Below are 57,553 nucleotides of genomic sequence, written 5' to 3' on the forward strand. Positions count from 1 at the left end.
GTCCGAGGACGGGCAAACCATAAGAATACCGGGCCAGGCAAGCGGCCCACTGGGCACCAACCAAGCCCAAAACACAAGCTTAGCGCGGGGTGGAGCAGCCCGGTAGCTCGTCAGGCTCATAACCTGAAGGTCGTAGGTTCAAATCCTACCCCCGCAACCAAAATTAAACCCGCCAACTCATCGAGTTGGCGGGTTTTTTCGTCTTAGAGTTTGTGAACCCTCAATTCAGATAAACAGCCATTGAATTTTTTGTGAAATAACCTTTGAATTGTTTTTGATTCAATTTTCGCAGATAAATTGTGCTGATAGTATTTGGGTTAATATATTCTCTAAATTTTCTTAGATCTTGCGGAGATTTTATGTGCGCACTAGAGACCGCTGCGGCGATTGGGACGATTGCAAGCTTTTCATTAAACTTTTACGATAGGTTCAGTCAGCGTTTTGTTTTACCGATGCGAATGAAAAGGGCTCTCGGCAATCGCGACGATGCTCCTAAAGCTACTTATATTGAGGATTCGTTAGAAAGAGCGCTTGGGTCTGCTGGCTTGCTAACAAATGCGGCATCGCTTGTTCTAGGTGATCTTTCTAATTCCGGCTTATTGGATCTTCTTATCCCATTGTTTGGCTCTGACTTGGATAAAGGGCCTTCAGTAACTCTGATAGAGTATATGTACATATCAAGAGGCGGTTGTGTAACAGATTCACACGAGTTCGCGGAGAAGCTAGTAGCCTGTTTGTCCGAGGCATTTAAATATGAGGTTGAGAAATCTTATAGTGATTTGCCGGTGCCAATGAGGAAAGATCTACGTCGGAATTTCATCGACGCATCTCGCAAGGCAGAAACAACAATACTAAGTGTTACTCAAAATCTAAAGGATAGTGACGGCGAGTGGCTGCCTGGGGCGAACGTTAATCCAGTCAAAATTGCGTCGCTAATTGAAAAGTATACTAGTCCGCTAAAATTATATGTAGCCTCAGCTGTAGAGGCTCTTAATTCCTCAGACATTCACGGCGCTTCCGGCGATGTAGTCCAAGTCGAACTAGATAGCATTTACGTAGATGTTCCCGTGAATGAAATATTCAGGAAAGGGAACTTTGTAAAGTATCGGGATCTCCGAAAATACTTACCCCGAAATGAAATTGCATCGAGTTGGTCTGAGACTTATGCGCGGATTGAGAATACGGTTTTACTAGGTGATCCTGGAGGCGGTAAGAGCACCCTCTCGAAGAAAATGTGCTTAGAGTGCGGGCGTAAATTTCTATCTGGAGATACGAGTTTACCGCTATTTATTCAATTAAGAACCTATATAGCTAGAGCTGTAGATGATGAGAACCTAAGTCTAACAGATTTCATCTTAGATCACATCAGAGCAGCAATAGTCGATCCTGACGAGGATTATCCTATTGATTCTTTGATTATATATCACCTGAGAATTGGTGCGGCCTTTGTGGTTTTTGATGGGTTGGACGAGGTTCTAACGTCTTCCAACCGAGCACGTGTAGTGGGAGAAATTCGGAAATTCGTTCGCGAGTTCCGGTTTGTAAAGGTTCTAGTCACATCTAGATATGTCGGTTACGAGTCTAATCCGCTGAGCGGTTTTACCCACCTCGGTATTGAGGACCTCAACAGCAACGCAATTTCTCAAATTTACAGAAACGTCTCAAGCTCAGTACTATCCAAATCTGAGAAAGAAATCGAAGAAAAGCATGATGATTTTATTCGAGATGCGAAAAGAAAAGCAGCGGAGTTAATAAGAAGTCCTCTTTTGCTCACTTTGATTGTGATTGTTTACAACAAGAAGGTTGAGATTCCTGACAACCGTGCTTCACTATATTCGTTTTGTGCTGAATTGCTGTTTGATCGTTGGGATGGTTATCGCGCCATTACGCCGGATTTGCCCGAGAGATATCGATTGTTTGATCTTTTTAAGCACCTATCAGCGATTTTGTATGAGCGTGAAGAGTATGGAGGCAGGATAAGTAAGCAAGATCTAATCGAAGAATCGAGAGATTTTTTCAGAAAAGACTATATCGACAACAGAGAAGGAAAGTCGGCCCAGGCTTCTAAATTAATGGTTGGACACCTAACCGGTAGAGCATGGATTTTGCACGAAGTCGGGGAGGACATATTTGAATTCACTCATAGGACTTTTTTGGAGTTCTTTTATGCGAAATACTTAGAATCGAAATTTGAAGGCACAAATGATCTAGCCTGCGAGTGTCTGAAGCACGTGACGCATGGGGCGCGTGCAGTTCCTTCTCATTTAGCGCTGCAGCTAAGGAGCAAGGATAAGCGTGATGCCGCTTCAAGGATAGTGGATGAGTTGGCGCGAAAACTGGAAGCGGAGCAACGTAATTACGAGCTAGTTGGATTTTGTGCGGATTCTATAGAATACCTGCTACCTCATGCCGAGAATATGTCCAATTTTGTAGGTGTGCTCGCTCCTCAGATTTTTTATTTTTGTCATCCTAACCAAATTGAAAAGGTTTTGTGTACAGAGACGCCATTAAGAACAACAGTTATTAAGAGTGCTTTCGATTCTATAAAAAGTATTAGTACTGTTGATGAGATGAGAAGCTGTCGAAGAGCGCTCCATGTTCTTAGTTCAAAGAGAATAGAAAAAGTAGATCTCGGATCAGATGGGTGCGTAGACTTGATTAAGACTTTGTTTGAGCAAACCTATTCAAAACAAGCTTCCTCTCCGTATTTGTGTAAAATGGCATTTGACTTCGATGCTCGTGTAAATTGGAAAGCTATGAAGCGCTTTGGACAGCGTGTTTGGTTTTCGAAGTCTGATGTTGATTTGATGCTTGGAGCCCAGGTCGACACCTGTCATATGGTTTCAGAAGCCTCAAACTTTTTGCGTAGTGCCGATTACAAAGGTGGGAAATACTTGACCTTTGCAATGAGTATCCAACAAACATTCGATATGAGAAAAGTAACGAAAAACTATTTCTCACCTCCAATGTACAAGAACGTGGCTGACGTTGATATTTGCTATGATCCAGACAGCTGGCGGGAAGATCGTTCGGCGTTGGAGGTTTTTGCATTTTGTTTGTGGGCGTATGTAGTTATTAATGGAAGGCTTTTGAATAAAAACAGTCAGTTGCATAGGCTGAGAGTTGTATTCGAGAACTTGATTGTCGCTCTCGAGAATGTGGGTTCAGACAAAGCTCCAGAATATCGCGAATGGATAGATGGTTCAGGAAAATATGCTGACTGCGATATCTTTTTGCGAAAAGAGTTGAGTGGGTTTTGGCAGTTGGCAGAATAGCAAGTTTGTCTTTTAGTCCGCGGCGCAATCGGCTTTTGGGATTTAGAAACACACTCCATAAACCTAAAGGTGCTTTTTCTGGGTTTGCTCCGCGTACTTTTCTGTAATCATTGATGTAATCGCGTTTTGTGGCTGTATGAAAGCCACTGAAGCTGTTTGTTCAACCCATCGTGATGTTCGAGCGGTTCTGTATGAGAGGTTGGGCGACGCGCGATTGAGGAGGTTAGTCTTCTGTATGCGGCCCAGGCATCTTGACGCTACCAGCAAAAAAGCCTGCCCTGGTGTAGGGCAGGCCGGTCTCTTGATGAGTTTGTTTTGAGTTAGTTCAAGAGGTCAAAACGGTCCGCATTCATGACCTTGGTCCAGGCGGCGACAAAGTCCTTCACGAACTTTTCTTTGTTGTCATCTTGCGCGTAGACCTCGGCATAGGAGCGCAGGATGGAATTGGAGCCGAACACCAGATCCACTCGGCTTGCCGTCACTTGGCCGCGCCGCTCTTCCGGTCACGGATCTCATAGGTGGTGCCGTCAACCGGAACCCATGAGTTGGCCATGTCGGTCAAGTTGACGAAAAAGTCCGTTGTCAGCGCGCCAACCTTGTCGGTAAACACCCCATGCTTGGTGCCGGCGTGGTTGGTCCCCATGACACGCATGCCGCCCACAAGGACCGTCATTTCTTTTGCTGTCAGGCCCATGAGCTGGGTGCGATCGAGCAAAAGCTCTTCGGCGCTCACGGCATAGTCTTTTTTCAGCCAGTTGCGGTAGCCATCATGGATGGGTTCCAGAACAGGAAAGCTCTCAACATCGGTCTGTTCCTGTGTGGCGTCGCCGCGCCCGGGATGGAACGGAACTTCAACGTCAAAGCCAGCCGCCTTGGCCGCTTGTTCGACACCGACATTGCCTGCCAGCACGATCACGTCAGCCACGCTGGCACCGGTGTCGACGGCAATGCCTTCCAGGACGGAAAGAACACGGTCCAACCGGTCTGGCTCGTTGCCCTCCCAATCCTTTTGGGGCGCGAGACGTAGACGGGCACCATTGGCGCCGCCCCGCATGTCAGAGCCGCGGTAGGTACGGGCACTGTCCCAAGCGGTGCACACCATATCCCGCAAAGACAGGCCGCTTGCGGCGATCTTCTGCTTCACAGCTGCCACGTCATAAGAGGTGTTACCTGCTGGAATCGGGTCTTGCCAGATAAGGTCTTCTTTGGGAACATATGGACCAATGTAGCGTGCCTTGGGGCCCATGTCGCGGTGGGTGAGCTTGAACCAGGCACGGGCAAAGGTCTCAGACAACAGATCCGGGTTCTCATAGAACTTCTTGGAGATCTCACGATAGATCGGGTCCTTGATCATCGCCATGTCTGCATCAGTCATCATTGGGCTCAAGCGGATGGAAGGGTCTTCCACGTCGACCGGCTTGTCTTCCTCCTTGATGTTGATCGGATGCCAGATCCACGCTCCTGCCGGGCTCTTCGTCAGCTCCCTGTCGTAGGTGAACAGCAGATAGAAGTAGCCGTTGTCCCACTTGGTCGGATGTGTGGTCCATGCACCTTCAATACCGCTTGAAACGGTATCGCGGCCAATCCCACGGCTGCCGGTGTTGGTCCAGCCCAAACCCTGATCGAAGACATCGTCCGCTTCTGGCTCTGGGCCCAACTTGCTGCAAACGCAGTCATAGGGATCGATAATGTGCACGTCTTGTCCGAGGACATCGCGGCGATAGAGCGCTGTGATGAGGGCAAGTTCACCGTCCTTAATGTCGAGGACAACAGTTGATCCAGGGTGGCCAAGCAGGCGAGGAATTGCGCCCGAAACACCTTTGCCGCCGCGCGTGGGCGCAACAATAAGCTGGTGACGTGCTCCGCCATATGTGACAGGCATCGCGCCATAGTCGGAAAATTCGGATGGGAGATATCCAAGCAGGTGATGCGAATTCGGGCCATATCCACGAGATACAAGGTGGGCGGATCCGCCCACCTTGCCGACCCATGCTGATGGATATCTGAAACCCACTCCTGTGCGTTTCGATAATCGCTCATGGGTCTGGACATCGCTGTTTGAGGGCATTGGCGCAGCTTGAGCACAGTCTGTTTGCGGTAGGCTTTGCTCACCACATCGAAATACTGACCAAGAGTGCTCGCAACATCGCCCGTATGCTGTAGGTAATTATCAGCGATCCCCTTGAGCCAGCGATCTTCGCGGGAACCCAGGAAATACACAAAGGTAGGTGCGCCGCCTTTATTGGCAAGCACCTGCGTTCCCATGTTCTTGTTGTCCGTGACCGCGCCGTCCGTGAGAATGATGACCGCCTTCTGATGGTTCTGGCGGGACGTGTCATTGAGCCACGTATAGCTGGTGTTCAGCGCAGGAAACAGATTGGTGCTGCCGCCGATAGTCATCTTGTCCAAATCGAAGTTCGAAGGCTGGCAGAGTTTGGTTCCCAGCCCCTCCGTCTCATCGAAACTGGTGGTATCCGCAAATGCCCCGACCGAGCAGGTTGCCGTGTCCGGCAGGTTGTCAATAAAGGACAACGCGGATTTGCGAACATCGTCCATTACGGTGCTCATCGATCCGGAACGATCCAGAAGGATGACGAACGTCATCGGGAAGGTTTTCGGTTCCACCTCAATGATCGTGCGCTCGAAACACAAGGCTTTACCCGCCGTCGTATAGGCGGCAAACCGCTCAAGCGGAGGGACGACAATACGCCCCTGATGATCTTTGAATAGCCCGGCGACAACTAGGCCAGAAGGCGTTTTCTGCACTTTGGTAATTTCCGCCGTGCCGCCTGACCATCCGATAACAAGGTCATGTTGCGCATCAATCGCGTAGCCACGCTTAATCGAAATGCCAAGCCCATCTTTGATGTCGATGGATTTGACCATTTCTAGGACGCGTGCCGATGGAACAAGGCTAGGATCGGTTCGAACGTTCAAAGTGACGCTGGCTGAAAAATCGAGCATCCGCTTCAGATCAAACTGAACCGTTGGCGCCTTTTCGACCTGTGGGATGATCTGGATTTTCGCCTCGGCAGGCGAGAAAACCAGTAAGGACTGGATGATGGCCGAAGCCATCACCCTTTTCATGCTGGAGGAACGTTTCATATCAGCGGCCCTCCAGAATTTTGCCGTTTGCTGCGCGCGTGCGCGCAGCATCCATAAGATCGAATTCAATTTCGCCCTTCTTTGCACGCCGAAGAATGCCCGCCTTTTGAAGGTAGTTAAGGTAGACTGCGTCCTGATCGGCATGGACGTTCAACAGCGTGATCTGACTGGCCTTCTTCGCCAGTTCAGCGAGCGCCAATTTCTTTGGCGCAGGTTGAGGCAACTTGATCGTTGTGTCGCCTTCATCGCAGGGGAAACTTGCGTTGATCATTGGGCCGATGCCGATAAGGCGAATTTCGTCCGGCATTGTGATCCTTGTCGTCAACTCAACCTGCTCCCAGGCCAAAACCAGATCCGAGCAGGTGTCCTTAAACTTGATGAGTTCAAGAACCGCGTGTCCCTGTTCGTAGAGCTGGGCGGGCGTTCCAGACCAAGTGACCTCGGTTGGATTCGCCGAGAGCACAATATGGATCAATGCATGTCTGGTAGCGCGGCGACGACGGAACTTGACCAGTTCGCCAAGCAGGTAATTGATCGACGTTTCGGCTGCCTTGCGATCCGTAACGACGCCACCGTTTTCGACGACCAGAAAGATGGCAATTTCATTTCGTTCTTTTGCCGTCGCGGTATTCGGCATGATGCCAAACACGGAGACCACCAGAGCGACGAGTGCTTTCTTCAACATGCTGCTTACCTCGCCAACTTGGTTTTCAAGGAATAGGCCGCACGCACGGCCAAAAGCCCAAGCACGGTGTTCACGATGGCAACGAGCGCAGCGACGAAGACGCCGAGCCCCTGATTGTTTGCAAGGAACTCCATCATCGGGTTCGTATCGGTGGTCTGGAAGGGGCCGCCAACAGACTGACGGGCAATCAGTGTGTAGAGATTGACCGTTTCGAGCGCGAAGACCAGGCCATACACACCAAGGGCAAGGATCGCGTAGATCTTGTTGGTCGGATCGGCAAGCCAAGCTTTGGGATCGCGATAGATGCCGCGACTGATCACCTCCGACCAGATTGCCATCGGCACGGCAATGCTGAAGACAGCCAGCAAAAACGCGAGCAAATGCGAGACGGTCATCTCGTCATCGATCCCGCAAAAGATGCCGCCGGCACCTGGCAGATCGCACAGATACACGTTCGACATCATTCCCATCGTTTCGGAGTAGGTTCCGAACAACAAGACCAACATGCAGCCTTTAAGGCAACCTGTGCCGACCAATGCGGCGATCTCCGCAATCGGCGCACCACCCGGCATCGGCGGCGGCTGCATGTGGAAGGGTTTTCTGGAGTTTGGCATGACACCATCCTTGTTGAAGCGCCCGCTCTCTTATTCGGCGGGAACTTCGGGATGGTGTTCTTAGCGTTGAGAAAGCGCTCCCTTTTCTCGACCTGCACTTGTCGATGAATTGGGAACAAATTAGGAAAGTTGTATGCCTAATTCGATACGGGAAATGCGTAGACGCGCACCACTACACTATGAAGCGAAGGCCGACAACGCGCGGGTCGTTGCAAGAATTATACTAGATACGAGCGATGCAGCGCAGGCGCAAGCCGCAAGTTCAATCGGCTATACCGGAAGCACCGGAATTGCATTACGCGAATCTTTTCTCAGGGAATGTTCGATAGCGCTTGAGCTTGTTGTGAAGGCTGTAATCGCCCAGAAAATTGAAATGAAGCGCTCCAATAAGAAGGTGACAACTGTCCCGTCCTCCCACGATCTGGTGATGCTGTGGGCAACTGCCGGGTTGCCGGAATTGTCTTTGGAAGATCGTGAAACGCTGGTGATAGCTAGACGTGTTCTAAATTGGGCAGGACGCTACGCTGCACCAAAAAATGATGAACGAGAAGACAAACTGTATTCGGAGGAAAGGCGGTACCTCAAAGACGAACCACGACCTGGCGAGCTTCGAATTAAGAAGCTACGGAGCATCGATTGGGATCAGTTTGACCGTCTTTACAAAATTGCATTTGAAGCGTTTTGGTCCCTCAGGTCAGAGGCAAATCCCGAGCTTTCGTGACTGATGCTATTGAGCATGGCAGCAGAGTTAAGCGTGAAGGCAAGATGTGGCTTGTAGTACAAACCAATCTTGGCAAAGGGGGCGCGGCGCCCCCCGTTTGCATTCCCCCAGCCATTGGCTCTTTCAGGGCATTGAACCCATTTCAGAGCCAGCAGAACGTATCGCCGTTCCATCACTCGCAGGCGTTTGGCCGCTGCACTACCACTTGGGAAGGGGCCTCCAAGCTCCCCCAAGACCCCCATGGCAATTTCATTGAGACCAACCCTGCGCGGATTGGATCACGCCACCGTCTTGTCGGTGGATCACGCGCAGGAGATTTCGCTCTCCCTGCACCCATCGATCAGGAGGCTATCGCGCCGCCCTGAACCCACTCGCAGGACTTGGAGACTTGCCTCTCCACCTGCACCGAACCATGCACAAACGACTGGCCGATTGACCACCATTCAAGGGAGCTTTCCAGCTCTCCTAAAAAACCCATGGGGTGAAATGCAATCATTTGTTGCTAGTTTGTTTTCCAATTGGATATTCTTGATGCATGCATGAAGCTCTAAGAGATATTCCGGATCGAATTCTTAACTATGCGATGGGTGCTTTGACCCAAGCAAACCATCACGCTGTCTTTTTTGACCCCGGAAACGAACACTGGGGCTTTATGTCCGTTGTAAATACTGCGCATGCTGGAGAGTTGTTTTTAAAAGCAATAATTGCAAAAGCACACCCATTACTCATATTCAAAGACTTTTTTAGCTTGGATAGTGGGCAACAAAATATGGATTTCAACGAACTTGTGCGTAGGGGGAAAACCCACGATTTTGATAAATTGCCAAAAGTATTGTGGGCCGCTACAGGTGAGAGAATTCCAAATATTGAAATATTCAATGACCTACGCGAAACTAGAAACGCTATTCAGCATTTTTGCGCTAGCGAAAATGACACGCGTTTCCGAAGACTCTCGTTGGATTTCATATATTCTGTGATCGATCCGCTCATAAACAAGCACTTCGACCTACACGCTATCGAGTTCCACGAAGATCATAGCGTTGGGTATGACCATGTAGTTGGCTGCCTGCTACGTCATGAAATTCGGTTTTCTGTTCCGGAGGACTTCGAAATTCATGAAATAGACCTTCATGAAGAGCTGAAGGGGGCTTCTGCTGAGTACAAAAATTGGTTCGCAAATGAAATGGCGAAGTGTAGCGGAATTTCGTTATGAGCAATTTCGGTAATTTTCAAGCTAGTGAAAGCCTGAGTCGATTTGGGGTTATTCCAACCGACCCAGGATTTATTTATGTGATTGCTGCCTACAAGAAAATTAAGGTCGGCAGGTCTGTCGCTCCCAAAAAGAGGATAAAGGAAGCGAAAACTTGGCTGCCCGACGCTGAAATAATTGGCGTAAAGCCTTTTTGGAACCACACGGCTTTGGAGCGTGCGCTTCATGTTGGACTTGCGCAATTCTGGCATGATAAAGAATGGTACGACTTTAAAGATGACGATTTTTATGAGTATTTTATTGATGAAATCAAAGCATTCTCGGATGAGAATATCAATTCAAATTCAATAAACTTTATTTATATGATGAATGGTACAGGTATGGCGGAGTTTACTCTTGAGGAAAGTGCCTCTTCTATTTCTAAGCGAAAATTTTTGAAGGAAAATAGCCAAAATTTTCGCGAAGACTAGCTGATATGCGGTTGATAGCTTTTCGTGCTGTAGGGAATGTCGCATAGGAGGCAGGTTTGCTCCAAAAATTTCAAACGGCTACGAACGTTTTAGCCCGGCAGCGAATAGCGTAGCTTCATTTCTTGCCCAAGCGTCATTCACAAGATCCTGCCATTGGATCACTTCGATTGATCCATTTACATCTCCGCTAAGGCTCATGAAGCGTCCTTGTCCGTTTGCAGACTTTGGCCAAGTGGAAAGTTGATCTTTTAGATCTCCGACGATATCGGCCACGACATAGCAATAAAAAACACAATCGTTAGAGATGCGAATGCGCTCACTATTGAAGCCTTCGATTTCCTCCCCGCGTAGCTCATTGATATATTTGGTGATTTGATAATGTATCTGATCGCTAGAACCATAGTTTCTTCGCCCAGGTTTCTTGAATTCCACGATCATGACTTTGTCGAGAGGGCGTGATGTGTCGACCTTTTCTCCACCAAAATTCGGATCAGCAACTCCCAGCCCGCTCGCAAAATCCCATACAATGAGGTCTGCCCTGTCCGGGTTCTCGGAGCCTATTAGTAAATCATCAAATCGCTTGTCTGAAGAAAATGCACGGGTGAAGGCAAGCCGTTCATCCAGAATCCAAAGATCATGAGCACGGGAACGTTTTTCAGAAGGGTTGTTTCCCTGCACATGCATTGGAACGATAAAGGAGTGAAGGGTTTTTTCGAGATGAAAGTCGTTCTTTTTGCCATCAATTTGACGAACTCGCCTTAGCAAGTTGTCCATGAGTTCCAATACGAGTTTTCGTCTGACAACATGCTGGGCTAACGCAAGTCTTTCTGAATTCTGGAGTTCTGAAACGGTTTTTTCTAGAGTATCTTCGAAAGAACTCGGTATCTCATCATTCTTTTCGAGTAACTCAATAGCTTTTTCCATCGCAGACTGGCGTTCTTCGTCTCTACGAATTTGGTATTTTACCAGTCCGGTTGCGAACTCTTCAGCAGAATTAGCGTGATAGGGAACCCGTGAAAGCTGCGTTTCGGCATCATCGAACCCGTAGATAGGATGCCTAGTTACAAAGTTTTCGTAGTTACCCTTGCGTTTTGTTTCATACTGTTCTTTTTGCTGTGCTAGGACGTCATTTCTTACACGTTCAACGCACCTTCTGGATATTTCATTCAATATCTTTTCGGGGATGTTAAACGCTGTTCGCCCCTCATTTACACGGTCATCAAAATACTCGCTTGTAACGCAGCCATGGAAAAACAAATCATCACGTTCGCCAATATTTACGGCTGGGAAGCCAATCAGACTGTCAACTTTCCTAGATTCAACGGTTCTCCCGTTTGCTAAAAGGTGAAGCTGATGATTGCCATCAAGGCCAGTACTGGCTTCTTTGTCGCAGGCAAAGCCCTTTACGCTAAATTTCCCGTAACCATCGATTTCAAATTCACCTGTGTTTAGTTCTTTGGCGATCACGAGTTTCGATGTTTCGGAAGGGTATTGTGTAATGTCGCCATCTAGATTTACTTGGACGGCAGGTCCGCTTCCAACTAAAAAATCAGCAATAAAATGGGCGCTAAAGTATCTAAGAAAGGTCGGCTTCTGTTTCGGAAAACGATCTTGATAACTCGTTCCTCGGAGTCCTTCACAGATGATGGTCGTGCCGCGCTCTGTACGCCCAACATAGCCACTTTCAAGCTCTTCTTCTACAATTTGCTCATCATTTCCAAGAACGAACCGAAAGCACCGTCGCTTAAGTTCACCACCCTCAAAATATAGGCTTTCAACGCTCACTTTTTGAAACGCATCAAGCCAAAATAATCGACCAACCCCTTTGCCACCCTTTTTTACTTTGTAGTCTGTATCGATAGTTTGAAACGCCTCGTATCGTTCATCATCGAGACCTACGCCATTGTCTGATACCTCGACACGAAATCTTGTTGGTTTGGACAGGTTTGTGATATTGACCAGCACCGAACCAGAAGTTTTTCTTTCTTGTCCTTCGTTTCGATCTTCAATTGCATAGAATGCATTGCTAATGGCCTCAAAAAGAGGCTGCAGAGCTTGAGACGCATTGGCTGGTTTAGGTAGTTTTCGTACCCGGTTTTCGATGTTTGGTATTAGTTTTGGCAAATTTGACTCTCTCGAAATACAATTAGAAATAGCATTGCAATTTTATTTGATGTTGTCACTCTGAATTTTCTATTAGTCTAATCGTTTAAGTCTGTCCGAAATTGCCCCTTGAACTGAGTCTATCAAAGCAGCCGGAAATCCCTTCGGAAGTTCCTTTATCGTTTTTTCAATGGCCTTTGGAACGTCCTGATGAAGTTCATCGAATAGGCTTCCTACGGCATCCTTTGACAAGCCTGCTTCGACACCCGTTTCGAGAATATGCCGCCCGTAAATGTTCTCGATCTTGTAATGATTGGATTTGCCAAAGCGCATGGCCAGCTTGAAATCTTTCCGCTGGATCTGGCCTTGATCATAAGTTGGCTGCACCGTTAGCACGTCGTAAAGCGGCGTCATGCGGAAGCGGCCGCCAGGCATAAGTGCAATACTGAAATTCTTCGCATGGCCATCTGTCGCGCCCATCAGCCAGAACAGAATATTTGCTTTGAAAAAGTCCAGCCGATCTTGCGTCGGCTCATCACTCCCGCGCAGTCTGTCGATGATTTCAACGATGCCGGGGCCGCCTTCATTTTGATATTTTCTTGTCGGTGGGATTGAAAGTACCTGACAGCAGTCTTCTTGCGGCAGGCGGATCAGACGGCCATCCTTCGCCCAGCGACGATCAAACCTCTCGATAACAAGAGCTTTGCGTTTTCCGAACGTCGCCATTTCGACATTGGCTGTGCGTAAGCCAAATGCCTCAAGGAGTTTCAGGCACAGATATTCGTTTTCAACGCTGTCCGATAAATCCATGCCGTTCGGCAGCTTGCCTATCTGCGGCTTGATGATGTGTGTTGTTGGCGTTGTTCCCGATGGCTCAATCCATTGGCCTTCATGGTAGAGCAGCGCGGTTTTTTCCTGCGCACCCGCGATGGAAATCCTGAAATCTCTCTCTTTACGGATACCCAGAGGCGCAACATCGAGGTCGTTTAGCATCTCTTCGATTTGCTTGTCGCTGACAGGTTCTCCGCTCAGATTGCTGGTCGCTTGCGGTTCTTCTCCTTCCGGTAAGAATTGCAACGCGCCGATGCAGTCACGTCCAATTTCCGAAAGCATACTGTAAGCATCTGTGCCCTGGGCACCGACGCGTTCGGCAACGCGTTTTCGGATGTCGTCGTTGTCTGGAAGCAGGTTGTCGAATACGGCCATCACGGGTGCGCCGACATACCGATCCTTGCGAAGGGGCAAGGAAAGGGAAACGGGCATAGTACTTTCCCAAGCCAGCCAAGTCTTGTCATATGCGAAGCTGATGGCGCCCGTGCTTTCACGCGTAAGCGTGCCAACATGGCGCGTATTCATGAAAACGCTCAAGGGTTGATAGCTTCTCCGGCGTCCCATCTAAAACAGCGCGTCCATAGAGGACGGCACACCCTTACTGCGGGGTTGTACCTGGATCTCAAGATCCAAAGCCGCAAGCACGTCAAAAAGCGTTTCCATCTTGGTGCTCGCTACGCCGTTTTCTATCTTGGAAATGGTTTCCTGCCACAGGCCGCTTCTTGAGGCGAGTTCTGTTTGAGAGAGCCTGCGTTCCTTTCGTGCTTCACGAATGGCGTGGCCTATATCTTTTGGTGTTCGTGCTAACTGTTTCATATGTCGACTCCTTTTTTAACTATGATCTTTAAATCATAAAGAGTCAATATGATTTACGGCTCATATGGGGTTATTATGACGCGTAGATCATAAAGAATAAATATGATCTGGGGGTCATAGAGTTGAGTTGAAAGGCAACTGACTGAGTTAAATGTGACTCACGCTTTGAACTCAATCGTGACACCTTCGCGCGACTCAAAAATCGCAAGCCCATTTCCAGGGCGTCCGGGCGGGCTGTCGTGAACCGAGCCTGAAGTCTCGGCCATTCGGCTTCCATCCCTGACGCATGTGCATTGAGCTGCTTTGCAGCGCTTTTCCGAGTGATCGGGGAAGCCAAGAGGCTTTGCCTCTTTCTCCCCGCAAGGAAAATAGACACTGGCCGTGGCTCGGCTTTGCCTGCGCCCGCACCACCCAGCATCGATTTTCCTTGTCCCCTCCCATCTCCATCCTCGGCCGGAAGCAGGGTTGCATGAACAACCCACTTTTGATTTGGAGGATTTATCAATGACTTATCTTTTTGCTCAGCCCTACGACATTTCGGCGCAAGGCTTCTATTTTTCTGATTTTGAAGACTATCAAACCAAGGCTGCCAAGGCCGTAAACAGCTATGGGCAGCGCGTGGAAGAATTCGAGATTCAGTTTATCGATGGCGATGACATCGATTGCGAACTCGCCAAAGCCTACGGCATCAATCAGGCCAATCTGAAAAGCTATTTTAGTGCCGTTGACGAACTGGACGACGACGAAAAGAAAACGGTGATTTTGGCCGTGGGTGAATGCGGCTACGACATTGAGCGTGTCTTGGGGCATATCGGCGGTGTGGATCTAGACATCTACTATGTGTCCAGCATGCGCGAACTAGCCGAGCAGTTTGTCGAAGAAGGCCTGTTCGGTGAGATCCCCGAACGCCTGCAATACTACCTCGATTATGATGCAATCGCCCGTGACCTGTCGGTGGATTACACCGAGACAGTCATCGCTGGTGAAACCCTCATCTATCGCTGCGCGTAAGGGGAGGGGATTATGACACAGACCGAAATCTTTAAAACAGAATTGGAGTGCGGAGGATATAGCGCCGGACATCCTTGGTATTATCTGCTCGGCGGCAAGCGCCCGACTTTGAAGCAAATCAGCGCCTATGCCGAGCGTTTTGAAAAGCGAGGATACAGGGCAGAAGAAATCGACGCAGCGCACAGATTGCCCGAGCCAAAACGCACGCAAGTTCTATTAAAGATCCGCGCTGAAATCATGGAAGGACTGCGCAGGGACATGAGCGGTTATCGCGAAGCCGTAAGGAACCTATCGGCCTATAGGAAAAACCACCAACCCGAAGCCAGCCCAAAAATCTGCGATGATGCGCATGTCGCGATGAGCCTGAAATTCTCCCACCTTTTGAATGATTTCATCCATCTGCAGAAGCTGGATTCAGTGCCCTCGCAGCTCGATCTATTTTGATTGGTAGGAAGGGCAAGTCTCTTGCCCTTCTGCCCCATGGCGAATGTGGGGGGGCGCGGGAAAGCGAATGAGCGCAAGGGGATGGTGCGGGCGCAAGGCTCCGCCTGAGCCTCGGTTCCCCTTGTCCCGCAGCGGGGCAAAGCCCCTAGAAATTTTTGAGCCGATTTTGGCCGTGTGATCGGCAAAAATCGGCTCGCCCGTCTCCGCTAAGGTGCAGGAGACGGGATCTGGCTGCGCCAGTTCAATTCGGCCTCGATAGCCGCCAGCGTGGCGCGGATTGCAGGTAAATCCGCAGGATCGATCTGCGGGCAGGTCAATGCGCGGAAAAGCAGCTTTTGCAATCCATACAGCGCCTGATCACTGAGCCTTCTAAGTTCATCTCGTCTAATCCATCCATTCATTTGAGCCTCCGTTTCGCATCTGACCCAGACCATCCGGGTCGTCTTGCTGATCGGAAGTCGCATGCGGCTGTTCGGCGATAACACCCATCAGGGGCGCAACATTCGTGGAGCAGGAAGGGCGTCAGCCATCCTTGTCATCAAGCAGGGCAGACCATGCCAGAACCGAAAAAAGCCATAGACCCGCGTGATCGCAGGGACAGCAGAAAACGGTGCGTTGAAGTTTGGATAGGCGTTGGTGAAACGTATTCGAAGCGCCAGTGATCCGCCGTTGGATCGGCAAAGGCATGTCTTTTACGCAAATCGTCCTGAGCCGAACGTGGGCTGCCGTCAAGTGCCTGCCCGCGCCAGTTCGCTATCGCTCACCCGTGTTGGACATGACCGCGAGCCCTCATCCGTCCGGTCTATCGGAGCGGCGTAGACAAGCCAAACCGAACCAAAGGAGGAAATCATGGTTAACAATCAAAACGAAAACCAAACCAATCAACAATCCCAGAACGCACCGGACTTTCTGGCCTGGCACGTCATCGACAAAGGTGAAAAGTCGTTCTGGAACAAAGTCGGCGCCGCCTGGAAACACAAGGACGACAAGGGCTTTACGATCCAGCTTGAAGTCGTCCCCATCAATGGCCGCATCGTCATGCGCAGACCGATGGACGATCCGCGCAACTAAAACCGGATCAGGAGCGCCAAACGGCGCTCCGCTCCCTTCAATCCTCTATTTCTTCAAGCGGGCAGATGTCAGGCCAGCTCACATACGCGTCAAATTCCAGCGTGCGTAGAAAACGCTCACTGATCGCCGCGTTCACAAGCTCCTCATATTCGCAGAACAGCCGAACCAGCGAATAGAATTGATAACTCCGCAGATCGCCCGCCTGCATATAGTCCTGCGCGATATCTTGAGCCAAATACAGGCCGAGTGTGCCAGCGGCAGCATAATTCCCGCTTTGCCGCGCAAGCTTGGCGTTGATTGCCGCCAAATCCATCAAGAATTCGGCCTCTTCCCTGATATCCGCAATCAAAAAGCGGTAGCGCTCTTCTCCGTCCATGCCTGTCTCCTGCCATGTGTTTTGTTGCAAAAACACTGGCAAGGGAGCGGTGCATGTGCTTGCCCGCCGTGGGATCTGTCAGGATGAATTCAGGAAAATAAGATGCGGATCACAGTAAAATTAAGTTATTCAAAGTATTTATACAATAAATCAAGTGTATTATTGTTTATTTAAGAAATATTTGAGACAATTCAATAGTATTGCGTGATTTTTTGTTATTTTATGGGGTCGGATATGAGATTACTTGCTTTTTTTATTGTATTTGGATTCGCTGCATTCCTTTCATCGCAGCAAGCTTACGCTGATTGTGTGAACCCGCCGGGCAAAGAAAGCAAGATCATCTATAACCGCGACCATAAGGCGATGCAGTTCTGTAACGGCACAGCATGGACCGGTATGGCGGGTGGTTCTTCTTCCATCATGGAAGGCGATACGATGGTTGAGGGGTGGCCGGATGCTATTGCCTGTACAACCACGTCCGGAACCCTCAGTGGGCAGAGTTTTATTCTTTATAACTCTTTTGAGAACGCAGGTTCGACTTATCGAGCTTACGTTTCAGCGCAAAATAATAGCAACCCACCAAAATACGTAAGGCTAACCATCAACAACGACGGAAGTTTTGGTGGCCTGTTGGAAATACAAGTTTCAACATCCTCAACTGCGATAACAGGTTCGTGTACAAACAAATCAATCTCGGAACTCTACGAAGATGGCCAAGCCTTTAACTTCGTTGGTGGTGGTGTTGTTGGTGGTGCTGGTGGAGCGGATACGCTGGCGGGGTTGAGCTGTTCGGACGGGCAGATGGTTGTCTATGACGATGCAAGCTCGGCTTGGGTCTGCGTGGATGTGAGCGCATCCGGCGCGGCGGACAATCTCGGCGATCACACTGCAACGCAGGATCTAGACCTCGCCACCCATGAAATCCTAAACGTGTCGGGCATCGCCGTTTCACCCGTCGCAGGAGCAGGAAAGCCCAACAATTTCGAAAACCCCAGCCTCTGGACGCAATCCGGCTCCGATATCTACGTCACAGGCGGCAATGTCGGGATCGGGACGGCGAGTCCTGCTGACACCTTACATGTCCACTCAATTGGTGCGACGGGCTTAAAGCACAGCCGAAATGGAATACCGACACAATTTATGCAGCGAGTTTCTAACAACGGTTCCGTGGACACTCTGATTACATCGGTCGATGGAAACGATAACGCAGGGATAGCGATCGACGAGAACGGCAATGTCGGGATTGGGACGACGAGTCCTACAGCGAAGCTGCATTTTGCTAATGATGTGGCTGGTGCTGGTGATGCCAACATGATTCAATTGTACAATGATAACGGTGGTATAATTTATGGGTTCGGCATGCAGAGCGGGGGTTTAAGCTATAGGGGCGGTGCCCACATTTTTTATTCAGCAGATGCGAGCACCGAATACATGCGCATAGCTAACTCAGGCAATCTCGGGCTCGGGACGATATCGCCCAAAGAGGAACTTCATATCAAAGGGAATGCTGCTTTGCTCGTCCTTGAAGGTACAGATCATGCTTATATGGAGTTTTTTCCAGATACTTACGCTGGTGGTCGGAAAGCTTATGTCGGATTTGGAGGTACAGGTGAAAATTTTACAATTGGGAATGAAGAAGCAACCGGAAGTATTATTCTAAACACATCAGCGGCCGGAACTGAATTTCTAGTTTCAGATTCGGGTAACACAGGGGTCGGGGTTAGTAGTCCATCCTACAAGCTTCATGTAGGTGGCCAAGTCGCGGGTAACGCCGCCTACGTCAACACGTCCGATGCGCGGTTGAAGAAGGATGTCGCGGATATTTCTTATGGCATTTCCGACGTCATGAAATTGCGCCCTGTCACCTTCTATTGGAAGGATCAAGATGCGGACTGGCAGCAAGGCCGTAAGGTTGGTTTGATCGCCCAAGAAGTTGAGAAAATCGCGCCTGAAGTTGTTTCTACCGCTGATGATGAAATGAAGACCAAGAGCATCGCCTACGGCGATCTCGTCCCGCTCCTCATCAAGTCTGTGCAGGAGCAACAAGCGATGATCGAGAAGCTTGAAGCGGCCAATGATAATCTCACTCAGAAAGTCGATGCTTTAGAGAAAGCCGCCGATCAATAATTCAATTCTGTAATTCCAACCGCGCAAAGGCGCGGCTCAGTGTCATGGTGGACACGCCGAAACGTTCCGCCGTCTGTTTGCGTGTCTTTCCTAACTGGTGGATTGATGCATGCGCATAAGCCACTTGCTGCGGGTTTAGGCTGAAAGGTCGGCCAATCTGCTTGCCGCGCTTTCTGGCGGCTTCCATCCCTGCAATCGTGTTTTCGACGATGACGTCGCGCTGAAACTCGGCGAAGGCAGAGAACATGTGAAAAATGAATTTCCCGCCCGGCGTCGTTGTGTTGATGAATTCCGCGATGGAGCAAAAATGAATGTCTTCGCGGTGAAATCGCACCAGTAAGTCCGAAAGGTGCAGCACAGAGCGCCCTAGGCGATCCAGCTTTAAGACCACCACGGAATCCCCCGCCTTCAATTCCTTCAACATATCGTCCAGGCCAGGGCGGCTGGACTTCGCGCCCGATACGCCGTGATCGGTGAAAATCAAGTCACAATCGACCGCCTTGAGCGCGTCCATTTGCATCCTAAGCTTTTGATCAAACGTGGAAACACGGGCGTAGCCGATCTTGCGACCAGTGCATTCAATTCTTGGCCAAATGTCGCTCATAACAGCCTCCCAACATGGACAAAAGGGAAACCTTTTGTGAGGTTGGCTGGCGTGCCCGAAATCGGCACATGGGGGAACTCAAAAACGCAGAAACGCGCTCTTTCTTGCTGCAATTTTTCCATATTTCTTATCCATTATAGTAATAACAAAAACCTTCCCTTATGTTTGCTTTAAATCGCTTGTTTGTTGCAAGCTTTATCGCAGTATCTCTCTTGTTCTGCATGCGTGGGTATGCAGCAGAAGAATTTACCTCCGAAGAATTTCTTAAATGGGATGAAGATATACGTAGGTCGTATATTCAAACTACGATGATTACCGCCAATCTAATCGCTCAAGACAACGATGTAGACCAATCCAAATGTATTATCGACTGGTACAATGCAGATAGGCGCGAAAGAGAAGACCTAATATATGGATTGATGGAAAAGCACTCGCAGTTTCATCCAGTTGCAGTAATTATCGCTGTTTTTGAAAAGCAATGTGGTTCATTCAAATATCGTTAGAACAGATTGAGTTTTGAAACAGCGATTTCTTGATCAGGCGCTTTTTCATGCGTTGTGCTGGCATTGGAGATAGCGGTATCAATTGACTTGGTTCTATTATTTAGTTGTTCTAGCCGACCCATGTCGGACTTTTCTTCATCACGAAGTTCCTGAATTTCCTCGTGATCAAGTGGATCATGACTATCTTCTAGCTTCTCACGTCTCTCACCATTTCGAAGGGAAATGGTATCAGCTTCATCGCTTATTTCGATTAGTTCTGTGCGGTTCTGGGTGAGCGAAAGATAATGTTCAAGTGGAGGCCGATCATTCCAATCATAACCTTCCACAATTGCCGGATCGATCAATTCACCGTCGGTACTGTAAACCTCACCAGCCTTGTTCATAAAAATCTTGCGACCATCTGGGAGGGTAATGGCTTGATCGAGTGTGTCGGCAATCTTTTTGTCCAGCTTTGCCATGACACGATCAATTTGGTTTTGGAGATCCGTCACCTTGGCTTGAGTAGCGCGGTTTTCATCAAGAGCCGCTTTGTGAACCTTGGCATACTCAGGATCGTTGAGAAGCAGAATATCAAGCGCGGATAGCTTGGCTGTTGAAGCCTTCTTGCCTGAATGGGTGCTTTGATTGTCTTCAAATGCTTCGCGGCTCAAAAACCGCTGAATGCGCCCTGTCACATTGCCGTGGAGTTCGTTGTTATAGTCATCGCGATCTTGCTGCAAAGCTCGTTCTTTCTGCGCTTTGGCGATTACATTAAACTCTTCCGTATGGGTCAGTGACAAAGCAAATACCTTAAAAAAATCAATTATCTAATTATGCATACATTTTACCACGTCGGGGGGCTGAATTGCAAAGTTTTAGCTGGTTTCTTGCGCATGGCTTATAGCTCTGGCTCAAGATCGTCGTTGTCGCGGTACAGGCCGCGCCTACGTTGTGTTTGACGCTGATTGTCTGCCTGAGTGTTGAAATCCGTTTCGAGGCTTTGTTGCCGCTCCGCCCGTTGTTCCATTTGGGCAGCGATTTCACGGTGCAGTTCGGTGCGTTCAATTTGCTGTTGCTGTTTTAACCGCTGCCGCGTTCTCTGGACCGCTGATCGTTCTTCAAGGTGTTTGACGATCTGGTGCTCTTTTTCGGCTTCATCGCGCTTGAGGGCTTCCCAAGCCTCATATGCGTTCTGATGGCGGATCTTCGCGTACTTGCCTGTCAAGCGGCTCCAAATGCCACCAAGTCCATTGGGAAGGCGTTCAGAACGTATTTTGGTTTCTTTGTCCCAGCGTTCTTGATGGTGTTGGTTCAGAGCTTGCCGTTCCTGGCGTTGACGCTGTTTGATTTGATTTAGTTTCTGATCCAGCGGTTCTTTTTGACGAGCGTGTTTTGCATCCATGTCGTCCGAGAGACTTTGCAACTTCTCCGACCAGCGTGCGTTGACCAGCTTTTTTGCCTCTTCGACGCTCTGCAAGTCCTTGGGTGTACCGAGCTTGCCGTTTAGCACCTTGGATTTGATACCAATGGCACGGGAGAGCGAGTAAACTTCGCCTCGGACATCGACGGCGACGAAGCCGCGACGATCACCTCGGGCAAGATAGTAGCCATAGCTTTCTAACGCGCCTTTGAAGGCTTCTTTGGAATCCGAGCCTTGCCAGCAATCACGCAACACGGCTTTGATTATACGCGGATCTTGTTTGGTACGCTGGGCTTGTTGCCATTCGCTCAAATCGAATGACAATGGGTTTTTCGCAGAGCGATCAAGAATGCCATGCGGAACGTCCCAATTGTGTTCAAGAAACAGGTCGCGTGACAAATCCATTAGCCGATTTTTGAAATACGGCATCGGCACAGCCTTCATTTCCTCACTATCGATGCGGCTCCAGACAACATGACAGTGGCGGCGGCCTTCTTTCTCGTGAAAAACCACGGCTCGAGGGCAATTTTCCAAACCGAGCCCGGCTTCGATCCGGTCTACCGCCTCTTCGAATGTCTCTACAGGTACAGTCTCTTGAGCAGGCGGGTTTAGGCTAAGGGAGAACAGGTGCTTTGTGCACCGTGTTCCTTTCGCAAGACATTCAGCTTCAATCAGTGCGTCAGTTAAATCTTCACTGGCGAAACCGCGTACCTCGTGAACCTCAGCATGTTCGTTGTCGGTACCATTGAGTAAATGGGTAGCCAATTCGCGTGCGCTGCCTCTGACGGAGCCCTTCAGGATCATTCGACACCTCCTGGCTCCGTGCCAAGTGCCTTTAGCAGTTCAGTGCGGATTTCTTCGATGGCCTCGCAAGCCTCGATAATTGATTGCTCTGTGTCTGGCGTGACAGGCAATGATCCTGTGTTCACCGCTCTAGCGAGTTGGTTCACATTGCTGGAAAGTCGGGATTGGCCGAGCGCACCCAGAACGCGCCCGAGGGCAACGTGATCTTTGACGGGGTGTTTTCCGCGAGTTTTACGCGGGGTTGCGTCCTTGCCAAAGACCTGTTTGCGGATATATGCGCCGAGCGGCATTCCAGCAGCTTGCTTTTCGAGTTTTGCCCTCTCTTCAAAAGTCAGGCGAAGTGAGAACGGAACGTTTATCAGTGTTTTAGCCATAGCGAGCCATTTCCGGCTCCCGTATGGCGGCGAAAACAACTCTCCTAACAAAATCAACATGCTAGGAGGCGTTACGCCATGCCGAGAGATTGGTTGCAAGTACAAGTAGGCCTAGACGGTTGCGTGCCCCCGCAACCAAACACAAAAGCCTCGCATCTTCGCGGGGCTTTTTGCGTTTTAAAGACCCATAAAATCCCACAGACAGCACCCGCACACCGCTACCCCATCTCCAGAAGGCCGGGCAGCAAAGAAAGCCCCGGGCAAGGACGTCTGTGCCCAGACATGACGGCCAGCAATGCGCATAAACAGGGGCGCCGGGCAAAGCTCAAACCCCGGCAACGTCAATTCCTTGTTTGAACCCGTATCCGACTGCCTCCACCCACCGATGTCATGCCGGACAACCAGCGCGCAGATCCGGCATCCAGCCACCAGGTCCGGAGAACGTGGCCGCCATTCGACTGGATCCCGCGTCAAGCGCGGGATGACATCTGAGAGCAGTGATGAGAGTGCGGGCCGAGTGGGCAACGCGAATAAACAATGAGGGGCCCGCGTTTTGTGATGGGTCTAGTAGTATTGGCAGCGCGCGCTGGGATTGGAAATAGGCACCAATCGGGCAGGCTACATGCGCTGGAAATACGCGCCGAGGTTTACAAATTAAATGGAAAATCGGGCAGGTGAAGCGATCCTGCAGCGTGAATTGCGACCAATAGAGCTGAATAGGTAGGCACGCGCCAGCCTGACGACCTGGGGCAGTTCCTCGGTGAACCCGTATCCGTCTGCCATCACCCACCGATGTCATGCCGGACATGCGCCGCGCAGATCCGGCATCCAGGGCCACCAAGCCCGGAGAACGTGGCCACCACCCGACTGGATCCCGCGTCAAGCGCGGGAGGACAAATGAGAGCAGTGATGAGAGAGCGGGCGGGGCCGAGTGGCCGAAGCCCCGGCGAGGGCATATATGGCGAGATCAGGCGGGCGGCTGGCAATAAGGCAGGCCGCGCGCCCACCACCACCACCACCTGCATCATGCGGGACACAGATCCGGCATCCAGAGCTACCAAGCCCAGAGAGCCTGGCCACCGCCCGACTGGATCCCGGCTCGGGGGCCGGGATGACAAATGAGGCAACGAGAGGGGGCGGGCGAAAAAAAGCCAGCGCCCAGAAAAAGACATGTGAAAGCGGAACAAGAAACGACACTGTGTCTTAATGAAAGGTCTACAAAGAGCGCCCGTAACCCAGCAGCTGGCAATAAGGAAGGCGGAGCGCCCACTACCACCCGCGTCATGCCGGACAAGCACCGCGCAGATCCGGCATCCTGCCACCAAGCCCGGAGAACGTGGCCGCCACCCGACTGGATCCCGCGTCAAGCGCGGGATGACCCATGAGGCAACGGGAGGGGGTGAGGCCGAGTGGGTTCCCAATAGGGCAAATGCGATTCCTGCATCAGATCAACATACGACGTGGTTCTTCGATCAAGCTGCAATAATGCCGCATGAAACGCGCGGCCTCAGCGCCATTGATGACCCTGTGGTCATAACTGAGATCCAGGGGGGTCATGGGGACTGGCTCCCACTTTTCGTCCTGCCATACTGGTGTCGTCCGAGTTCGGCTTAGACCCAGTATGGCCACCTCGGGTGGATTGACGATTGGTGAGAACCCGGTCCCGCCAATGGCACCGAGGTTGGACACGGAAAGGGACGCCCCGCCCATGTCATCAGTGCGCAGTTTGCGCGCCTGCGCGCGTTGGGCAAGATCTTCGAGATCACTGGCAAGCGCCCAAAGCCCCTTGCGGTCCGCATTGCGTATGACCGGCACCATCAGTCCCCATTGGGTGTCAACTGCCACCCCGATATGTATATAGTTTTTGAAGTGGAGCGTTCGGCCATCTGCGCTGAGGGAGCTGTTGAAGATAGGAAAACGTTTCAAGCACTGGGACATGGCCTTGATGTGAAACACCAGTGATGTGAGTTTCAGCCCGCGTTCTTTAGCTTCGGCCTTCAAACTTGCCCGGAACGCCTCCACCTGACGGGCATCTACTTCATCGTGATGCGTGACCTGAGGGATTACTGTGTTGGCAGCAGACAAATTGGCCGCAGCGGTTTGGGCGATGCGGGACGTTGGCTCGGGTCGCGTTGGACCATAGGCGCTATGGTCCACCTCCCAATACCTGTAGCTTGCAGAGGGCACGGGGTCAGTGGCCGGTGATAGATGATGATCAACATCTTCCTTGGCCAGAGATTTTCGGCCACTGGAGGCTGCGACATGGTCGAGATCAACTCCTTTGCGACCGGCATAGGAGCGAACGGAGGGCGGTGCGGTGTACGTCATGGCCGACCTTTCTACCAACTGGTGGAAATGTACTGGGACTCCATAAACTCATGCAGGCCTTCGTGCCCGCCTTCTCGGCCGAGACCTGACTGTTTCGTGCCCCCAAACGGAGCCGCTGGGTCTGAGACGAGGCCGCGGTTCAGACCAACCATGCCGTAATCCAATTGTTCACAGACGCTCATGCCGCGCTTCATGTCACCGGTAAACACATAGGCGACGAGGCCATACTCCGTATCGTTGGCACGCCGAATGACATCTTCGGTGTCGGAAAAGGTCTGCAACGCGGCAACAGGACCGAAAATCTCATCGTGGACGCAGTCCGCCGTTTCGGGAACATCGCTAAGCACCGTTGGTGGATAAAAGTAACCCGGACCTTTCAGTGGAGCGCCTCCGAGGGCAACACGCGCACCCTTTTCAACAGCGTCAGTCACGAAATGGGCAACCTTGTTGCGCGTATCCGCGTTGACCAGTGGGCCAACGTCAACGGAAGCATCAAGTCCGTTACCCACCTTCAGCTTGCTCATGGCGGAGACGAACCGTTCCGTGAAAGCGGTTGCGATGCGCTCATGGATGTAGAAGCGGTTTGCTGCGGTACAGGCTTCGCCGAGATTGCGCATCTTGGCGAGCATGGCTCCTTCGACCGCTGTGTCCAGATCCGCATCCTCGAATACAATAAGCGGGGCATTGCCGCCCAGTTCCATGGCTGGTTTTAGCACTTGATCAGCGGCAGAGTGCAATAACTTGCGCCCCACTTGAGTGGATCCGGTGAAAGACACGACACGCACCCGCGGATCATGCAGCAGATGATCAACCAATGCGCCGGTGCGGCGGGACGGCAACACATTGATCAAGCCGTCGGGCACACCGGCCTCTTTCAGAAGTGGCATCAAGGCCAACAGGGTGAGCGGTGTTTCGGAGGCAGGCTTGATGATGACCGGACAACCCGCGGCCAGAGCAGGGGCGATCTTGCGCGTCCCCATGGCAGCCGGGTAGTTCCAGGGCGTGACAAGTACTGCAATGCCTGCAGGTTTATGATGAACCAGAATGCGTGCACCAGAGGCGGGAGCTCGGGTTAGCAGACCATCGGCCCGTACGGCTTCCTCGGCAAACCAACGGAAAAACTCGGCTGCGTAAGCGGCTTCGCCCCGCGCATCATTCCCCGCCTTGCCATTTTCAAGGGTGATAAGCCGAGCAAAATCATCCAGTTTCGCCGTCATCAACTCCCATGCTTTGCGCAGAACTTCCGACCGCTCGCGCGGCGTACGTGATGCCCAATCGGCGAAGGCAGCCTGTGCTGCATCCAATGCCGCATCGGCATCAGCAATTTCTGCAGAGGCGACAGATGCGAGAACCTCTTCAGTTGCAGGATTGAAGACATCAAACCTTTCGCCAGAGGCGCCCGGTTGCCATGCGCCGTTGATATAAAGATCCCGGCAAGTCGTTAGATCCAGATCCATTTGTCAAGCCTCCCATTCAAAGCAAATGTCGCAGCGGCGTGGACAGGCGCTCGGCCAAACCCCTCATCAGACTGAGTGCATCCGCGGCTGACAGTTGGGTCGCATTACATTCGAGCGTCAGGGTCAATGTGCCTTCTTTCCGCGTGAGACTAAGTGTCGGTGTGTTCTGCGCCTCCAGTTGGACCGTTACCAGTGCCGTGTCAGTTAGGTCCCGCAGGACAAGATCCGGTGGGTCTTTTGATATGGCGGCGTCTGCGTCGCCGAGGCCCGAAAGATCCGGATCGATATAAGTGTGCGACTGGCTCCCTCGGCTTTCAATCAGTATGGCCAACCTGGCTTCAGAACGAACTGGACGCAAAGCTCCGGCAGCGAAGAACGCAAGAAGCCGGTGTTTGGCAATCGGGTGGCCCAGTTCATCGGACAGCCAGTGGTGGAAGTCTAATAGGGGGGCTTCAGGAAACTCTGCCACCAGCCTATGTGCAGACTGTGGGTCCTGCAGGTTGTGGTGCCTTTGGTCCGGTTTTGCATGCGCTTTGAATTCATCCAGATCCTTGACATGCAAAGGCTGTGAGGCGCCTGCTGCCACTAGGCTTGCCAGATCAAGTCCCCGCTCGTTGGCAAGGCGCTTTGCTTTGGGGGAAGCCAGTATGCGCGCTTCAGATATATCCCCCGCACCAACAGTGGAGAATTGCTCTATGTCGTTCTTGCGGTGAGGTTGCTCCTGTGGGCGTTCCGGTCGCTTGGGCTCAGGTGTTGGCTGTTTGCGGACAGGAGAGGTCAAGACGGCTTCGGGTTTGGCCGCACTGATGAAGGCGATAACGTCGCCCACCGGCACGCTGTCGCCCTCACTGGCGTAAATTGTTGCCAGATATCCTGCTTTTTCAGCGGCAACCTCCATGGTCGCCTTATCGGTTTCCACTTCCAGCAATACATCCTGTGTAGTGACAGGGTCGCCCGGTTTTTTGTGCCACGCAACGATCAAGCCTGTCTCTTGTGCCATTCCCAAGGCGGGCATGATGACATCAGTGCCTTCCATCGGTGCATCAGCGGCTGGCTCGGCCGCGTCTTCCGTAGCCGATCTCGTCGGGTTTGGCGGGCTATCAGTATCTGCGGTTTCGCTGATATGAGCGACAGTGTTGCCAACCGGAACGTTATCGCCAGCCTGTGCCGTAACGTTGGTCAAAAACCCATCCGCCTGCGCCTCGACTTCCATGGTGGCCTTGTCGGTCTCCACTTCCAGAAGGGCTTCCCCGGCTTTGACCGGCTCTCCCGGCTGTTTGAGCCATGAGACGATCAGACCAGAGTCCTGTGCCATGCCCAGAGCGGGCATGATGACCTCATGCGGCATGAACCAACTCCCCTCGGCAGATTTTTCTGGCGTTGGCAACCAAGCCGTCAGCGGTGGGTACCGTCAGGTCTTCCAGTGCCGGCGAAAACGGGACAGGGACATCCATGGCGCCCATGCGAATAACCGGCGCATCAAGGTGGTAGAAGGCTTTTTCGCTAATGCGGGCGGCCAATTCGGCTGTCACGCCATAGCTTTGGTGTCCCTCATCAATCACGATCGCTCGAGACGTCTTGCGTACAGACTCCAGGATGGTGCCCTCATCCAGTGGCACAAGAGTACGCGGATCGACAATCTCCGCCGAAATCCCCTCGGCTGACAGTTTCTCCGCGGCCTCTTCGGCGACTTGAACCATGGAGGACGTCGCGACGAACGTTACGTCCTGACCGATGCGTTTGATGTTTGCCTCACCAAACGGGATGAGGAACTCCTCTTCCGGCACCTCTGCCTTGTCGTTATACATCAACTTGTCTTCAAAGATGACGACAGGGTTGTTGTCCCGGATGGCAGTTTTCATCAGTCCTTTGGCTTCGTAGGCGGAAGAGGGCATGGCAACCTTCAGTCCGGGAATGTGGGCCACCAGCGCCTGAAGTGACTGGCTATGCTGAGCTGCCGAGCGGCGCGTTGCGCCCATGTTGGTACGCAGCACAAGCGGTACGGTCAATTTGCCCCCGGACATATAATGGGTTTTGGCAGCCTGATTGCAGAGCTGGTCCATCACCAGATAGAGAAAGTCTCCAAACATCAGATCAACGATTGGGCGCAGTCCGGTCATGGCAGCACCAACGGCAATGCCCATGAAACCCGGCTCAGAGATGGGCGTGTCGATGACCCGGTCCGTGCCGAATTCCTCAACCAGACCCGAGAGCACTTTGAACGGCGTGCCCGCCTCGGCCACATCTTCACCAAGCAACACGACCGTTGGATCGCGGCGCATTTCCTCGGCAATCGCCTCGTTGACGGCTATTGAGAATGTGATTTCGCGAGTCATGGTAATCCTTTCTCAAGCCGAATTGTCTGCATAAACATGCATGTTGACTTCATGCGCCTCGGGATATTTTGCGGAAAGGGCATAGGTAACAGCAGCCTCTGCGTCTGCCGCAATCTCCTCGTTAAGCGCCACCAATTCATCCGCCGACAGGATTTTTTGATCTTCCAGCCACTTGCCGAAATTCGTGATGGGATCTCGCAGTTTTTTCCATTCCGCTTCCTCATCCTTGGAGCGGTAATAATCCCGGTTGATGTCGCCTACGTGGTGGCCATGATAGCGATAAGTGTTGAGCTCGATAAAGAACGGGCCTTCGCCGTTGCGACAGCGCTCTGCAAGCTGTTGGGCCAGGTTGTTGACCGCCAGAACGTCCTGACCATCCACTTGAAAGGCTTCAATCCCGAATGCCTCTGCGCGGGCGACCAATGAGCCTGCGGCTATCTCGTCGGTCTTGGTGTATTCGCTGTAACCGTTGTTTTCACAAGCATAAATGACTGGCAGCTTCCAAAGTGCGGCCATGTTCATTACCTCATACCAAAGCCCCTGTGCGGTGGCGCCATCGCCGAAAAAACAAACCGTAACTTGCCCATTGCCGAGCCGCTTGGCGGTAAGTGCGGATCCCGTGGCAATGCCCATGGAGCCTCCGACAATGGCATTCGCGCCCAAGTTGCCGTTGCTTTGATCGGCAATGTGCATGGAGCCGCCTTTTCCCCGGCAATACCCCTCTTCCTTGCCGAGAAGCTCGCAAAACATTTCGCGGAAATTGGCCCCCTTGGCGACACAATGTCCATGTCCCCGGTGTGTAGAGGTTATCTTGTCTTCAATGGTCAATGCCTCGCAGATGCCTACGGCAACCGCTTCTTGCCCGGAGTACATGTGGGTCAGACCGGGCATCTTGGCGGACAGATAGAGCCGGTTCGCATTGTCCTCGAAGGCACGAATACGAACCATCTGCTTGTACATGCGAATGTAATCGTCGGTGTTATGTTGGCGCGTCTCGGACACGTAATCCTCCCTCCAGAAACCGCCGCAGTGTATCGGTGCGACGGGTGGTCTTTGTATCGCCGCACTCAGTAGCGATTGGCGATCGGCAGATCCTCGGCCGGGAACAGGCTGATGACTTCGCAGCCCGTATCGGTCACCACGACTTCCTCCTCAATGCGAGCCGCGGAGTAGCCGTCGGCGGCCGGGCAGTAGGTTTCCAGAGCGAAAACCATACCGGTCTTGATTTCCATGGGATGGTCAAGGCTCACCGCACGCGAGATGATGGGCCGCTCATGCAGGGCAAGGCCGAGTCCGTGACCAAACTGTAGCCCGAACGCAGCATCTTCATTCGGGAAGCCGAACTCCTCAGCCTTGGGCCAAACCTCGGCAACCTTGTCCGTGCTGACGCCCGGTTTGATTAAGGCAATGGAGGCATCAATCCATTCGCGAGCCTTGGTGTAGGCGTCGTGCTGGGCGGGGGTTGCACGCCCAATATTGAATGTTCGATAGTAGCACGTGCGGTATCCCTGATAGCTTTGAAGAATGTCGAAGAATGCCTGATCTCCAGGGCGGAAGTAGCGATCCGTAAAGTTGTGGGGGTGTGGGTTGCAGCGCTCGCCCGAGATGGCGTTGATGGCCTCCACGTCGTCAGATCCCATTTCGTAGAGCATCTTGTTCGACAGGGCGACAATGTCGTTTTCTCGCACGCCTGGTTTCAGTTCCTCGTAGATCATGTGATAGACGCCATCGACCATGCTGGCGGCTTGAGTGAGGAGTTGAATTTCGTCCCAGTTCTTGATTTCGCGCGCTGCGAGCATGATCTGCTGGCCGTCGATGACCTTGAGGCCCTCCTCCTGAAGAGCGTGGAACATAGCCGTTTCAGCATAGTCCACTCCCACAGGCATGTCGGCCATGCCGGCATCGCGAATAAGCCCCGCGATCTCCTTGGCGTATTTTCGCATCAAGCCGAACTCGGGGGGGATCGTGCCCCGCATTCCAACTACTCCGGCCCGGCAGTGGTCTGGTTCAAGCCAATCGGAGAATTTCTTGTGGTGCATGGCTGCGGAGCCAAAATCCCACACATAAGGCGAGTCATCACCTGTGAGCAGACAGAACCGACACATCTTGTCGCGCTCCCACTCCCCAATCTTGGTGGCGGACACGTAGCGGATGTTGTTGACGTCAAACAAAAGCAGAGTACCAGCTGGGGACGCTTGCAGCGCTTGGCGTGTTCGTGACAGGCGATACCGACGCAGGCGGTCATGATCGATGCGGCGTTCAAAATCCACCGCCGTGTGGCCCCATGCAGGCAAGCGGCCTTCCCACTGCCAATGGGGTTCCAGATCTGCCGGTTGTAGAACGTTGGGGGTCAGGGCGCGGTTCATGGATACAGTCCTCCCGGGCACTCTCTTTGGCCTAACACCAGTGTGAAGGGGTGCCGTTTAATGTGCTTTCTGCAACTAATGGTGGTGATGCGTCTGCGGTTACTGCATGATCATGCCGCCATCAATCATCAGGAGTTGGCCGGTCATGTAGTCGGACTCGTCGGAGCACAGGAATGCGGCAGTGCCTTTCACATCATCCGGAGTTGAGAGCTGCTTCATCAGGATCATTGTTTGGGCAAGGTGATCCATCGACTGCCCTTCTTTTTCAAACATGCCGATTTCTACAAGATCCTTGTCAAGCTGCTCCCACAGCTCTGTCTTAACAACGCCCGGTCCATAGCCGTTGACGGTAATCTTGTGTTCCCACAATGCTTTGGCGCCACCGATAATCATGGCCAGCGCGCAGTACTTGGAACAAGAGTAGGGAATGACATCCAGAAACGCCGTGCGTGAAACGATCGATCCCACATTGATGATCTTGTAGGGGTGATCCGTCATCGGGCCTTGCTCGATCATTTTCTTTGCAGCCTCCTGCATGCCGAACAGCATGCCCTTGGCATTGATGTTCATGATCATGTCCCAGTTTTCCTCGTCGATATCGAGGAACATCCTGGGCTTGTTCACGCCCGCATTGTTCAGCATGACGTTTATGGACCCGAACTCCTCAGCCGTTGCATTGACAGCGGCTGTGTGATCGGCGCGCTCCGTAACATCCATACGTACCGCGATCGCCTTTCCATTTCCCGCAGCGTTGATGCGTGCGGCGACATCCTTGGCCCCATCGTGATTGATATCCCCCACAGTGACATTGGCGCCCTGTGCGGCGAAGTATTCGGCATTTGCGGCTCCCATACCCTGGGCCGCGCCGGTGATGAGAATGTTCTTTCCATTCAGACGATTGGGGTCCATGTGTCCCTCCCACTACAGTTTCCCCGCCTCCCGCAAACACTGGTCGGCTCGTTTCTGGGCTGCTCTCAAGGCAGCGCGCGATGACTGAACGCCGCGAAGCATGTCGTGACATTCTTCTCCGCAAATGCGGATGATCTCGTTGATTTCCGGAATGGGTGGCCTTGGCCAGAATTGCAGCTCGTCACGCCAGGACATGGCTTCCACGGCCTCAAAAATAGGAGACAAGCGCCGAACTTCAGGGTCTGCACCGACGGAGTAACGCGGATAGGTGCGGCTGCCATGTTCAACGTAAAGCTTTTGTGCTTCCGGTGATGTGAAAACGATCAGCGCTTCTATAGCGGCTTCAAGACGCTCTGGTGCAATGTTCGCTGGAATGCCCAACAGGTAGCCACCCACGGGTGCGATATGTGGCGCGTCGCTTCCCGATGGGTGGGGCAGATAGCCGACGTGACCAAATGCGGCACAACTGGGGTTCTGCTCGTAGTAAGGCGCCAGCAGGGTATACCCATAAGCCATCGCCACCTTGCCATTTGCGAAGGGACGCACGCGCTCATACCACGACATGGACAGGATATCCGGAGGTGAGTACTGCAGCAGGGAAAGCAAATACTCCGCTGCAGCCAATCCTGCCTCACTATCGATTGTTGGTCGGTAGTTTCCATCCGCTAGTTGGGATGCATCATAACCACCGGCTTGTTCCGGGAGATTCAGCAGGGGCTGACCAAAGTCCGCGCAGGTCATCATGAAGGTATGGCCAAGCGCGGTGCCACGGGCGGCATTCCAAGCGATGCCATAGCGCCCACGCGCAGGATCGTGCAGTTCTTCTGCAATCCGCAGTACCGCATCTGTCGTTTGAGGGGGCTCCAGCCCGGCCTTGGCCAGCAAGTCCTTGCGATAAAGCAAGAGTTCCGGTGTTGTTTGTGAAGGGACGCCATATGGACGGCCGCCCCAATGGGCCGCCTGCCACCCGGCTGTATGGAAGTCGCTGGGATTGAGCCGCTCCACATCCAGTATCTGGTCGAGTGGTAACAGATAGCCATTTTCCGCAAACTCACCCACCCACGGCAGGTCCAGCGCGATCAGATCGTACCGACTGGTGGGGCGCTGCGCGTTTTTCACTGCCTCCTCATGAAGCCGGTCGATGGAGAACGCACGTTGTTGGATGGCGCATCCGACCACTTGCTCGAATTGGCGCTTCAGCCCGTGCATCACCATGAAGGTGGGGTCTCCATGCACCAGAATGCGCAGTCCACCTGAGAGCTTGAGGGGTTCCAGCAGAACTTGTGGGGGTTGTATTGTTTGCGCATCCCGATAAGAGCCACCGAAATAGTAATCGCGAGTGCCGGCGCGGCGGGCATCTGGTGTGCCGAAAGTATGTGTAGCTATTCGCCGAACGCGGCTGCTGAACGTCGTCCACGCATCCAGCATCGCGGCGCTTGGGTGCAGGGAGTAGCTTTTCCCCGACGCTGTTCGAGGGCGCTGTTCGATCAGGCCTGCTTCGATCATTTCTCTCATGCGCCGTGTGGCTGTGGCATAGGGCACACCCGACGCGCCGATCAGCGATGTCGGCGTCACCACCTTTGCTTCAAGATGTCTTCGAACCAGATAACTCGACATTTTGAAATAGGGGTTCGGGGCGGACATCTCCAACAAGCCGTCGACCTCATCTTCAAAACTCTCCAGAAAGGATAGGATCTGGATAATTTCGGACTTGGCTTGAGGTGTCAGATGTGTGGCCTTCGGAACCAGCTCTCCCTTGTGTTGGTTCATCACGCCACTCCAGAATACAGTGCGGGCTGAACCATGTTTCAAATCCCTCGATTTGGACTTTTTATGAGTCGACATAAGGACTACCCCGTAAAAGTGAGCTACCCACTTGCTTTTCAAAACATCCAAAAAAACCATATTGGATATTGTATTATCCATTATGGATACTTTTGAGGGCGCGGCAAATCGCTGGGGAAGGCAGGGTTTTTACTGACACTCAGTATGGGTGCAAGCCCGCATGCAGGTGCTGCTGCGGCAACTGATCGACCTGAGGGACGTAGCTGCGCTCCTCTGGGAGTCTTGGGAGGGAAAATGATGACAAGTAAGTTTCGTCGCGTTCTTGCGACAGGTGTTGCCAGTGCTTGCCTGTTTGCAGGCGCGGCTTACGCCGACACCATGAAAATCGGCATCACGCAGAACAACGTGGGCGTTGATAGCTATCAAACGACCTACGAACGCGCATTCATTGCCGCTGCCGAAGCCAATCCGGATGTTGAAACCGTTGTCCTTGATGCAGGGGGCGACGTTGCTCGTCAGATCGCCCAGATGGAAGACCTGATCCAGCAGGAAGTCGACGCCATCATCATCTGGCCAACCAATGGTGAAGCGGTAATCCCGGCGGTGCGCAAGGCGCATAATGCAGACATTCCGGTAATCGTGACCAACTCCAACATTGCTGAACAAGGCTTTGACTTCATCAAGTCGTTCTCTGGCCCGGACAACATCACGCAGGGTTCACGCGCGGCGGAAATCATGTGCGACAAGTTCAAGGACATGGGCATCGACGGTGAAGCTCAGATCGTTCAGATTTCGGGCCAGCCCGGCTATACGACAGCCATTGAACGCGCCAAAGGGTTCGAAGATCGCCTGCCGGAAGTCTGCCCCGATGTCACGCTCGTGGAAACGCAGCCTGGCGATTGGAACCGCGAAAAGTCGCAGAGAGTGATGGAAGCGTTTCTCGTCAAATATGATGATATCGACGGTGTCTATTCTGGCGATGACAATATGGGCGTTGGCGCATTGAATGCCGCAAAGGCCGCAGGGCGAGACGGGATCATATTCGTCGGTGCAACCAACTTTGCGGTTGGCTACGAGGCCATGGAGCGTGGTGAATACTGGGGCTCCATTTATCAGTCTCCGGTCGACGATGCGGAAGCTGCGCTTCAGACCGCCATTGATGTTCTCAATGGTGAAGATGTGCCATTCCTGAATTACTTCGATACGCCGAAGATCACACATGACAACATGGCCGAGTTCAGCAAACCTGTATTCTGATTGGTCAAGCAGGCGCGGAGCAATACACTCCGCGCCTGCTTACGCGATATTTGCAATCATGAAACTGAGAAATGGCAAAACCCGACATCCGGGCTGGCCATGTAAGAATGTCCTGAGGGTATCCTGCGGGACCATGTTGGGCGCCGGTGCAATGTCACTGGAGCAACTATGTTTCTGGCGTCACGATACAGTGACCGAACGACCGGCCAGACTGTCATGATCAGCGGAGGCATGACTTTGGTTTGACGCTAGTCAACAGACTAGGGAGGATCTGTTGTCCGAAATCACATCGAAAACGGCGAATGAAACGCCTGCGGCGCGGTCAAAGGGGGCAAGGCCAGTTCAACTGGGTGTCATTGGCACCTTTTTGGCGCGGCAAGGGATTTTGGTTGCTTTTGCGCTTTTCATGATTGGCTTCACCATCGCCAATGAACGCTTTTTGGATCCCGACAACATCATGGGCGTTATTCGCTCCTCTGCCATTTTGGGAGTTATGGCGTTGGGCGTAACCTTTGTCGTCATCAGCGGTAATCTGGATCTCTCGGTGGGGTCCATGATGTCTTTCGCCACCATTGTGGTGCTTGATCTTCATGACAAGCTGGGACCGGCTCTGGCGATTCCGTCCATGTACGCCATGGTGCTTTGCCTTGGCGCGTTCATCGGGTTCCTGGTGGGGTACCTTCGCCTCAACTCACTCATTGTCACGCTTGGCATGCTCTCTGCAATTCATGGGCTTACCCTCACATATTCTGGAGGGAAGAACATGGATATCGCCGACAAGGAAGGCACATGGTTCGATGTATTCGGCCAATCCGCCGTGCTGGGAATTCCTGTTCCCATTCTGCTGTTTGCGCTTTTGGCATCTGGCCTCGGCATCATGTTGGCCAAGACACCTTTTGGGCGCAAGGTGTACGCGGTCGGCGGCAACGGCACTGCGGCTACCTTCTCAGGCATTCGTCGGGCGCGGGTGGTGTTCACTTGCTATCTCATCTCGGCATTTTGTGTTGCTACGGCGGGGCTCATTCAAGCCAGTAGATCTCTGGGCAGCCAGAATACCGTCGGGCAGGGGTTGGAGTTGGAGGTTCTGGCGGCGGTCATTCTTGGAGGAGCTTCCCTGATGGGTGGGGCTGGCACGATTTTCAAGACAGTGATTGGTGTTCTCATTCTGGGGTTCATTCAGAACGGTCTGCTGCTGGTCGGCCTCCAATTCTATGCTCAGTATGTCGTTACCTGGATCATCATCATTCTTGCAGTCTGGCTGGATATCGCAGCCAAGCGCGGCAAGCTTTGGTCGCCGATTGCTTGAAGGAGGTTGAAAAATGGAACCTGGAACTTTGAGCACTTACCTGAAGCGCGGCGCGATCTGGGGCTTCATTGTGCTAGAGCTGATCTTCTTTTCCATCGCCGGGGAATTCCTGTCACTCAGCGACAAGCCATTCATGGATCTGGACAACATGCTGTTGTTGTTCAAACAGTCTGCACCCATAGGCATCATTGCCATCGGTATGACGTTGATCATGATCAACGGCAATATTGACCTGAGTGTGGGTGCGATCTTTGCCATGAGTGCCGTCATCTTCCTCGATAGCATGACATGGCCGATTTTTGCGGGCTTGGGAGATGCTGTCATTCCGGTAGCATGGGTTTTGGCCTTGTTGACAGGTGTTGGTCTGGGGGCAATCAATGGCTTGATTGTCTGGAAAACCGGCGTGGACGCCTTCATCGTCACGCTCGGAGCGATGCTCGGTTATCGTGGGCTTGTCTTCATGTACAATGGAGAGCAGCCGACTTCTCACTTGAACTGGACGCTGGTGGATTTCGCCGAAGCGCAATTCCTTGGGATCCACACGGCCACATGGTTCCTGCTGGGTGTGACATTAGTGCTCTGGTTCATCATGACCCGCACCGTGCATGGTCGCAATGCCTATGCAATTGGTGACAATCGAGAAGCGGCAGTAAACGCTGGCATACGGGTTGGGCCACATTTTCTTATCAATTTCATGATTATCGGCTTTCTGGCGGCTCTGTCGGCCGTGGTGTTTTACGCCGAGTCCGGCTCGGTCAATCCCAATGATGGCGAGCTCTACGAACTGTGGGCCATCACGGCGGTTGTCTTGGGCGGCACCAAATTGGCTGGCGGTTCCGGCTCTATCATTTCTACATTCGGCGGGGTTCTCGCCATTCAATTGCTGAGGAAAGGCCTTGGCCACATCGGGGCGGACACCGAGACCGTCAATCTTGTGATCGGTCTCATTCTGATCGCCGTCTTGTTCCTGGATCGTCAACTAAATCTGAAGGGCCGGGAGGCATTGCGCATATGAGCGAGCAAACACCTGCACTGCGACTGGAGAACATCACCAAGACCTTTCCGGGGGTAAAGGCACTGGATGATGTGTCCTTCTCGGTTCTGCCGGGCGAAGTCCATGCTCTGATGGGTGAAAATGGCGCGGGTAAGTCGACACTTATGAAAGTCCTGGGCGGGTTGCATCAACCCGATGACGGACAGATCATTGTTGGCGAACAACCGGTTCGCATGGCATCCCCCCTTGATGCCAAGTCAAAAGGCATCGTCTTCATTCATCAAGAGTTGAGCTTGGCGGATGAACTGACTGTCGCCGAAAACATTTATCTTGGCGAATTGCCCCGCAAGCGCTTTGGGTTGGTGGATTGGCGCAGGTTGTATGCGCAAACCAACGAGATACTCAAGCGGTTGAACGTCTCGTTTGATGCCCGGGCTCTGGTGGGGGATCTGTCGATTGCCAACCAGCAAATGGTTGAAATCGCGCGGGCTTTAACAGTCGACGCCAAGGCCGTCATCTTTGATGAGCCTACTGCTTCGCTGACAGATGCCGAAAAGGTGGTGTTGTTTGACGTGATTTCCGACCTGAAATCCTCTGGTGTGGGCATCATCTACATTTCGCACCGCATGGAAGAGATTTTCAAGATCACGGATCGCATCAGTGTCCTGCGCGATGGGGCCTATCGCGGCACGCTCGAAACCAGCAAGACAAATGACGAAGACATCACGCAACTGATGATTGGCCGTACGTTGGACTTGTCTCGCAACCTCGCCCACCATGACGTTGGGGATGTGGTGCTCAAAGTGGATAACCTGTCTTGTGGTCACTTGTACGAGAATGTGAGCTTTGAAGTGCGTCACGGCGAGGTTGTTGGGTTCTACGGCCTGGTCGGGGCAGGGCGAACTGCGATTGCCGAGACATTGTTTGGCCTGCGTGAACCAACAGCAGGGCGTATATATCTGGATGGCCAGCCAACGCGCATTCACTCACCAGCGGATGCAATCCGCCGCGGAATTTCGCTTGTTCCGGAAGACCGCAAGGCCCAAGGGCTCGTCCTTGGCATGAACTGCCGGGATAATATGACCTTGCCGCAAGTGGATGATCTCAAGGCAGGCCCCTTCGTGGCCGAAGGGGCGGAAATCGCGATCTTCGATCAGTACCGTGATCGGCTCGACATTCGAACCCCCGGCTGGCGACAGTCTGTTGGAAATCTGTCCGGCGGAAATCAGCAAAAGATTGTTATTGGCAAATGGCTCTCCATGCATCCCAACGTCTTGATTGTTGACGAGCCAACCCGTGGCATTGATGTGGGTAGCAAATCTGAAATTCACAATCTGATCCGCGACTTGGCCGGACTTGGTTATGCCGTGATCGTGATCAGCTCCGAAATGCCGGAGGTGCTGCATGTCAGTGACCGGATTGTTGCCATGTTCTCTGGAAAAATCATGCGCACGTTTACGTCTGAGGAAGTCACGGAAGACAACCTGATCCAAGCTATCTCTGGCTTGTCGGCAGACAAGGTTGCGTGATTGGAAACCGCATACCAAAACCATAGCCACTGAAGTGGCTATGGCTGGTGGGTGGGTTCTTTTTGATCAGGCTTCGGCTTCTTCTTGGGCCAGCTTGAGTGATTGCCGGCGGTTGAGATGGAGACGGCGTCCGAAGGCCAGAATGAACATGCCCGTCAGGATCAGGATAATCGTTGGAGCCGGTGCGCTATCGAGGAAGAAACTGGCATAAGTGCCAAGGATCATGGCAAACATGCAGGTCAAAACCGCCACAATCAGCATGTGTCCGAACCGGCGCACCAACAAAAAGGCGATGGCTCCTGGCGCGATCAACAGCCCGATGGCGAGAATAAGACCGGCAGCGGCAAGTGTTGCGACGATCGTGAGTGACAGTGCGGCCAGTAGGCCGTAGTGCAGCACGTTCACCGGCAAACCCGAGGCCTGTGCCTGTGCCGGGTCAAATGCGTGAAGGAGCAGATCTTTCCACTTCAACACTATAGCGCCTGATACCACCAAGGAAATGAGCCCCGCAGTCCACAACTCATGCGGCTCGACACCCAGCATGTTGCCGAACAGAATGTGGTCGAGGTGCGCATTGGTCTCGATGGAGACGTAAAGCACGATCCCGATCCCGAACATGCCGGAAAAAACCACACCCATGACAGTGTCTTGTTTGACCCGGCTGTTGTACGAGAGATATCCGGTCGCCAGTGAGCAGGTCATGCCAGCGACAAAAGCGCCGATGATCAGTGGAATGTTGAGGATGTACGCCAGCACAATGCCGGGTAGAACGGCATGGCTTACAGCGTCTCCCATCAATGCCCAGCCTTTCAACACAAGATAGCAGGACAAAAGGGCCGTCGGCACCGCAACGAGCAGGGAGATGTAAAATGCGTTCTGCATGAAGGGGAACTGGAACGGCATCAACAAGTTGGACAGATCCATTACAGGCCCTCCTGCTGTGTCTGCTCGAAATCGTTAGCCGCAAGGGCTGCCTTGGCTTTGCGCCGTGCGGCCAAGAGACCATGCTTTGGTGCAAATACGAAGGTGATGAGAAAAATCACCGTTTGTAGCGTGACGATAATGCCCCCGGTGGCGCCGTTCAGGAAATAGCTCGCATAGGCCCCGACAAAGCTGGTGATTGCACCAATGCAGACAGAAAGCAGGATCAAGCGGGGGAACCGGTCGCATAGCAGGTAAGCTGTCGCACCCGGGGTTACGACCATGGCGATCACCAGAAATGCGCCGACGGTCTGCATTGCAGCAACAACCGAAGCGGAAAGCAAGACAAAGAAAATTGCCTTCAAAAGGCCAGGGTTCAGGCCGATGGACCGGGCATGGTTCTCGTCAAAGAAGGTCACCATCAGGTCTTTCCACTTGGCGAGCAAGATAGCTAGCGACACAAAGCCGATAATTGCCAGCTGCAGAGTATCTTCTGGCGTAATCGCAAGAATATTGCCCATGGTGATGGTTTGAATGCTGACGGTCATCGGGTTCACGGAGACCATGAACAAGCCCAGACCGAAAAAGGAGGTGAAGATCAATCCGATAATCACGTCCACTTTCAAGCCAGAGCGCTCCGAAAGGAACAGCATGGCCCCCGCTGCCAAACCGCCGGCAAGGAATGCACCAAGCGAGAACGGTAGGCCAAGCATGTATGCACCGGCCACGCCGGGAACGACGGAGTGGGACAAGGCGTCGCCGATCAGTGACCAACCCTTGAGCATCAGGTAGGCAGACAAGAACGCACACACGCCGCCAACCAACGCCGAAACCCACATGGCATTGGTCATGTAGCTGTAGGTGAATGGTTCCAACAGATATTCAAGCATGCTTTTTCTTCTTTCCGCTGACCTGTGTTTCGTCGCCATAGCGCACGAAAGGACGCTCATCATCGGTAAGAATGGTCACCTTGCGGGGATCTCCGTCCTTGTGCAGTTGAGGACCGCTCAAGGTGAAGTGACGCAAGGCCCCGCCAAAGGCATGCTCAAGGTTTTCCGGTGTAAATGTAGTCTCTGTTGGACCATACCCCAGCACTGTTCCCTTCACCAGAACGGTGCGGTCACAGAACTCGGGAACAGACCCCAGATTGTGAGTGGAGACCAGCATGACGCGGCCTTCAGCACGCAGTTCTCTCAAAAGGGCAACAATCTGGTCTTCGGTTTTTACGTCCACGCCGGTAAAAGGCTCGTCCAGCAGGATCACTTTGCCGTCCTGCGCCAAGGCGCGGGCCAGAAACACCCGCTTGCGCTGGCCGCCCGAGAGTTCGCCGATCTGGCGATGGCGAAATTCCTGCATGTTGACGCGCTTCAGCGCCTGATCAACGGCATCGTGATCTGCTTTGGATGGACGGCGCAAGAAACCCATGTGGCCGTAGCGTCCCATCATCACTACGTCTTCCACCAGCACCGGAAACGCCCAATCCACTTCCTCAGACTGAGGAACATAGGCGACAAGATTTTCCTTGAGCGCTTGCTTGACGGTGCGACCCAGTAGCAGGATCTCACCGCGGGCCGCAGGGACAAAACCCATGATGGTTTTGAAAAGCGTTGACTTTCCTGCGCCATTTACCCCGACAAGTGCGGTCACGGTGCCGCGCGGAATTTCAAAATTGGCGTTGTACAGCGCCGTATGGCCGTTTCGGTAGGTCACTGTCACGTTGCTGGCAATGATGCCGCCGCCCGGCCCGTGTTCTGTGGCGCGTGTTTCGATATCTTCTAGCTTGGCAAGCATGTTTGAACCTCGGGCATACACTCGGGAAGATCCGAGAGGCCCCCGCGAGACTAGGACGCGGGGGCGGATGGTTTGTAGTCACTGTAACTTTAATTGGTGCCGCTGGTCAGGCCTTTGGCAACTGTTTCTGATGTGACGCGCAGCAGATCCAGGTATGTTGGAACTGGGCCGTCTGCTTCACTCAAGGAGTCTACGTAGAGCACACCGCCGTAGTTTGCGCCGGTTTCCCGTGCAACCTGTTCGGCCGGGGCAGAACTGACGGTGCTTTCACAGAAGACCACGGGAATGTTGTTGTCTCTCACACCGTCAATGACTTTGCGCACCTGTTGTGGCGTGCCGACCTGGTCCGCATTCATCGGCCAGAGATACAGTTCCTTCATGTTGAAGTCCTTGGCTAGATAGCTGAAGGCACCTTCACAGGTGACAAGCCAGCGACGGTCCTCGGATATCTGCGAAATCTGCTCCCGCAGTGGTTCAAGGGTCGCGCGCAACTGATCTTTGTAGGCACCGGCATTCTTGACGTAGGTTGCCGCATTCTCAGGATCGTGCTCGGCGAGAGCTTCCATGATGTTGTCGATGTAAATGAGAGCGTTGTCGAGGCCCATCCAGGCGTGAGGATTTGGTTTGCCTTCATAAGAACCTGAGGCGATGGAAATCGGGTCGATCCCGTCGGTCAGGGTCACGGATGGCACGCCGTCAAGGTTGGACAGAAACTGCTCGAACCATAGCTCAAGGTTCATTCCGTTCCATAGAATGAGATCGGCATCGCTGGCCCGGACAATGTCCTGAGGCGTAGGTTCGTAGCCATGGATCTCTGCGCCAGGCTTGGTGACGGACACAACGTCGGCGGCATTACCGGCAACATTCTGTGCCATGTCGGCCAGAACGGTGAAAGTCGTAACCACCTTCAACTTGTCCTGCGCCAGTGCAGAAGTTCCAAGAAGAGCAAGGGCTGCGGTGCTCAAGGCAAGGCGACTTAGTGTCTTCGACATTTATCTCTCCTGAAGATCAAGCGAACCGTTGATCCATATTTGATGCAATTGCGAATGATTTGCAACTAATATTGCAATTGCGAATGACTTGCAATAGCAATAATGCGCGTTTTGCGGGAGTAGAGGCGATGAAACTCGCCTCAGGATCAAAGAGAGGGCATTTCATGTTCGACGGCAAAGCCATATTGAAGCAGGCCGGTTTGCGGGTGACGCCCCAGCGTCTAGCAGTCATCTCAATCCTCGAAAGAGCCACGGATCATCCAAAAGCCTCGGAAGTTCTGCAACGGGCTCATAAAATCGACGATACACTATCAAATTCAACTGTCTATCGTACGCTCTACCTGTTGGAGCAGGCCGGCATGATTACTCGGACTGTCACTTTGGGGGAGTCGGCCCGCTTCAAGTTGGTGGGCAAAAGCGGGTATGAGCAGCTTGTCGACGTTGAAACAGGCGAAACCCTTGAGATCGCTTCGGAAGAATTACAGCTTTTAAGAGCGCGCTTGCTTCGAGAAATAGGATATGACGTCGTCTCTCACCGCTCCATCGTTCGAGCGCGACGTTTGGCGGTTAAGTAGTAGCTATTACCCTTTTTGTCTTCGGTAGCGTGCGTCCGGATTGTAAGTCGCAAACGTGCCGCTGCTCTCCTCATTCTGAGGAGTAGGGAGAGAAGCCGGCGCTGTTGGAGTCAATGTCGATGGACCGCCCGACCATTGGAAAGGCTCGTTGTGTGCACTTTTCACGCGGACAGATCTTGCAGCCGGCCCCAATCGGGGTTGTGGCATCCGGATCGGTCAAATCCAGCCCCTTGGAGTAAACAAGGCGGCTGGCGTGTTGAATGTCGCATCCGAGTGCGATCGAGAAGAACTTTCCCGGTGCTCCGAACCGTCCGTATCCGCTTTGAACCGTGCGCGTGACCCAGAAGTAGGTTCGTCCGTCCGGCATCTGCGCGATCTGGGTCAGAATCTGCCCTGGTTGGTCGAAGGCGGCATGAACTTTCCAGAGCGGACAACTCCCGCCAACTTTCGAGAAATGAAAGTCGGTTGCTGATTGGCGTTTTGAGATGTTGCCCGCGCGATCGACGCGCAGAAAGAAAAACGGGATCCCCTTGGCGCTGGGCTTTTGCAGCGTGCTAAGCCGGTGACAGGTTGTTTCAAAGCCGGCTCCAAACCGGCGAGACAGCCAGGTGATGTCATAACGGCTCTTTTCTGCGGCCTTCCAGAATTTGTCGTAGGGCATCATGAGGGCGGCGGCAAAATACTTGGCAAGACCAATGCGAGCCAGTTCCTCTGCTTCGTTGGTGACAAATCCACCGCTTGCCACCTGTCGCTCGATCTCGGTCGAGGCTTCCAGTAGCCCGATCTGCGTCGCCATCTGGAACGCCCGTTGACCACCGCGCAAGCCGCGATCGATTTGGAGTACTTTCTCCGTCGTATCATAATGGCGGATCTGACCATTCTCCGGAGACTCCACCAAAGCAACCTCGATATCGTGTCGGTTGCGAAGACGGCGCGTCAATCCATCCAGCGTTTGGCCAACAGACAAGGATGCGTTCTCAAAGATCGCTTCCGCCTTGTTGTCCAGTTGTTCGAAATAGTTGCGTTTGTCATAGAAGAAGTCGCGCACATCCTCAAAAGCTGTCCGAGCATTGGCAGTAGGGGTGGTCGGCGTACTGCCCAGTACCTGAGTCTTGGCTAGCTCATCTGCTTCGCGGTAATCGCGATATAACTTAACAAAACGTCTAGCAACTGCCGGCATGTTATCAACAAGGTCGCGCAGTTGGGCGGCCGTAACCGAGTCCTCATGCAGGTCACTGTGAAAAACTTCACGTAGTTCTGCGAGCAGTCGGGCGTCTCCCTCCTCGGAAAAGAACTGGATATCAAGGCCGAATTCCGAGTTGATTTTCAGCAAAACCTGGACCGTCAACGGGCGTTGATTTCGCTCCAGCTGATTGAGGTAACTTGATGATATATCAAGGCGTTGAGCCAGCGCGGCTTGTGTGAGTTTGTGTTGCTCTCGCAGCTGTCTCAAGCGTCCACCAAGGAATGCTTTCTTCATGGCTTGACCTTTGCAATCTTCGCAATTCGCAAGATTTGGCTTTGCAATTCTTCGCTTTTTCAGGCGTTTCACACAGAATGGGCTGCAAATATTGTGAAGACAAGCCGGTTAACCAAAGGGAGTAGCCAACGGACGGCCCCTCAAGCAGGCGTCTTTGCAGAAGGACACAACGCTCACAGGGTGGTTGGCTCCTCCCAATCCCGAACAGGGTGACCGGTATCATAACAGAGCGCAAGACGGGCTGGGAGGTCCGGTTTGACGCTGTCATGAAATCGAGGAGGTAAAAACATGACTGCACCTTATTCAGAGATCCGTCAGTCGGTTCTGCAACGCTACCCGAGCGGCCAAACCCCCGGTGGCGTCAGCATTGATGACATCATCCAGCTCAAGATCCAGAACACGTACAGCACGCATCTCGACATTGCGCGTGACATGGCCAAGGTCATGCGGACAGACATGGCTGCTTATGATCAGGACCCTACCAAGTTCACCCAGTCTTTGGGGTGTTGGTCTGGTTTTCATGCCCAACAGATGATCAAGGCCGTCAAGCGCCAACGTGGGTCTGCAAAGGGTGTTTATGTGTACCTGTCTGGCTGGATGGTTGCTGGTCTGCGCAATCGCTGGGGCCATCTGCCAGATCAGTCGATGCATGAAAAGACAGCTGTTGTTGATCTGATCGAAGAGATTTACACCTCATTGCGTCAGGCTGATGAAGTCGCTCTCAACGATCTGTTCAAGAACCTCAAGTCGGCGCGTGACGCTGGCGACTCTGTTGCTGAACAGAAGGCAATCGCGGCCATCGACTCATTCGAGTCTCATGTCGTTCCGATCATCGCGGATATTGATGCTGGCTTCGGTAATGAGCATGCCACCTATCTGCTTGCAAAAGAGCTGATCAAGGCCGGTGCTTGTTGTCTGCAGATTGAAAACCAGGTTTCTGATGCAAAACAGTGTGGTCACCAGGACGGCAAGGTTACCGTGCCACGCGAGGACTTTATCGAAAAGCTTCGCGCCTGTCGCCTCGCTTTTGAAGAACTTGGTGTTGACGACGGCGTTATCGTTGCTCGGACTGACAGCCTTGGTGCCAGCTTGACGCAGAAGGTACCGGTGAGCCAGCAGACAGGTGACTTGGCTTCCGAATACATCAAATGGCTCAAGACCGAGGAAATCACGGAGGACAATCCGGCGCGTGATGGAGATCTGGTACTGGCCAGTGATGGCGGCTTTGTAAAGCCGGTCCGCTTGCCTAATGGCTTGTTTGCATTCAAGGACGACACCGGACGGGCGCGCGTCATTGAAGACTGCATCACCTCCCTCAAAGAGGGTGGAGCGGACTTGCTTTGGATCGAAACTGCAACACCGGATGTGATGGAAATTGCGTCAATGGTGGATGAGATTCGCAAAGAAGTTCCAAATGCGAAGCTGACTTACAACAACTCACCGTCATTCAACTGGACATTGAACCTGCGCAAACAGGTCCGCGCCCAGTGGATTGCAGAGGGTAAGATCAACGAGGACGCCTATCCGGACGGCAATGAGTTGATGTCCGCAGAATTTGACGAGACGGATCTGGGTCGTGAAGCCGACCAACGTTTGCGTGAATTCCAGTATGACATCTCGACCAAGGCTGGTGTGTTCCACAACCTGATCACTTTGCCGACCTTCCACCTGACTGCAAAAGGCATGGATGAGTTGTCGGAGGGCTACTTCGGTGAAGATCGTATGCTCTCGTATGTCGGCAACATTCAGCGTGAGGAAATTCGCCGTGGAATTTCGGCGGTGAAGCACCAGCACGAAGTCGGCTCCGATTTGGGCGACACGTTCAAGGAGATGGTCGGCGGTGACAGGGCTCTGAAGGCCGGCGGTACGAAGAACACCATGAACCAATTTGAAGCAGCATAAGGTGTGGCAAACGCGGAACCCGAGGGTCCGTTCGAGGAGAGGAGAATAGCCATGAACCAGCCAGCATTCCAACGCATCGATCTACCACCAACCCGTGAGGAAGATCGTGCCATCCAGCGTATTGCGGAAGCAACTCACCGCGTGAACGAGGCGGTTCAGCGAGCGGTTGAGCTCGGCCTTTCCGTCGAATTGGTTCGGGTTTCGCGATGCCACAATGGTGGTGGCAGCTACGGCGACCAGGTTGTGCCGACCATCCGCGACAAGACGAACGATCAGTAGGCTCAATCGTTCAGTCCAACTTTCCCTCAAAGTGTGGTTGGCTCGCGAGGAGACCCGGTACGCAGGTGCCGGGTCTCTTTCGTTATCTCAACCAGTGTAGCCGAGCAGGAGCTTTGGCAGGAACAGGCTGACTTCCGGTAGGTACGTAACCACCATGAGAATGGTGATTACCGCAGCATAAAAAGGCAGCATGGGTTTCAACAGGTCCTTGATGGGAACCTTGCCCACAGAGCATGAGATAAAGAGCGCGCTGCCCACTGGCGGCGTAATGATGCCGATACAAAGATTGTAGGTCATCATGATGCCAAAGTGCACAGGGTCCATGCCCAGCTCGGTTGCAACCGGCAGAAAGATCGGCGTGAAGATCAGGAGCGCCGGTGTCATGTCCATAAAGGTACCAATCACCAACAACGCAAGGTTGATGATCAGCATGATCATCAACGGGTCCTCGGAGATGTTGGCCAAGGCCGTGGACACGGTATAGGGGATGTCCGAGAACGCCATCGCCCATGACATGCCGATTGAACAGCCAATGAGCAACAGGACGATGGATGAGGTGATTGCCGATTCCAGAATGATGCCGGGCAACTCAGAGAGCTTCATCTCGCCAAAAATGAAGACCCCAACAACCAATGAGTAGACCACTGCGACAGCAGAGGCTTCGGTTGCTGTAAAGACGCCGGCAATGATGCCGCCCATGATGATGAGAATGAGAAGGATGGGCAGGGCAGCATCAATCGTCTTCTGGATCGCTTCCTCTGTTGTTGGTCGTGGAATGACCGGATAGCCACGTCTTTTGGCGATGATGCCAGCGACCACCATTACGGCAAGGCCCATCAGGATGCCCGGAATGTAGCCAGCTACAAACAGGGTGGCAACGGACGTTCCGCCAGAGATGAGAGAATAAACGATCAGGGTGGACGACGGTGGAATGAGCATGCCGGTTGGGCATGAGGCTGCATTTACAGCAGCTGAAAAGGCCGGATCATAGCCTTCTTTCTTTTGAAGTGGCGCCATGGTGCCCCCTACGGCAGCCGCCGCCGCAACAGCCGAGCCTGAAATCGCCCCAAACAACATGTTCGCAAGAACGTTGCAGTGGGCGAGAGCGCCCGGCAGGCGGCCCCCCAGAACCTTGGCCAACTCAATCAGTCGCATGGCGATACCACCGCGGTTCATGATGTTGCCCGCCAGAATGAAGAATGGGATCGCCAGCAGTGTAAAGCTGTCGAGGCCTGATGCCATTTTCTGAGCCACAACGAAGATCGCTTGGTCCAGACTGAGAAGGACGGTAATGCAAACTGTTGTCGCCAGCCCGATGGCGAAGGAGATCGGTACACCGAAGGTCACCAGAACGGCAAAGACGCCAAAGAGAATGAGAGCACTTAAAAGTTCCATTTGCTCACTCCTCAAGCCTGTGCGTCATCGTGGTCAATGGGCTGGTCATTGGGACCTGTGCCGGTACCCTTGATCAAGCCAACAAGCATCTCGATACTGTAGTAGACCATGACCACTCCGGAAAACGGGATAGCGGCATAGACATAGCCCATGGGTACTCGCAGAGCGGGCGAAACCTGGCCCGTAATCAGTGTTTTCATCACGAGTTGGCTGCCGCCATACACCATTATGAGCAAGGAAAACGTCAAGATCGCTGCGATGATGAAGTAGTCAGAGTAGCGCTTTTTGATCCCGGTCAGGGGCCCGGTCAGCAGGTCAATGGCCAAATGTCGCCGTTGTCCCAGTGTATAGGCGGCGCCGATCAGTCCGATCCAGATGAACATGAAACGGGCCAGCTCATCTGTGAACGTACTGGGAGTGCCAAGTACATAGCGCGACAATACTTGCCACACTACGCATACGACAAGTACAGCAAAGACAGATATGACAACCGTCTTTAGAATCGTGTCGACTGTATTTGTTATTCTGTTCATGACTAAAGTTCCAGAAAACAGAGCACAGGTGTTCGTCCCACGAACGGTTTCACCAGCTCCGGGTTGCCAGAAGTCGGCCACAGGTGTTCACGCACCCGCCACAGTCTGAAAGGGCATGAACAAGGTAAAGTTTACCTATTACGATGCAACGTTACTTGCGCATCGAACGACCTTGTTTTGTTTTTGTGAATCGCGGCTTCTGCATTTCAGGAGAAAGCTTTGACGAAAAAGAAGACTTCTTGAGTTTTGAAGTTTTCCGTATCTCCACTGATATTTGACGTGAGATAAATATAGATTGTTTCTAGTGGAACAACGCGGATAAATACCTAATATGCAAGTTTGGAATGCCGCGCAATCTTTGCGTTTTTTTTGAGATTTTTCACTTATAAAGTGTGCAGACAAACGGCAGTGTGGTGATTTCTGTAAGACCTACGTCATCTTGCCGTAAAGGACTGGTGGTTCAACCTGACCATTGATGGCGTGGCGTCAGAGGCGCGTCGCTCTCGGCCCAGCAGGGGACCCGTCTCAAGGAGCTTGGTATGCCGGATAAAACGACCAGTCAGGAGTCAATCTCTCCCAAGAGCGGTGCAGACATCGCAAGAAGGCTGTTGAGTTCCACATTATCATTGACCAGATCAGCAAGGCTGATGCTGTCCAGATAGGTGTAGAAAGCACCCAAGGCGCCTACCAGATATCGAGGCAACCGGCAGCTATTGGCTAATGGACAGGTATTGTGATCTCTGTCGAAGCACTCGGCAAAGGGCAAATGCGATTCAAACCGGCGAAAAACCCCACCAACGGAAATGGCATCCTTGGCGCGGCCCAACTGTATGCCGCCGTTCCGTCCCCGCACGGTTTTCAGATAGCCGTTATGGCTCAGCACATTGATCACCTGTGCAAGATGGTTTTCCGATGCATTGCAGGCCTTGGCAATCTCGCTCTTGCGCACAATCTGACCTTCATTGACGGCGCAATACATCAATGTGCGCATGGCAAGATTGGTCCGAGTCGTTAACCGCATTCAAGAAATCCCAAGTTTTGATCTGCCTCAAGCATATAGAAAAGCACGCGCGACAATTTGACATAGGTCATAATACCTCACTCTTTAAGCCCTTCCTCGCGGGATCGTGTGTTTAGCCACCTTTTTGTGGGGCGGGAAGATGTTGCAGTTTTGCTCCAGCCGAATTAACCCGTGTTTTTCAGAGATTCCTCAGGAGTGGTGAAAAAGTGGCTGATGCTGCCAGCGCGAAACTGAAAGACCTGCTCTCTCCCGTCCGCAAACGACTGCAAGTTTCAGGGCTTTTGGCGACCTTGTCATCGCTGCTCTGGATCGGGCAGGCGGCGTTTGTCGCTACCTTGATTGGCGGGTTGCTTCAGCCCGAGACAACACAGTTGACGATTGCGCACTGCGTTCTCGGTTTCGCGGCGCTGGGCGCGCTGCGTATTCTGCTGGACACAGCAGCGGGACGCATGGGGTTCAATGCGGCCGACAAGGTCGTCTCCGCTGTACGGGCCCGGTTGGCGCGCTACGAAGCTATGCGCTCGCCACAGGCGGCGGGAACGGATAGCTCAGCCGCATTGGCGGCACTTTTGGCAGAAAAGCTGGATTCCTTACGTGTCTACGTCACCCGATATCAGCCAGCGCAAATCCGCGTCAGTATAGTGCCGTTTATCATTCTCGGCTTTGCCTTTTGGCATTCATGGGCGGTTGCGCTCATTTTGCTTGTTGCAGGTCCGCTGATTCCGGTCTTCATGATATTGGTCGGCATGGCTGCGCGCAGCGCCAGCGAAAAGCAGATGCAGGAAATCGGCAGTTTGAACTCGCTGCTGATGGAGCGCCTGTCTGCCGCGGTGGACATTCGGCTTCTTGGAGCGGTCGACCGCAGCGCGCAAGGGTTTGAAACCGCAGCCGATACCTTGCGCAAACAAACCATGCGCGTGTTGAGCATTGCGTTTCTATCTTCCACTGTGCTGGAGCTTTTTTCCGCAATCGGAGTTGCCATGGTTGCGGTGTATGTCGGCTTCACGTTGTTGGGAGAGGTGGGGTTCGGCTCCTATGCCTCTTCCCTCAGTGTCTATGAAGGCGTTTTCCTCCTGCTGTTGGCACCTGACTACTTCCAGCCGCTTCGGGACCTTGCAGCCGCATGGCACGACAAGGCTGATGCCGTTGCTGTGGCTGGCGAGTTGGCCGAGCGCGAAGCCCAGCCGCACCTGCCTATTCTCGGTACTGGGGCGCGGGTTGCGGTTGATCTGAAGGGCGTGCCGGTCGCTTGGCAGGGCCTGTCGTTTTCCTATGATGAGGCTGGCAGGGTTCGATACCCGGATGCGCAGGTGGGTGCAGGCCAATCCCTCGCCATTGTCGGCGCCAGCGGGATTGGCAAGTCAACACTGTTGGCGTTGCTGGCCGGGCTGATCCGTGCAGAGGAAGGGGCGATCCTCATCGGTCAGGAAGAGCTTGCCCCGGAAAACGCCGACCGGCTGCGCAGCAACATGGAGTGGTTGGGTCAGGCTCCCCATTTTCTGGCGGAATCTGTACGCCGCAACCTAACACTTGCCTGTCCGTCAGGCGCCAAACCAGACATCGTGAAAGCACTGCAGAGCGCGAAGGCCCAAGGCGTGATCGACAGGTTGCCGGACGGGGTGCAAACCCGCCTCGGTGAAACCGGAGCCGGCGTTTCTGGCGGGGAGGCTCGGCGCTTGCTCTTGACCCGTGTTTTCCTGTCGGGAGCCGGTGTCGTGCTCGCCGACGAGCCTACGGCCGATTTGGATCCAGAGACAGCCCGTCAGGTTTGTGAGGGCCTGATGGCGCTGCAAAAACGTGGCGCAACGCTCATTGTGGCCACTCATGATCTTGAGTTGGCGCAGCGTATGGATCAGCAATTGGTTCTGGAGGGGCAAGATGCGTGACGTACTGACTATCTTCGGGATTATTGTCAGGCAGGAAAAGCGGCCGTTCCTGACCGGACTGCTGTTGGCCTATATTGTTCTTTTGGCGGGCGTGGCTTTGCTGGGCATTTCCGGTTGGTTCATCACCGCAACCGGCGCCGCCGGCCTAGTGGGGATCGGCATACAGTTTGATGTGTTTCGACCCAGTGCCGCCATCCGCTTTCTTGCTTTGGGGCGTACGGCTGCGCGCTACGGCGAGCGTATGCTGACCCACGACGCGACTCTGAAAAGCCTCACTGTCTTACGGTTGCGGCTTCTGGACGCGATCAGTCGGCTTCCCTTCGCCCGTCTGGTGCAATACCGGGGCGGCGAACTTCTGAACCGTGTGACGGCAGATGTGGACGCCCTTGATGGCATTTCCCTGCGGCTCATCGTGCCGCTCATTGCCGCGGCACTGACCTATCTCACGGCTTTTGCCGCGTTGTATCTGTTTGTCGCGCCCATTGTGGCCTGGTTCACGCTTGGGACTTTCTTTGCAGGGACACTTGGTACACTGGCGGTTGCCATGAAGGTGGCGCGCGCCCCTTCCGAGCGTATTGAACGGGCTCACCAAAGCTTGCGCCTGCGTTTTATCGATCTGTTTCGTTCAAAGACAGATCTGATTGTCACCGGTAACCTGCAGTACCAACTGGAAAAGGCCGACCGAGCGGACCTGCGGTTGCGTTCCAATCAAAGGCATGTGGACACCATCGAACAGGGTGTTGGGGTCGCCTTGGGGCTGACGAGCCTGTTTGCTGCATCCATGGCGTTGGCCCTGGGGGCTGATTTGGCGGTCGCCGGCACCATTTCGGCTGCACAGGCAGCGCTCGGCTTTTTCGCAGCGCTGGCTCTCAACGAAACCATGGCCCCGCTCCGTCGAAGCGTAACCGAGTATGGACGCATGCAATCCGCTGCAAGGCGCGTAACCCGGTTGCTGGATGAGGGTGGGAAGCAAGCCGTTGCCCTAAGTCAGGCGCTGCCAGAAACACAGGCCGAGCATGATGCACCTACCATCCCGCTGCGGTTTGAGGCTGTTTCGTACCGAACAGCACAAAATGGCAGACAGATATTGCACAACCTGTCGTTTGCCGTGAGTTCGGGCGAGCGCGTATCCTTGTCGGGACCGAGCGGAGGCGGCAAGAGCACCGTTCTGAATCTGGCTGCAGGTCTTTTGATGCCGGACGAAGGCCGCATTGATGTCATGGGCCGGAGCCTGGGTAGTTACGAGGAACGTGATCTCAGAGCGGCGCTCGGGTTCTTGCCTCAGCGCAGCATGTTGATGCATGGCTCCATTCTGGAAGCATTGTGCTTTGCCAATCCCACTGTAGATGAAGATGAAGCCTGGCAGGTACTTGAGGCGGTGGCGTTAGATTCGGTTATTCGCCAAAGGGGTGGTTTGGAAAGCATGCTTGGTGAGGCTGGGCTCGGATTGTCCGGTGGAGAAAAGCGTCGATTGGCACTGGCACGTGTATTGGTTCGTCATCCGCGTCTAATCCTTTTGGATGAACCCACCGAGGGGCTCGATCGCACTACGGCTCAGCACGTACTGAATGGTGTTCAGCATTATCTGCCGAATTCTGCCATTCTTGTGGCATCACACCGTCAGGTTGAGCAAAATTGGGCTCAGAAAGATATTAGAATTATATAAAATTAATTTCGCAACAGACGCGGAGATTTGACAAAGATCAACGCGCAGCCCCTGCAATCGGAGCGAGATGGGCCGAGAAGGAACATCTCAGATATATCTTTAACCGACTGTGATTACAGGGGGTAAGCACCATGGAACTGGACATCGTAGAGCTATCCCGGCTCCAGTTCGCCATGACCGCGATGTATCACTTCCTCTTCGTGCCGCTAACGCTGGGTCTTTCGGTCCTGGTTGCGATCATGGAGACGGTCTATGTGATGACCAACCGTCCGATCTGGCGACAGATGACGAAATTTTGGGGAACGCTGTTTGGTATCAACTTCGTGCTCGGGGTCGCAACCGGCATAACAATGGAATTCCAGTTCGGTATGAACTGGAGCTACTACAGCCATTATGTTGGCGATATTTTCGGTGCGCCATTGGCTTTCGAAGGCCTTATGGCCTTTTTCCTCGAAGCGACCTTCGTAGGTTTGTTCTTCTTCGGATGGGACAAGCTCTCCAAGGTTGCTCACTTGGTGGTTGCGTGGCTGGTAGCTATCGGCTCAAACATCTCCGCCCTTTGGATCCTGATTGCAAATGGCTGGATGCAGAACCCGGTTGGCGCCGAGTTCAACCCCATGTCCATGCGCATGGAAATGACCAGCTTCTTCGACGTGATGTTCAACGAAGTGGCGCAGGCCAAGTTCGTGCATACGGTCTCGGCGGGCTATGTGACTGCAGCCTTTTTCGTGCTGGGTGTCTCCGCCTGGTATCTGTTGAAAGGACGTCACATTGAGTTGGCACGTCGTTCAATCGCGGTTGCTGCCAGCTTTGGTTTGGCCTCGGCGCTGTCCGTTGTCGTGCTGGGCGATGAATCCGGTTATTCGGTAACGCACTCTCAGAAAATGAAATTGGCTGCCATCGAAGCTATGTGGGAAACCGAGCCTGCTCCGGCTTCTTTCACTGCCATCGGCATTCCTGACTCTGAAGCGCGCGAAACCAAATACGCCATTCATATTCCATATGCCATGGGCCTGATTGGCACTCGCTCGCTCAATCATGAAATCCCGGGCATCAAGGAACTGGTGGAACAGGCGGAGCAGCGTATCCGTTCCGGGCTTGTTGCTTATGATGCGCTGGTCGAGATCCGAAAAGACCTCAAGAACATTGATCCGGTCGAAAAGGCGCGTTTCGAGGAGCACAGCGGTGATCTTGGCTTCGCCTTCTTGCTGAAACGCTATGTGGAAGATCCTCGTCAAGCAACGGAAGCACAAATCCTGCAAGCCGCCAATGACACGGTTCCGCAGGTTGGGCCACTGTTCTGGGCCTTCCGTATCATGGTGGGTCTTGGCTTCCTGTTCATCCTTACCATGGCTTATTTCTTCTACAAGGCGTCCATCAAGCGCATGCAGTTCCCGCGCTGGGCTTTGTGGGGAGCAGTGTTCCTGATCCCGACGCCTTGGATTGCAGCGGAAATGGGGTGGTTTGTTGCTGAGTATGGACGTCAACCATGGACTGTTGATGGCGTCCTGCCCACTGCCATGTCCGTTTCGCACCTGAGCGTGGGTGAGGTTGCCTTCACTCTGGCCGGTTTCGTGCTGTTCTACTCTGTCCTGTTCGTGATCGAGATGGGCTTGATGATCAAGTACATCAAGAAAGGCCCGTACATGGACACGGCTGAATCGGAACAGTGGTTTGAACAACGTGGCCGTATCGCGGCACAGCCAGCGGAGTAAACGCCATGATCCTTCATGAACTGATTGACTTTGAAATCCTGCGCCTTCTCTGGTGGTTGCTGTTGGGTGTTCTTCTCATCGGCTTTGCCATGACGGATGGCTTCGACATGGGCGTTGGTGCCTTGCTGCCGTTCGTGGCCAAGACAGATACGGAACGGCGTGTTGTCATCAATACGATTGGTCCGGTCTGGGAAGGCAACCAGGTCTGGTTCATTCTTGGTGGTGGTGCCATTTTTGCAGCCTGGCCCCCGCTATACGCTGTCAGCTTCTCTGGCTTTTACTTGGCCATGTTTGTCATTCTGGCAGCCCTGATCCTGCGTCCGGTAGGTTTCAAGTATCGCTCAAAGCGCGATAGTGCCCGTTGGCGCGAGACTTGGGATTGGTGCTTGTTCATAGGCGGTTTCGTGCCTGCCCTGATCTTTGGCGTTGCCGTTGGGAACGTGCTGCAAGGGGTCCCGTTCCACCTCACAGAGATTCTGTTGCCGGTATACGAGGGCTCGTTCTTCGGTCTGCTCAATCCTTTCGCGCTGGTATGCGGACTCGCTTCCGTTGCCATGCTGGTGATGCACGGCAGCGCGTGGCTTGCGCTGAAAACCGAAGGCGTCATTGCAGAGCGTTCGAAGGTGTTTGGCACCTATGCCTCCGTTGCAGTCATTGCGCTGTACGCATTGGCGGGCCTCTGGATGGCCTTGGGCGTCACAGGCTTCTCCTTTGCAGAAGCACCTGTTGTTGATGGTCCATCCAATCCTTTGCTCTCCGAAGTGTTGCATGAGGGGACGTGGATGGTGGCTTACAGCGAGCGTCCGTGGATTGTCATTGCACCAATTCTTGGGTTCCTTGGTCCACTCGGTGTGCTCTATGGTATCCGGGCTGGGCGTGAAGGGCTGACTTTCTTGGCATCCAAAACGGCCATCCTGGGCATGATTTCGTCTGTTGGCTTGACGATGTTCCCGTTCATCCTGCCATCAACGACCGATCCTCGGTCCTCTTTGACGGTATGGGATGCCTCATCCTCTCATCTGACCTTGTTCGTGATGTTCACGACCACTCTGGTGTTCTTCCCGCTTGTGCTGGCCTACACCGCGTGGGTCTACAAGGTTCTGTGGGGCAAGGTGACAGAAAAAGACGTTCTCGAGCAGTCGGACAGCGTCTACTAAGCTGAAAGGAAAGCAATATGTGGTATTTTGCTTGGATGTTGGGCTTGGCGGTGGCTGCTCTGTTTGCAGTGGTCAACGCCATGTGGCTCGAATTTCAAGAGGACGAGCGCGACAAGCAGCCTGACCAACGATAATAAACAGAAGACCCTCAGAACATAGGAGGAGATTATGTTCGGGTTGGGAGGAAACCTAAGTCGTCGGGGCTTTCTGGCTCTGACGGGTGGAAGTCTGGCACTGGCAGCGGGTTCTGCATCCTCTGCCAGCGCCGAGCGGGTCAGGACCAATGCAAGGATTGTCATCCTTGGGGCAGGCGCGGCAGGAACCGCGCTTGCCAATCGTCTGACCGAACGGCTCGATGGTGCGTCAATCACCATTGTTGATGGCCGCAAGCGCCATCTTTATCAGCCGGGCTTTACACTGATTGCCGCCGGGTTGAAACCGGCAGACTATTCCGTTTCATCAACACAGCAATGGTTGCCTTCCGGTCTTACTTGGCTGGAAGAAGCTGCAGCCGAAATTGATCCTGAGACAAAACAGGTCATCACGACAAGCGGCACCACCGTACCCTACGATTATCTGGTGGTCGCAGCCGGGCTCAAGCTGGATTATGGCGCCATCGAAGGCATGTCTCTGGATCTGATCGGGACAAATGGTATTGGATCTGTATACGCAGGGCCTGAATATGCTGAGAAAACGTGGCAGGCCATGGATCGCTTCACAGAAGAAGGCGGCGTTGGTTTGTTCACGCGTCCGGCAACCGAGATGAAGTGTGCCGGGGCGCCACTCAAGTACACCTTTTTAACGGACGACTATGCCCGCAAGAAGGGCACACGCGGAAAGATCCGCATCGACTATGCCGCCCATAATGACACCTTGTTCTCTGTGCCCATTGTGGATGAGAAAGTGCGGATGTTGTACGAAGAGCGTGGCTTCGAGACCACGTACAACCGCGTCATGACCGCTATCGATCCGGGCCGCAAGGTTGCAACTTTCTGGACGCCTGAAGGTTCCGTGGAGATGGAGTTTGACTTTACCAATGTCATCCCGCCCATGGTCGCGCCTGATGCCGTTCGCAACTCGCCACTGGCTTGGCAAACCGGCAAGTGGGTCAATGAAGGGTGGGTCGAAGTCGACAAGCACACATTGCGTCACGCCCGCTACCCCGAGGTTTTCGCGGTAGGCGACAGCGCCGGGGTGCCAAAGGGCAAAACCGCTGCCAGTGTCAAATGGCAGGTGCCGGTGGTGGAAGATCAGCTGGTAGCCCAAATTGATGGCAAGGAAAGCCAGAGTTCCTACAACGGATACACTTCATGTCCGCTGATTACCCGCGTGGGCAGGGCCATGTTGGTCGAGTTTGATTACAAAAATAATCTGACGCCATCATTCCCGGGCATCATTGCACCGCTGGAAGAACTCTGGATCTCCTGGTT

At 53.1% G+C, this 57,553-nt stretch carries 50 protein-coding genes, 1 tRNA gene and 3 pseudogenes (1 of these 54 cut by a window edge); 24 read left to right on the plus strand and 30 right to left on the minus strand.

Annotation, left to right across the window (positions count from 1 at the left end; genetic code table 11):
* Window positions 1-83 precede the first annotated feature (83 nt).
* Both G512_RS0114690 and G512_RS0114695 read left to right on the plus strand, forming a co-directional pair.
* A tRNA-Met gene (locus G512_RS0114690) sits at window positions 84-160 on the plus strand.
* Window positions 161-359: 199 nt separating this feature from the next.
* Complete coding sequence (locus G512_RS0114695) at window positions 360-3,275, plus strand: NACHT domain-containing protein (protein ID WP_028482368.1); 2,916 nt, start codon at window positions 360-362, stop codon at window positions 3,273-3,275.
* A gap of 320 nt (window positions 3,276-3,595) precedes the next feature.
* On the opposite strand, the pseudogene G512_RS21320 reads toward G512_RS0114695, so the two are convergent.
* The 5 genes and pseudogenes from G512_RS21320 to G512_RS0114720 form a co-directional block, all read right to left on the minus strand.
* Window positions 3,596-4,938 (minus strand): annotated as a pseudogene (locus G512_RS21320) (peroxidase family protein); the annotation flags it as partial.
* A 66-nt stretch (window positions 4,939-5,004) separates the two neighbouring features.
* A pseudogene (locus G512_RS23155) lies at window positions 5,005-5,343 on the minus strand (type IV secretory system conjugative DNA transfer family protein); the annotation flags it as partial.
* A 110-nt stretch (window positions 5,344-5,453) separates the two neighbouring features.
* Window positions 5,454-6,431: pseudogene (locus tag G512_RS23090) on the minus strand (VWA domain-containing protein); the annotation flags it as partial.
* The gene (locus G512_RS22730; protein WP_028482370.1) at window positions 6,382-7,065 is read right to left on the minus strand and encodes a hypothetical protein; all 684 of its coding nucleotides are present in this window, start codon (window positions 7,063-7,065) and stop codon (window positions 6,382-6,384) included. The gene G512_RS22730 and the pseudogene G512_RS23090, both read right to left, overlap by 50 nt.
* 5 nt (window positions 7,066-7,070) lie before the next feature.
* The gene (locus G512_RS0114720) at window positions 7,071-7,679 is read right to left on the minus strand and encodes a hypothetical protein (protein WP_143181431.1); all 609 of its coding nucleotides are present in this window, start codon (window positions 7,677-7,679) and stop codon (window positions 7,071-7,073) included.
* Between the two features lie 133 nt (window positions 7,680-7,812).
* Here G512_RS0114720 and G512_RS0114725 point away from each other — a divergent pair, with 133 nt between their 5' ends.
* The 4 genes from G512_RS0114725 to G512_RS0114740 all read left to right on the plus strand — a co-directional run bounded on the left by G512_RS0114725 (window position 7,813) and on the right by G512_RS0114740 (window position 10,080).
* Window positions 7,813-8,400, plus strand: a complete 588-nt coding sequence (locus tag G512_RS0114725; RefSeq protein WP_028482372.1) for a hypothetical protein — start codon at window positions 7,813-7,815, stop codon at window positions 8,398-8,400.
* A complete protein-coding gene (locus G512_RS22645) occupies window positions 8,397-8,765 on the plus strand; it encodes a hypothetical protein (protein WP_155943662.1) in 369 nt (122 codons plus the stop codon). Before G512_RS0114725 ends, G512_RS22645 begins: the two co-directional genes overlap by 4 nt.
* A gap of 170 nt (window positions 8,766-8,935) precedes the next feature.
* Window positions 8,936-9,613, plus strand: coding sequence for a hypothetical protein (locus tag G512_RS0114735; RefSeq protein WP_028482373.1), 678 nt, complete (start codon window positions 8,936-8,938; stop codon window positions 9,611-9,613).
* Complete coding sequence (locus G512_RS0114740) at window positions 9,610-10,080, plus strand: GIY-YIG nuclease family protein (protein ID WP_028482374.1); 471 nt, start codon at window positions 9,610-9,612, stop codon at window positions 10,078-10,080. The genes G512_RS0114735 and G512_RS0114740 overlap by 4 nt, the downstream gene beginning before the upstream one ends.
* A gap of 78 nt (window positions 10,081-10,158) precedes the next feature.
* Here the strand turns inward: G512_RS0114740 and G512_RS0114745 are convergent, their stop codons facing one another.
* The 3 genes from G512_RS0114745 to G512_RS0114755 form a co-directional block, all read right to left on the minus strand.
* Window positions 10,159-12,204, minus strand: coding sequence for a hypothetical protein (locus G512_RS0114745; protein ID WP_036489865.1), 2,046 nt, complete (start codon window positions 12,202-12,204; stop codon window positions 10,159-10,161).
* A gap of 72 nt (window positions 12,205-12,276) precedes the next feature.
* Window positions 12,277-13,539 carry a type II toxin-antitoxin system HipA family toxin gene (locus G512_RS0114750; RefSeq protein WP_322782962.1) on the minus strand — a complete coding sequence of 421 codons (1,263 nt, stop codon included), beginning with the start codon at window positions 13,537-13,539 and terminating at the stop codon, window positions 12,277-12,279.
* Between the two features lie 39 nt (window positions 13,540-13,578).
* A complete protein-coding gene (locus G512_RS0114755) occupies window positions 13,579-13,830 on the minus strand; it encodes a helix-turn-helix domain-containing protein (protein ID WP_028482377.1) in 252 nt (83 codons plus the stop codon).
* A 504-nt stretch (window positions 13,831-14,334) separates the two neighbouring features.
* Between G512_RS0114755 and G512_RS0114765 the strand changes: the two genes are divergently transcribed.
* Together G512_RS0114765 and G512_RS0114770 are read left to right on the plus strand one after the other, a co-directional pair.
* Window positions 14,335-14,841, plus strand: a complete 507-nt coding sequence (locus G512_RS0114765) for an antirestriction protein ArdA (protein ID WP_028482379.1) — start codon at window positions 14,335-14,337, stop codon at window positions 14,839-14,841.
* A gap of 12 nt (window positions 14,842-14,853) precedes the next feature.
* Window positions 14,854-15,285, plus strand: coding sequence for a hypothetical protein (locus G512_RS0114770; protein WP_028482380.1), 432 nt, complete (start codon window positions 14,854-14,856; stop codon window positions 15,283-15,285).
* Window positions 15,286-15,491: 206 nt separating this feature from the next.
* On the opposite strand, the gene G512_RS0114775 is transcribed toward G512_RS0114770, so the two are convergent.
* Complete coding sequence (locus tag G512_RS0114775; RefSeq protein WP_143181433.1) at window positions 15,492-15,686, minus strand: hypothetical protein; 195 nt, start codon at window positions 15,684-15,686, stop codon at window positions 15,492-15,494.
* A 448-nt stretch (window positions 15,687-16,134) separates the two neighbouring features.
* On the opposite strand from G512_RS0114775, the gene G512_RS0114780 reads away from it, so the two are divergent.
* Window positions 16,135-16,356 (plus strand): hypothetical protein, encoded by a 222-nt coding sequence (locus G512_RS0114780; RefSeq protein WP_028482382.1) that lies wholly within the window; start codon window positions 16,135-16,137, stop codon window positions 16,354-16,356.
* 37 nt (window positions 16,357-16,393) lie between these two features.
* Here G512_RS0114780 and G512_RS0114785 read toward each other — a convergent pair whose 3' ends face one another.
* Entirely contained in the window at window positions 16,394-16,732 is a 339-nt protein-coding gene (locus tag G512_RS0114785) for a hypothetical protein (protein ID WP_028482383.1), read from the minus strand.
* 234 nt (window positions 16,733-16,966) lie between these two features.
* Here G512_RS0114785 and G512_RS0114790 point away from each other — a divergent pair, with 234 nt between their 5' ends.
* Window positions 16,967-18,859, plus strand: a complete 1,893-nt coding sequence (locus tag G512_RS0114790; protein WP_162143388.1) for a tail fiber domain-containing protein — start codon at window positions 16,967-16,969, stop codon at window positions 18,857-18,859.
* A 1-nt stretch (window position 18,860) separates the two neighbouring features.
* Here the strand turns inward: G512_RS0114790 and G512_RS0114795 are convergent, their stop codons facing one another.
* Window positions 18,861-19,463 carry a recombinase family protein gene (locus G512_RS0114795; protein ID WP_051269410.1) on the minus strand — a complete coding sequence of 201 codons (603 nt, stop codon included), beginning with the start codon at window positions 19,461-19,463 and terminating at the stop codon, window positions 18,861-18,863.
* A 161-nt stretch (window positions 19,464-19,624) separates the two neighbouring features.
* Here G512_RS0114795 and G512_RS0114800 point away from each other — a divergent pair, with 161 nt between their 5' ends.
* On the plus strand, window positions 19,625-19,966 hold the full coding sequence (locus tag G512_RS0114800; RefSeq protein WP_028482386.1) for a hypothetical protein: 342 nt from the start codon (window positions 19,625-19,627) through the stop codon (window positions 19,964-19,966).
* On the opposite strand, the gene G512_RS0114805 is transcribed toward G512_RS0114800, so the two are convergent.
* The 11 genes from G512_RS0114805 to G512_RS0114855 form a co-directional block, all read right to left on the minus strand.
* Window positions 19,963-20,745, minus strand: coding sequence for a hypothetical protein (locus tag G512_RS0114805; RefSeq protein ID WP_028482387.1), 783 nt, complete (start codon window positions 20,743-20,745; stop codon window positions 19,963-19,965). The genes G512_RS0114800 and G512_RS0114805 overlap by 4 nt on opposite strands.
* A gap of 98 nt (window positions 20,746-20,843) precedes the next feature.
* On the minus strand, window positions 20,844-22,169 hold the full coding sequence (locus G512_RS0114810; RefSeq protein ID WP_028482388.1) for a relaxase/mobilization nuclease domain-containing protein: 1,326 nt from the start codon (window positions 22,167-22,169) through the stop codon (window positions 20,844-20,846).
* Window positions 22,166-22,543, minus strand: a complete 378-nt coding sequence (locus tag G512_RS21325) for a hypothetical protein (protein WP_036489866.1) — start codon at window positions 22,541-22,543, stop codon at window positions 22,166-22,168. Before G512_RS21325 ends, G512_RS0114810 begins: the two co-directional genes overlap by 4 nt.
* Window positions 22,544-23,986: 1,443 nt before the next feature.
* Window positions 23,987-24,871 carry a 2-oxo acid dehydrogenase subunit E2 gene (locus G512_RS21330; RefSeq protein ID WP_051269412.1) on the minus strand — a complete coding sequence of 295 codons (885 nt, stop codon included), beginning with the start codon at window positions 24,869-24,871 and terminating at the stop codon, window positions 23,987-23,989.
* 11 nt (window positions 24,872-24,882) lie between these two features.
* Window positions 24,883-26,328, minus strand: a complete 1,446-nt coding sequence (locus G512_RS0114825) for an NAD-dependent succinate-semialdehyde dehydrogenase (protein WP_036489867.1) — start codon at window positions 26,326-26,328, stop codon at window positions 24,883-24,885.
* 16 nt (window positions 26,329-26,344) lie between these two features.
* Window positions 26,345-27,676, minus strand: coding sequence for a biotin/lipoyl-containing protein (locus G512_RS0114830; protein ID WP_028482390.1), 1,332 nt, complete (start codon window positions 27,674-27,676; stop codon window positions 26,345-26,347).
* Window positions 27,666-28,664 carry an alpha-ketoacid dehydrogenase subunit beta gene (locus G512_RS22835; RefSeq protein WP_028482391.1) on the minus strand — a complete coding sequence of 333 codons (999 nt, stop codon included), beginning with the start codon at window positions 28,662-28,664 and terminating at the stop codon, window positions 27,666-27,668. Before G512_RS22835 ends, G512_RS0114830 begins: the two co-directional genes overlap by 11 nt.
* Before the next feature lie 12 nt (window positions 28,665-28,676).
* A complete protein-coding gene (locus tag G512_RS22840) occupies window positions 28,677-29,666 on the minus strand; it encodes a thiamine pyrophosphate-dependent dehydrogenase E1 component subunit alpha (RefSeq protein ID WP_028482392.1) in 990 nt (329 codons plus the stop codon).
* A gap of 65 nt (window positions 29,667-29,731) precedes the next feature.
* Window positions 29,732-31,030, minus strand: coding sequence for a M24 family metallopeptidase (locus tag G512_RS0114845; protein ID WP_028482393.1), 1,299 nt, complete (start codon window positions 31,028-31,030; stop codon window positions 29,732-29,734).
* 99 nt (window positions 31,031-31,129) lie between these two features.
* A complete protein-coding gene (locus G512_RS0114850; protein WP_028482394.1) occupies window positions 31,130-31,939 on the minus strand; it encodes an SDR family NAD(P)-dependent oxidoreductase in 810 nt (269 codons plus the stop codon).
* 12 nt (window positions 31,940-31,951) lie between these two features.
* Window positions 31,952-33,709 (minus strand): ABC transporter substrate-binding protein, encoded by a 1,758-nt coding sequence (locus G512_RS0114855; RefSeq protein ID WP_228130519.1) that lies wholly within the window; start codon window positions 33,707-33,709, stop codon window positions 31,952-31,954.
* Window positions 33,710-34,018: 309 nt separating this feature from the next.
* On the opposite strand from G512_RS0114855, the gene G512_RS0114860 reads away from it, so the two are divergent.
* The 4 genes from G512_RS0114860 to G512_RS0114875 all read left to right on the plus strand — a co-directional run bounded on the left by G512_RS0114860 (window position 34,019) and on the right by G512_RS0114875 (window position 38,810).
* Window positions 34,019-34,981: a sugar ABC transporter substrate-binding protein gene (locus tag G512_RS0114860; protein WP_228130520.1), complete on the plus strand. Its 963-nt coding sequence runs from the start codon at window positions 34,019-34,021 to the stop codon at window positions 34,979-34,981.
* A gap of 274 nt (window positions 34,982-35,255) precedes the next feature.
* Window positions 35,256-36,287, plus strand: a complete 1,032-nt coding sequence (locus G512_RS0114865; protein WP_228130521.1) for an ABC transporter permease — start codon at window positions 35,256-35,258, stop codon at window positions 36,285-36,287.
* 13 nt (window positions 36,288-36,300) lie between these two features.
* A complete protein-coding gene (locus G512_RS0114870; protein WP_028482398.1) occupies window positions 36,301-37,302 on the plus strand; it encodes an ABC transporter permease in 1,002 nt (333 codons plus the stop codon).
* The gene (locus G512_RS0114875; protein ID WP_028482399.1) at window positions 37,299-38,810 is read left to right on the plus strand and encodes a sugar ABC transporter ATP-binding protein; all 1,512 of its coding nucleotides are present in this window, start codon (window positions 37,299-37,301) and stop codon (window positions 38,808-38,810) included. The genes G512_RS0114870 and G512_RS0114875 overlap by 4 nt, the downstream gene beginning before the upstream one ends.
* A gap of 66 nt (window positions 38,811-38,876) precedes the next feature.
* On the opposite strand, the gene G512_RS0114880 is transcribed toward G512_RS0114875, so the two are convergent.
* From G512_RS0114880 to G512_RS0114895, 4 genes are all read right to left on the minus strand, one after another.
* Complete coding sequence (locus G512_RS0114880; protein ID WP_028482400.1) at window positions 38,877-39,734, minus strand: metal ABC transporter permease; 858 nt, start codon at window positions 39,732-39,734, stop codon at window positions 38,877-38,879.
* The gene (locus G512_RS0114885; RefSeq protein WP_028482401.1) at window positions 39,734-40,621 is read right to left on the minus strand and encodes a metal ABC transporter permease; all 888 of its coding nucleotides are present in this window, start codon (window positions 40,619-40,621) and stop codon (window positions 39,734-39,736) included. Before G512_RS0114885 ends, G512_RS0114880 begins: the two co-directional genes overlap by 1 nt.
* Window positions 40,614-41,522 (minus strand): manganese/iron ABC transporter ATP-binding protein, encoded by a 909-nt coding sequence (locus G512_RS0114890; RefSeq protein ID WP_036489868.1) that lies wholly within the window; start codon window positions 41,520-41,522, stop codon window positions 40,614-40,616. The genes G512_RS0114885 and G512_RS0114890 overlap by 8 nt, the downstream gene beginning before the upstream one ends.
* An 89-nt stretch (window positions 41,523-41,611) precedes the next feature.
* A complete protein-coding gene (locus G512_RS0114895; protein ID WP_028482403.1) occupies window positions 41,612-42,514 on the minus strand; it encodes a metal ABC transporter substrate-binding protein in 903 nt (300 codons plus the stop codon).
* A gap of 164 nt (window positions 42,515-42,678) precedes the next feature.
* On the opposite strand from G512_RS0114895, the gene G512_RS0114900 reads away from it, so the two are divergent.
* The gene (locus G512_RS0114900) at window positions 42,679-43,089 is read left to right on the plus strand and encodes a Fur family transcriptional regulator (RefSeq protein ID WP_028482404.1); all 411 of its coding nucleotides are present in this window, start codon (window positions 42,679-42,681) and stop codon (window positions 43,087-43,089) included.
* 70 nt (window positions 43,090-43,159) lie between these two features.
* On the opposite strand, the gene G512_RS0114905 is transcribed toward G512_RS0114900, so the two are convergent.
* On the minus strand, window positions 43,160-44,569 hold the full coding sequence (locus G512_RS0114905; protein ID WP_028482405.1) for a short-chain fatty acyl-CoA regulator family protein: 1,410 nt from the start codon (window positions 44,567-44,569) through the stop codon (window positions 43,160-43,162).
* Window positions 44,570-44,857: 288 nt separating this feature from the next.
* Between G512_RS0114905 and G512_RS0114910 the strand changes: the two genes are divergently transcribed.
* Window positions 44,858-46,471 (plus strand): isocitrate lyase, encoded by a 1,614-nt coding sequence (locus G512_RS0114910; RefSeq protein WP_028482406.1) that lies wholly within the window; start codon window positions 44,858-44,860, stop codon window positions 46,469-46,471.
* A gap of 51 nt (window positions 46,472-46,522) precedes the next feature.
* Window positions 46,523-46,750, plus strand: coding sequence for a hypothetical protein (locus G512_RS0114915; RefSeq protein ID WP_028482407.1), 228 nt, complete (start codon window positions 46,523-46,525; stop codon window positions 46,748-46,750).
* 87 nt (window positions 46,751-46,837) lie between these two features.
* On the opposite strand, the gene G512_RS0114920 is transcribed toward G512_RS0114915, so the two are convergent.
* The 3 genes from G512_RS0114920 to G512_RS21335 all read right to left on the minus strand — a co-directional run bounded on the left by G512_RS0114920 (window position 46,838) and on the right by G512_RS21335 (window position 49,699).
* The gene (locus G512_RS0114920) at window positions 46,838-48,145 is read right to left on the minus strand and encodes a TRAP transporter large permease (RefSeq protein ID WP_028482408.1); all 1,308 of its coding nucleotides are present in this window, start codon (window positions 48,143-48,145) and stop codon (window positions 46,838-46,840) included.
* A gap of 11 nt (window positions 48,146-48,156) precedes the next feature.
* Window positions 48,157-48,678, minus strand: a complete 522-nt coding sequence (locus G512_RS0114925; RefSeq protein WP_028482409.1) for a TRAP transporter small permease — start codon at window positions 48,676-48,678, stop codon at window positions 48,157-48,159.
* 559 nt (window positions 48,679-49,237) lie between these two features.
* Window positions 49,238-49,699, minus strand: coding sequence for an Rrf2 family transcriptional regulator (locus tag G512_RS21335; protein WP_036489869.1), 462 nt, complete (start codon window positions 49,697-49,699; stop codon window positions 49,238-49,240).
* Window positions 49,700-49,905: 206 nt separating this feature from the next.
* Between G512_RS21335 and cydD the strand changes: the two genes are divergently transcribed.
* From cydD to G512_RS0114975, 6 genes are all read left to right on the plus strand, one after another.
* A complete protein-coding gene (cydD, locus tag G512_RS0114950) occupies window positions 49,906-51,585 on the plus strand; it encodes a thiol reductant ABC exporter subunit CydD (RefSeq protein ID WP_051269414.1) in 1,680 nt (559 codons plus the stop codon).
* Window positions 51,578-53,251, plus strand: coding sequence for a thiol reductant ABC exporter subunit CydC (gene cydC / locus G512_RS0114955; protein WP_028482412.1), 1,674 nt, complete (start codon window positions 51,578-51,580; stop codon window positions 53,249-53,251). The genes cydD and cydC overlap by 8 nt, the downstream gene beginning before the upstream one ends.
* Before the next feature lie 131 nt (window positions 53,252-53,382).
* Window positions 53,383-54,966, plus strand: coding sequence for a cytochrome ubiquinol oxidase subunit I (locus G512_RS0114960; protein WP_028482413.1), 1,584 nt, complete (start codon window positions 53,383-53,385; stop codon window positions 54,964-54,966).
* A gap of 5 nt (window positions 54,967-54,971) precedes the next feature.
* The gene (gene cydB / locus G512_RS0114965) at window positions 54,972-56,123 is read left to right on the plus strand and encodes a cytochrome d ubiquinol oxidase subunit II (RefSeq protein ID WP_028482414.1); all 1,152 of its coding nucleotides are present in this window, start codon (window positions 54,972-54,974) and stop codon (window positions 56,121-56,123) included.
* A gap of 17 nt (window positions 56,124-56,140) precedes the next feature.
* Window positions 56,141-56,257 (plus strand): cytochrome bd-I oxidase subunit CydX, encoded by a 117-nt coding sequence (gene cydX, locus G512_RS22460; RefSeq protein ID WP_028482415.1) that lies wholly within the window; start codon window positions 56,141-56,143, stop codon window positions 56,255-56,257.
* Between the two features lie 34 nt (window positions 56,258-56,291).
* Window positions 56,292-57,553: the 5' portion of an NAD(P)/FAD-dependent oxidoreductase gene (locus tag G512_RS0114975; RefSeq protein WP_028482416.1), read on the plus strand. It continues 58 nt past the right edge of the window; 1,262 of the gene's 1,320 nt are visible here — the first part of the coding sequence; its start codon is at window positions 56,292-56,294; its stop codon lies beyond the right edge, outside the window.

It is taken from the genome of Pseudovibrio exalbescens DSM 16456, assembly GCF_000422785.1.
In the GTDB taxonomy this organism is placed as follows: domain Bacteria; phylum Pseudomonadota; class Alphaproteobacteria; order Rhizobiales; family Stappiaceae; genus Pseudovibrio; species Pseudovibrio exalbescens.

Bases quoted from the DNA above. Each gene is read 5' to 3' on its own strand.
- G512_RS0114765 (WP_028482379.1), top strand. From the start codon at position 14,335: ATGACTTATCTTTTTGCTCAGCCCTACGACATTTCGGCGCAAGGCTTC.
- G512_RS0114810 (WP_028482388.1), bottom strand. From the start codon at position 22,169: ATGATCCTGAAGGGCTCCGTCAGAGGCAGCGCACGCGAATTGGCTACC.
- G512_RS0114895 (WP_028482403.1), bottom strand. From the start codon at position 42,514: ATGTCGAAGACACTAAGTCGCCTTGCCTTGAGCACCGCAGCCCTTGCT.
- G512_RS0114735 (WP_028482373.1), top strand. From the start codon at position 8,936: ATGCATGAAGCTCTAAGAGATATTCCGGATCGAATTCTTAACTATGCG.
- G512_RS0114780 (WP_028482382.1), top strand. From the start codon at position 16,135: ATGGTTAACAATCAAAACGAAAACCAAACCAATCAACAATCCCAGAAC.
- G512_RS0114920 (WP_028482408.1), bottom strand. From the start codon at position 48,145: ATGGAACTTTTAAGTGCTCTCATTCTCTTTGGCGTCTTTGCCGTTCTG.
- G512_RS22730 (WP_028482370.1), bottom strand. From the start codon at position 7,065: ATGTTGAAGAAAGCACTCGTCGCTCTGGTGGTCTCCGTGTTTGGCATC.
- cydB (WP_028482414.1), top strand. From the start codon at position 54,972: ATGATCCTTCATGAACTGATTGACTTTGAAATCCTGCGCCTTCTCTGG.
- G512_RS0114790 (WP_162143388.1), top strand. From the start codon at position 16,967: ATGAGATTACTTGCTTTTTTTATTGTATTTGGATTCGCTGCATTCCTT.
- G512_RS0114800 (WP_028482386.1), top strand. From the start codon at position 19,625: ATGTTTGCTTTAAATCGCTTGTTTGTTGCAAGCTTTATCGCAGTATCT.
- G512_RS0114880 (WP_028482400.1), bottom strand. From the start codon at position 39,734: ATGGATCTGTCCAACTTGTTGATGCCGTTCCAGTTCCCCTTCATGCAG.
- G512_RS0114845 (WP_028482393.1), bottom strand. From the start codon at position 31,030: ATGAACCGCGCCCTGACCCCCAACGTTCTACAACCGGCAGATCTGGAA.
- G512_RS0114775 (WP_143181433.1), bottom strand. From the start codon at position 15,686: ATGAATGGATGGATTAGACGAGATGAACTTAGAAGGCTCAGTGATCAG.
- G512_RS0114875 (WP_028482399.1), top strand. From the start codon at position 37,299: ATGAGCGAGCAAACACCTGCACTGCGACTGGAGAACATCACCAAGACC.
- G512_RS0114755 (WP_028482377.1), bottom strand. From the start codon at position 13,830: ATGAAACAGTTAGCACGAACACCAAAAGATATAGGCCACGCCATTCGT.
- G512_RS22835 (WP_028482391.1), bottom strand. From the start codon at position 28,664: ATGACTCGCGAAATCACATTCTCAATAGCCGTCAACGAGGCGATTGCC.
- G512_RS0114830 (WP_028482390.1), bottom strand. From the start codon at position 27,676: ATGCCGCATGAGGTCATCATGCCCGCTCTGGGCATGGCACAGGACTCT.
- G512_RS0114770 (WP_028482380.1), top strand. From the start codon at position 14,854: ATGACACAGACCGAAATCTTTAAAACAGAATTGGAGTGCGGAGGATAT.
- G512_RS0114750 (WP_322782962.1), bottom strand. From the start codon at position 13,539: ATGAATACGCGCCATGTTGGCACGCTTACGCGTGAAAGCACGGGCGCC.
- G512_RS0114695 (WP_028482368.1), top strand. From the start codon at position 360: ATGTGCGCACTAGAGACCGCTGCGGCGATTGGGACGATTGCAAGCTTT.
- cydX (WP_028482415.1), top strand. From the start codon at position 56,141: ATGTGGTATTTTGCTTGGATGTTGGGCTTGGCGGTGGCTGCTCTGTTT.
- G512_RS0114795 (WP_051269410.1), bottom strand. From the start codon at position 19,463: ATGAGCGACATTTGGCCAAGAATTGAATGCACTGGTCGCAAGATCGGC.
- G512_RS21335 (WP_036489869.1), bottom strand. From the start codon at position 49,699: ATGCGGTTAACGACTCGGACCAATCTTGCCATGCGCACATTGATGTAT.
- G512_RS0114785 (WP_028482383.1), bottom strand. From the start codon at position 16,732: ATGGACGGAGAAGAGCGCTACCGCTTTTTGATTGCGGATATCAGGGAA.
- G512_RS0114900 (WP_028482404.1), top strand. From the start codon at position 42,679: ATGTTCGACGGCAAAGCCATATTGAAGCAGGCCGGTTTGCGGGTGACG.
- G512_RS0114855 (WP_228130519.1), bottom strand. From the start codon at position 33,709: ATGAACCAACACAAGGGAGAGCTGGTTCCGAAGGCCACACATCTGACA.
- G512_RS21330 (WP_051269412.1), bottom strand. From the start codon at position 24,871: ATGACGTACACCGCACCGCCCTCCGTTCGCTCCTATGCCGGTCGCAAA.
- G512_RS0114725 (WP_028482372.1), top strand. From the start codon at position 7,813: ATGCCTAATTCGATACGGGAAATGCGTAGACGCGCACCACTACACTAT.
- G512_RS0114905 (WP_028482405.1), bottom strand. From the start codon at position 44,569: ATGAAGAAAGCATTCCTTGGTGGACGCTTGAGACAGCTGCGAGAGCAA.
- G512_RS0114890 (WP_036489868.1), bottom strand. From the start codon at position 41,522: ATGCTTGCCAAGCTAGAAGATATCGAAACACGCGCCACAGAACACGGG.
- G512_RS0114860 (WP_228130520.1), top strand. From the start codon at position 34,019: ATGATGACAAGTAAGTTTCGTCGCGTTCTTGCGACAGGTGTTGCCAGT.
- G512_RS0114870 (WP_028482398.1), top strand. From the start codon at position 36,301: ATGGAACCTGGAACTTTGAGCACTTACCTGAAGCGCGGCGCGATCTGG.
- G512_RS0114885 (WP_028482401.1), bottom strand. From the start codon at position 40,621: ATGCTTGAATATCTGTTGGAACCATTCACCTACAGCTACATGACCAAT.
- G512_RS0114960 (WP_028482413.1), top strand. From the start codon at position 53,383: ATGGAACTGGACATCGTAGAGCTATCCCGGCTCCAGTTCGCCATGACC.
- G512_RS21325 (WP_036489866.1), bottom strand. From the start codon at position 22,543: ATGGCTAAAACACTGATAAACGTTCCGTTCTCACTTCGCCTGACTTTT.
- G512_RS0114850 (WP_028482394.1), bottom strand. From the start codon at position 31,939: ATGGACCCCAATCGTCTGAATGGAAAGAACATTCTCATCACCGGCGCG.
- G512_RS0114825 (WP_036489867.1), bottom strand. From the start codon at position 26,328: ATGGATCTGGATCTAACGACTTGCCGGGATCTTTATATCAACGGCGCA.
- G512_RS0114740 (WP_028482374.1), top strand. From the start codon at position 9,610: ATGAGCAATTTCGGTAATTTTCAAGCTAGTGAAAGCCTGAGTCGATTT.
- G512_RS0114720 (WP_143181431.1), bottom strand. From the start codon at position 7,679: ATGCCAAACTCCAGAAAACCCTTCCACATGCAGCCGCCGCCGATGCCG.
- G512_RS0114910 (WP_028482406.1), top strand. From the start codon at position 44,858: ATGACTGCACCTTATTCAGAGATCCGTCAGTCGGTTCTGCAACGCTAC.
- G512_RS0114925 (WP_028482409.1), bottom strand. From the start codon at position 48,678: ATGAACAGAATAACAAATACAGTCGACACGATTCTAAAGACGGTTGTC.
- G512_RS0114915 (WP_028482407.1), top strand. From the start codon at position 46,523: ATGAACCAGCCAGCATTCCAACGCATCGATCTACCACCAACCCGTGAG.
- cydC (WP_028482412.1), top strand. From the start codon at position 51,578: ATGCGTGACGTACTGACTATCTTCGGGATTATTGTCAGGCAGGAAAAG.